The organism is Roseospira visakhapatnamensis (assembly GCF_014197915.1).
GTDB classification, from domain to species: domain Bacteria; phylum Pseudomonadota; class Alphaproteobacteria; order Rhodospirillales; family Rhodospirillaceae; genus Rhodospira; species Rhodospira visakhapatnamensis.
On sequence record NZ_JACIGK010000012.1, the window covers coordinates 1 to 57,671 of the forward strand.

45 protein-coding genes and 1 pseudogene (1 of these 46 running past the window's edge) are annotated in these 57,671 nt (G+C 69.4%); 17 read left to right on the forward strand and 29 right to left on the reverse strand.

Translation table 11 applies throughout. The annotated features are described in order from the left end of the window. The 9 genes and pseudogenes from GGD89_RS09195 to GGD89_RS09235 all read left to right on the forward strand — a co-directional run. A pseudogene (locus tag GGD89_RS09195) lies at positions 1-515 on the forward strand (ISNCY family transposase); the annotation flags it as partial. A gap of 219 nt (positions 516-734) precedes the next feature. Further along, positions 735-3,290 carry a hybrid sensor histidine kinase/response regulator gene (locus tag GGD89_RS09200; protein WP_184044404.1) on the forward strand — a complete coding sequence of 852 codons (2,556 nt, stop codon included), beginning with the start codon at positions 735-737 and terminating at the stop codon, positions 3,288-3,290. Between the two features lie 15 nt (positions 3,291-3,305). Beyond that, entirely contained in the window at positions 3,306-3,710 is a 405-nt protein-coding gene (locus GGD89_RS09205; RefSeq protein ID WP_184044406.1) for a response regulator, read from the forward strand. Positions 3,711-3,789: 79 nt separating this feature from the next. Further along, positions 3,790-4,737 (forward strand): class A beta-lactamase, encoded by a 948-nt coding sequence (gene bla / locus GGD89_RS09210; protein ID WP_184044408.1) that lies wholly within the window; start codon positions 3,790-3,792, stop codon positions 4,735-4,737. 183 nt (positions 4,738-4,920) lie between these two features. Then, the gene (locus GGD89_RS09215) at positions 4,921-5,370 is read left to right on the forward strand and encodes a VOC family protein (RefSeq protein ID WP_184044410.1); all 450 of its coding nucleotides are present in this window, start codon (positions 4,921-4,923) and stop codon (positions 5,368-5,370) included. A gap of 108 nt (positions 5,371-5,478) precedes the next feature. Next, positions 5,479-6,456 carry an aspartate carbamoyltransferase catalytic subunit gene (locus tag GGD89_RS09220; protein ID WP_184044412.1) on the forward strand — a complete coding sequence of 326 codons (978 nt, stop codon included), beginning with the start codon at positions 5,479-5,481 and terminating at the stop codon, positions 6,454-6,456. Next, positions 6,456-7,766: a dihydroorotase gene (gene pyrC, locus GGD89_RS09225; RefSeq protein ID WP_184044414.1), complete on the forward strand. Its 1,311-nt coding sequence runs from the start codon at positions 6,456-6,458 to the stop codon at positions 7,764-7,766. The genes GGD89_RS09220 and pyrC overlap by 1 nt, the downstream gene beginning before the upstream one ends. A 50-nt stretch (positions 7,767-7,816) precedes the next feature. Continuing rightward, a complete protein-coding gene (gene plsY / locus GGD89_RS09230) occupies positions 7,817-8,509 on the forward strand; it encodes a glycerol-3-phosphate 1-O-acyltransferase PlsY (RefSeq protein ID WP_184044416.1) in 693 nt (230 codons plus the stop codon). A 267-nt stretch (positions 8,510-8,776) separates the two neighbouring features. Then, positions 8,777-11,809: a transporter substrate-binding domain-containing protein gene (locus tag GGD89_RS09235; protein ID WP_184044418.1), complete on the forward strand. Its 3,033-nt coding sequence runs from the start codon at positions 8,777-8,779 to the stop codon at positions 11,807-11,809. A gap of 45 nt (positions 11,810-11,854) precedes the next feature. Here the strand turns inward: GGD89_RS09235 and GGD89_RS09240 are convergent, their stop codons facing one another. From GGD89_RS09240 to GGD89_RS09270, 7 genes are all read right to left on the reverse strand, one after another. Then, positions 11,855-12,106, reverse strand: a complete 252-nt coding sequence (locus tag GGD89_RS09240; RefSeq protein ID WP_184044420.1) for a hypothetical protein — start codon at positions 12,104-12,106, stop codon at positions 11,855-11,857. Between the two features lie 316 nt (positions 12,107-12,422). Beyond that, on the reverse strand, positions 12,423-13,850 hold the full coding sequence (locus GGD89_RS09245) for an FAD-binding oxidoreductase (RefSeq protein ID WP_184044422.1): 1,428 nt from the start codon (positions 13,848-13,850) through the stop codon (positions 12,423-12,425). A gap of 124 nt (positions 13,851-13,974) precedes the next feature. After that, the gene (locus GGD89_RS09250) at positions 13,975-14,331 is read right to left on the reverse strand and encodes a Rieske (2Fe-2S) protein (protein ID WP_184044424.1); all 357 of its coding nucleotides are present in this window, start codon (positions 14,329-14,331) and stop codon (positions 13,975-13,977) included. A gap of 10 nt (positions 14,332-14,341) precedes the next feature. After that, positions 14,342-14,755: an EVE domain-containing protein gene (locus tag GGD89_RS09255; protein ID WP_184044426.1), complete on the reverse strand. Its 414-nt coding sequence runs from the start codon at positions 14,753-14,755 to the stop codon at positions 14,342-14,344. A gap of 12 nt (positions 14,756-14,767) precedes the next feature. Next, positions 14,768-15,052: a YciI family protein gene (locus GGD89_RS09260; protein WP_184044428.1), complete on the reverse strand. Its 285-nt coding sequence runs from the start codon at positions 15,050-15,052 to the stop codon at positions 14,768-14,770. A gap of 32 nt (positions 15,053-15,084) precedes the next feature. Beyond that, the gene (locus GGD89_RS09265) at positions 15,085-15,372 is read right to left on the reverse strand and encodes a YciI family protein (protein ID WP_184044430.1); all 288 of its coding nucleotides are present in this window, start codon (positions 15,370-15,372) and stop codon (positions 15,085-15,087) included. A 98-nt stretch (positions 15,373-15,470) separates the two neighbouring features. Continuing rightward, entirely contained in the window at positions 15,471-16,493 is a 1,023-nt protein-coding gene (locus tag GGD89_RS09270; protein ID WP_184044432.1) for an NAD(P)H-dependent glycerol-3-phosphate dehydrogenase, read from the reverse strand. A gap of 140 nt (positions 16,494-16,633) precedes the next feature. Between GGD89_RS09270 and GGD89_RS09275 the strand changes: the two genes are divergently transcribed. Then, positions 16,634-17,257 carry a hypothetical protein gene (locus GGD89_RS09275; RefSeq protein WP_184044434.1) on the forward strand — a complete coding sequence of 208 codons (624 nt, stop codon included), beginning with the start codon at positions 16,634-16,636 and terminating at the stop codon, positions 17,255-17,257. A gap of 209 nt (positions 17,258-17,466) precedes the next feature. Next, the gene (locus tag GGD89_RS09280; protein ID WP_184044436.1) at positions 17,467-18,312 is read left to right on the forward strand and encodes an AAA family ATPase; all 846 of its coding nucleotides are present in this window, start codon (positions 17,467-17,469) and stop codon (positions 18,310-18,312) included. Between the two features lie 24 nt (positions 18,313-18,336). Here the strand turns inward: GGD89_RS09280 and GGD89_RS09285 are convergent, their stop codons facing one another. After that, entirely contained in the window at positions 18,337-19,713 is a 1,377-nt protein-coding gene (locus GGD89_RS09285; protein WP_184044438.1) for an MATE family efflux transporter, read from the reverse strand. Positions 19,714-19,913: 200 nt separating this feature from the next. On the opposite strand from GGD89_RS09285, the gene GGD89_RS09290 reads away from it, so the two are divergent. After that, complete coding sequence (locus tag GGD89_RS09290; RefSeq protein WP_184044441.1) at positions 19,914-20,549, forward strand: tetratricopeptide repeat protein; 636 nt, start codon at positions 19,914-19,916, stop codon at positions 20,547-20,549. A gap of 68 nt (positions 20,550-20,617) precedes the next feature. On the opposite strand, the gene GGD89_RS09295 is transcribed toward GGD89_RS09290, so the two are convergent. The 4 genes from GGD89_RS09295 to GGD89_RS09310 form a co-directional block, all read right to left on the reverse strand. Continuing rightward, entirely contained in the window at positions 20,618-21,451 is an 834-nt protein-coding gene (locus tag GGD89_RS09295; RefSeq protein WP_184044443.1) for an alpha/beta fold hydrolase, read from the reverse strand. 300 nt (positions 21,452-21,751) lie between these two features. Further along, positions 21,752-24,529 (reverse strand): type I DNA topoisomerase, encoded by a 2,778-nt coding sequence (gene topA, locus GGD89_RS09300; protein WP_184044445.1) that lies wholly within the window; start codon positions 24,527-24,529, stop codon positions 21,752-21,754. Between the two features lie 82 nt (positions 24,530-24,611). After that, entirely contained in the window at positions 24,612-25,754 is a 1,143-nt protein-coding gene (gene dprA, locus GGD89_RS09305) for a DNA-processing protein DprA (protein ID WP_184044447.1), read from the reverse strand. Between the two features lie 118 nt (positions 25,755-25,872). Next, positions 25,873-30,807 (reverse strand): NAD-glutamate dehydrogenase, encoded by a 4,935-nt coding sequence (locus GGD89_RS09310; RefSeq protein WP_184044449.1) that lies wholly within the window; start codon positions 30,805-30,807, stop codon positions 25,873-25,875. Between the two features lie 264 nt (positions 30,808-31,071). On the opposite strand from GGD89_RS09310, the gene GGD89_RS09315 reads away from it, so the two are divergent. Further along, positions 31,072-33,552 carry an ATP-binding protein gene (locus GGD89_RS09315; protein WP_184044451.1) on the forward strand — a complete coding sequence of 827 codons (2,481 nt, stop codon included), beginning with the start codon at positions 31,072-31,074 and terminating at the stop codon, positions 33,550-33,552. A 101-nt stretch (positions 33,553-33,653) separates the two neighbouring features. Here the strand turns inward: GGD89_RS09315 and GGD89_RS09320 are convergent, their stop codons facing one another. The 4 genes from GGD89_RS09320 to GGD89_RS09335 all read right to left on the reverse strand — a co-directional run bounded on the left by GGD89_RS09320 (position 33,654) and on the right by GGD89_RS09335 (position 38,728). Then, positions 33,654-35,177 (reverse strand): DegQ family serine endoprotease, encoded by a 1,524-nt coding sequence (locus tag GGD89_RS09320; RefSeq protein WP_343058574.1) that lies wholly within the window; start codon positions 35,175-35,177, stop codon positions 33,654-33,656. Between the two features lie 331 nt (positions 35,178-35,508). Next, entirely contained in the window at positions 35,509-35,709 is a 201-nt protein-coding gene (locus tag GGD89_RS09325) for a DUF2065 domain-containing protein (RefSeq protein ID WP_343058575.1), read from the reverse strand. A 48-nt stretch (positions 35,710-35,757) separates the two neighbouring features. Continuing rightward, positions 35,758-37,878, reverse strand: a complete 2,121-nt coding sequence (locus GGD89_RS09330) for a sensor histidine kinase (RefSeq protein WP_184044453.1) — start codon at positions 37,876-37,878, stop codon at positions 35,758-35,760. Between the two features lie 64 nt (positions 37,879-37,942). Continuing rightward, positions 37,943-38,728, reverse strand: coding sequence for an ABC transporter substrate-binding protein (locus tag GGD89_RS09335; protein WP_184044455.1), 786 nt, complete (start codon positions 38,726-38,728; stop codon positions 37,943-37,945). Between the two features lie 550 nt (positions 38,729-39,278). Here GGD89_RS09335 and GGD89_RS09340 point away from each other — a divergent pair. Further along, positions 39,279-39,851, forward strand: coding sequence for a hemerythrin domain-containing protein (locus GGD89_RS09340; RefSeq protein WP_184044457.1), 573 nt, complete (start codon positions 39,279-39,281; stop codon positions 39,849-39,851). Positions 39,852-39,991: 140 nt separating this feature from the next. On the opposite strand, the gene GGD89_RS09345 is transcribed toward GGD89_RS09340, so the two are convergent. From GGD89_RS09345 to GGD89_RS09360, 4 genes are all read right to left on the reverse strand, one after another. After that, positions 39,992-40,540, reverse strand: coding sequence for a NifU family protein (locus tag GGD89_RS09345; protein WP_184044459.1), 549 nt, complete (start codon positions 40,538-40,540; stop codon positions 39,992-39,994). A 218-nt stretch (positions 40,541-40,758) separates the two neighbouring features. Then, complete coding sequence (locus tag GGD89_RS09350; RefSeq protein WP_343058576.1) at positions 40,759-41,214, reverse strand: winged helix DNA-binding protein; 456 nt, start codon at positions 41,212-41,214, stop codon at positions 40,759-40,761. 151 nt (positions 41,215-41,365) lie between these two features. Further along, the gene (gene radC / locus GGD89_RS09355) at positions 41,366-42,139 is read right to left on the reverse strand and encodes a RadC family protein (RefSeq protein WP_184044461.1); all 774 of its coding nucleotides are present in this window, start codon (positions 42,137-42,139) and stop codon (positions 41,366-41,368) included. Positions 42,140-42,423: 284 nt separating this feature from the next. Further along, positions 42,424-43,104, reverse strand: coding sequence for a septation protein A (locus tag GGD89_RS09360; RefSeq protein WP_184044463.1), 681 nt, complete (start codon positions 43,102-43,104; stop codon positions 42,424-42,426). A 211-nt stretch (positions 43,105-43,315) separates the two neighbouring features. Here GGD89_RS09360 and GGD89_RS09365 point away from each other — a divergent pair, with 211 nt between their 5' ends. Then, positions 43,316-43,615: an acylphosphatase gene (locus tag GGD89_RS09365; protein ID WP_184044465.1), complete on the forward strand. Its 300-nt coding sequence runs from the start codon at positions 43,316-43,318 to the stop codon at positions 43,613-43,615. A 54-nt stretch (positions 43,616-43,669) separates the two neighbouring features. Further along, positions 43,670-44,317, forward strand: coding sequence for a LysE family transporter (locus GGD89_RS09370; protein ID WP_221238391.1), 648 nt, complete (start codon positions 43,670-43,672; stop codon positions 44,315-44,317). Between the two features lie 93 nt (positions 44,318-44,410). Here the strand turns inward: GGD89_RS09370 and GGD89_RS09375 are convergent, their stop codons facing one another. The 8 genes from GGD89_RS09375 to GGD89_RS09410 all read right to left on the reverse strand — a co-directional run bounded on the left by GGD89_RS09375 (position 44,411) and on the right by GGD89_RS09410 (position 54,328). Beyond that, on the reverse strand, positions 44,411-45,664 hold the full coding sequence (locus GGD89_RS09375) for a phenylacetate--CoA ligase family protein (RefSeq protein WP_184044467.1): 1,254 nt from the start codon (positions 45,662-45,664) through the stop codon (positions 44,411-44,413). Between the two features lie 76 nt (positions 45,665-45,740). After that, positions 45,741-46,529 (reverse strand): ABC transporter ATP-binding protein, encoded by a 789-nt coding sequence (locus GGD89_RS09380; protein ID WP_343058577.1) that lies wholly within the window; start codon positions 46,527-46,529, stop codon positions 45,741-45,743. 115 nt (positions 46,530-46,644) lie between these two features. Continuing rightward, positions 46,645-47,661: a hypothetical protein gene (locus tag GGD89_RS09385; RefSeq protein ID WP_184044471.1), complete on the reverse strand. Its 1,017-nt coding sequence runs from the start codon at positions 47,659-47,661 to the stop codon at positions 46,645-46,647. A gap of 123 nt (positions 47,662-47,784) precedes the next feature. Beyond that, positions 47,785-49,026, reverse strand: a complete 1,242-nt coding sequence (locus GGD89_RS09390) for an ABC transporter substrate-binding protein (protein WP_184044473.1) — start codon at positions 49,024-49,026, stop codon at positions 47,785-47,787. Between the two features lie 213 nt (positions 49,027-49,239). After that, positions 49,240-50,373 carry a branched-chain amino acid ABC transporter permease gene (locus tag GGD89_RS09395; protein ID WP_184044475.1) on the reverse strand — a complete coding sequence of 378 codons (1,134 nt, stop codon included), beginning with the start codon at positions 50,371-50,373 and terminating at the stop codon, positions 49,240-49,242. Between the two features lie 91 nt (positions 50,374-50,464). Continuing rightward, a complete protein-coding gene (locus GGD89_RS09400; RefSeq protein ID WP_221238392.1) occupies positions 50,465-51,352 on the reverse strand; it encodes a branched-chain amino acid ABC transporter permease in 888 nt (295 codons plus the stop codon). Positions 51,353-51,548: 196 nt separating this feature from the next. After that, a complete protein-coding gene (locus GGD89_RS09405) occupies positions 51,549-53,513 on the reverse strand; it encodes a long-chain fatty acid--CoA ligase (protein WP_184044631.1) in 1,965 nt (654 codons plus the stop codon). Next, positions 53,513-54,328, reverse strand: a complete 816-nt coding sequence (locus tag GGD89_RS09410) for an ABC transporter ATP-binding protein (protein WP_184044477.1) — start codon at positions 54,326-54,328, stop codon at positions 53,513-53,515. The genes GGD89_RS09405 and GGD89_RS09410 overlap by 1 nt, the downstream gene beginning before the upstream one ends. 371 nt (positions 54,329-54,699) lie before the next feature. On the opposite strand from GGD89_RS09410, the gene acnA reads away from it, so the two are divergent. Next, positions 54,700-57,375: an aconitate hydratase AcnA gene (gene acnA / locus GGD89_RS09415; RefSeq protein ID WP_184044479.1), complete on the forward strand. Its 2,676-nt coding sequence runs from the start codon at positions 54,700-54,702 to the stop codon at positions 57,373-57,375. 75 nt (positions 57,376-57,450) lie between these two features. On the opposite strand, the gene GGD89_RS09420 is transcribed toward acnA, so the two are convergent. Beyond that, positions 57,451-57,671, reverse strand: partial view of an alpha/beta hydrolase gene (locus GGD89_RS09420; RefSeq protein ID WP_184044481.1) — the end only. It continues 577 nt past the right edge of the window; 221 of the gene's 798 nt are visible here — the last part of the coding sequence; its start codon lies off the right edge, out of view; it ends in the stop codon at positions 57,451-57,453.

Here is a 57,671-nt window from a genome sequence, read left to right on the forward strand (position 1 = left end):
CCCACGGGCGGGGCACCGCCAAGCGAACCTATCGCTATCGCTGGATGAACGCCGTGCCGATCCGCGATGGAAAGGACGCCCTGATCGTCAACTGGTTGGAGCTGGAAATCGCCAATCCCAAGGGAAAGGTCACCCAGCGGTTCAGCTTCATCACCGACTTGCCGGTGGACCGCGACACCGTCGTCGACCTCGCCGCCTGCGGACGCACCCGCTGGAAGATCGAGAACGAGACGTTCAACGTCCTGAAAAACCAGGGCTATCACCTCGAACATAACTTCGGCCACGGCAAGGAAACCCTGGCCAGCGTGCTGGTCGTGCTCAACCTGCTGGCCTTCGCGCTACACACCGGCTGCGACCTGATCGGGACCGCCTGGCAGAAGGCCCGCGAGCGCTTCCGCGCCCGCACCCGGATGTTCACCCATCTGGCGACCATCACCGCCTATCTCGTCTTCCCGTCCTGGGCCGCCCTCATGCGCACCCTCACAACCGGAGTCCCGCCGCCCCAGCCACCCTGAGCCCGCCCCTCCTCACCTGTCCCTTCAATCACCAGACCCGGTTGCGACACACTCCAACCCCATCCTGAGAACTGCTGCCCGTGACCCCGTCCGCTTGACGGGCGCGGGACCCTGCCGCAGTCTCTCCGGGCCGGGCGGCCACGGTGTGGGCCGTCGTGTCCGGGGGCCGAAGTCGCGCGGCCGGACGGGGTGTCGCGGCGGCCGGGAGAGAGTGGGGCCATGCTGAAATTCTCGGAATATTCCATTCGCGGCAAGATGAATGCCGTGATCTTCTTCAGCAATGCCCTGCTGCTCGTGATCATCGCCGCCAGTTTCTCCGTCTGGTCCTATCTGGCTTACAAGCAGAGCCTTGAATCCCGCATGATGGCGGTGGCCGGGCAGTTGGCCAACGCCACGCCCCTGGGCGTGGCCACCGACAATCACGGCGCGGTGGGGGCCTTCCTGAACGGCTATGACCACGAAAAGGCGATTGCCGTCGCCACCATCCTGGACCGCGACCTGAACCTGATGACGCGCGCGGACGGTTCTCCTTTCGCGATCTACGTGCGTGGCGACCAGCCCCTGGCACGACCGGCGCCCGCCGATCCCTGGGCGGTGCTTCCGGGAGACCTGGGGCCGGTGGTGGCCCGCGCCCTGGCGACCCTGGGCGCCGAGACGGCTGGGGAGCGGGATGCCACGCGGGCGGTGACCTGGGCCGGCAACCGTGCCCTGGTGGTGCACCCGCTGATGTACGAGGGCGGCCTGATCGGGCATGTGCTCATCCTGTCCGATCTGCATCCCTTCTGGGACCTCGCCCTCGACCGCGCGCCGTTCTTCGCGCTGGCCTTGCTGGGCCTGCTGGCGGTGGCCTTCCTGGTGGCCGACCGGGTGCAGCGCCTGGTCACCAAGCCGATCGTCGATCTGGCCCGCACGGTGCGGGCGATCACCGACGGCCAGCGCTTCGACCAGCAGATCGAGGGCCGGCGCTACTCCGGCGAACTGGCCGAGTTCGTGCTGGATTTCAACGCCCTGCTGCGCGTCGTCAACGCCCGCGACAAGGCCCTGGAACGCTCCAACGCCACCCTGGCCAAGCGGGTGGAGGAGCGCACCGCCGAACTGCTGCGCAAGAACAAGGCGCTGGCGGTGGCCAGCGAGCAGGCCCAGGCGGCCAACATCGCCAAGACCCAGTTCGTGCAGGTTATCACGCATGAGCTGCGGACACCCTTGAATGCGATCAAGGGGTATAACGACATGCTCCTCGACACCTTCGAGGACGAGGACGACGACGACGAGGAGATCGATCGCGAGGAGGTGTTGCACTGCCTCAACCAGACCCGCCTCGCGGTGCGTCACAACATCGATCTGGTGAATCAGGTTCTGGACTTCTCCAGCATCGAGGCCGGCAAGCTGACCGTTCAGCCCCGTACCCACGACCTGCGCGAGATCCTGGCCGAGATCGAAAGCACGATCTTCGAGTACGCCAAGAAGAACGATAACCGCGTGCGGCTGGACATCGCCGACGGCGTGGGCGAGATCGAGACCGACAAGACCCGCCTGAAACAGTGCCTGATCAACGTCATGGGCAACGCCTGCAAGTTCACGGAGAAGGGCGAGATCACCCTGTCCGTGGACGTGCGGGAGCGGAGCGGCGTGCCGTGGGTGCGTTTCGTGGTGCGCGACACCGGCGTCGGCATTCCGCCGGACAAGCTGCAGACCATCTTCGAGCCGTTCTCGCAGGTGGACTCCTCCATGTCGCGCAAGTTCCCGGGAACCGGCCTGGGCCTGGCATTGGTCAAGAAGGTGGTCACCATGTTCGGCGGCCGGGTCTGGGCCGAGAGCGCGGAGGGCCAGGGCTCCGCCTTCTTCATCGAGGTCCCGCGGACGCTGGGCGCGGGGACCGTGGCGGAGGGCGCGGCCGCCGCCGCCCTGGCGCCGCCGGCCCAGGACCCGGCGTCTCCCTGCACGGCGCGACCCGGGGCACCTGACGCCGCGGCCGATCCGGCGCGCGACCGGACGCGACCGCTGGTGCTTCTGATCGACGACGACCCGGCGTTTCACGACCGGCTGCGGCCCGCGCTGGTGGACCAGGGCTATCGCACCGCCCATGCCTACAACGGCGAGGAGGGCCTCGCGCAGGCCCGCGAGCTGGCGCCGCTGGCCATCCTGCTGGACATCATCATGCCCGGGAAGGACGGTTGGCAGGTGCTGGAGGAGGTCAAGACCGATCCGGCGCTGTCGCGCATCCCGGTGGTGGTGGCGACCATGGCCGGCAACGCCGACCTGGCCATCACCCTCGGCGCCGCCGACGTGTTCCCCAAGCCGCTGGACGCCGACCTGCTGATGGCCTGCCTGGACCGCTGGCGCTTCGACGGCCGGTCTGCGCATGCCCTGGTCATCGACGACGATGCCTTCACCCGGGACCTGCTGCGGCGCGGCCTGGAGAAGCACGGCTGGACGGTGACCGAGGCCGCCGACGGCCGGCAGGGGCTGGCCGCCCTGGAGTCCACCGGCGCGCCGGCGGTCATCCTGCTGGACCTGATGATGCCGGAGGTCGATGGCTTCCAGGTGGTGCGGCGCCTGCGGGAACGGCCCGACTGGGCGGCCATCCCGGTCATCGTCATGACCGCCAAGGACCTGTCGCGGGAGGAACAGGCGTTCCTGAACGCCAACGTCGGGAGCGTGCTGGAAAAGGGAACCTTCGAGGCGCGCGCGCTGTTGGCCCAGATCGAGGGCCTAGTCGGGGTGACCGCCACCGATGACGACGCCGGGTCACCCCCCGGCCCCACACCCCCCTGAACCCGAGGAGACCGCATGGCCAAGCTGCTGGTCGTCGAGGATAACGACATGAACTGGGACATGCTGTCCCGCTGGCTGCGCAAACGCGGCTTCGATCTGGCCCGCGCCGTCAATGGCGAGGAGGCCGTGGTCATGGCGGCGGACGAGGCGCCGGACCTGATCCTCATGGACATGGGCCTGCCCATCAAGGACGGCTACCAGGCCACCCGCGAGATCAAGGCCAACGAGGCCACCCGCGCCCTCCCGGTCATCGCCCTGACCGCCAACGCCATGGCCGAGGACGAGGAGCGGGCCATGTCCGCCGGGTGCGACGGCTATCAAAGCAAGCCGATCGACTTCCCCCAACTGCTGCGCACCATGCAGCCGCTGTTGCCCGGCGCGCTGCCGGAGAAGGCCCAGAAGTTCCTGGACACGCACTGAGGGCCGGGCCGGCCCGGTGGGGCGGCACGGGTGGTTTGGATGGGCGTGCCCGGGGCGGGCACGCGAGGAAACGGAGTCCATGACAACGATATCGCGCCGTCGGGCGTTGACCGGGGCCGTGCTTGCGGCGCCGCTGGCCGGGCTTGGCCCGGCGGCGGCCCGCGCGGGGACCCAGACACTGGCGGATCCTCTGGCGGATCCTCTGGCGGATCCTTTGGTGGACCCTGGCCGTGATGGCCTGGACGAGCGGCTTGCCGACCTGGAGCGCGCGCATGGCGGTCGGCTGGGCGTCGCCGTGCTCAATCTCGGCAGTGGCCGTCGGGTCGATCACCGGAGCGGCGAGCGCTTCCTGATGTGCAGCACCTTCAAGGTTCTGGCGGCCGCCCTGGTCCTGGCCCGGGTGGATCGCGGGGACGAACGCCTCGACCGGCGGGTGGTGTTTTCGCGCGATGACCTGGTTCCGTGGTCGCCCGTGACCGAGACCCGGGTCGGGGACCCCGGCATGAGCATGGAGGATCTGTGCGCGGCCGCCATGACCTGGAGCGACAACACCGCCGGCAATCTGCTCCTCGCCAGCTTTGGCGGGCCGTCGGCCCTGACGGCCTACGCGCGCGCCCTGGGAGACCCGGTGACCCGGCTCGACCGGATCGAGCCGGCGTTGAACGAACACGACACCGCCGATGACGTCCGCGATACGACGACGCCGGCGGCCATGCTGGAGACCCTGCGCTCCCTTCTGTTCACCGATGCCCTGTCCCGCGCCGGGCGTGCCCGGCTGGCGGCGTGGCTGATGGCCAACAAGACGGGCGCGACGCGGATCCGGGCCGGCCTGCCGTCGACGTGGCTGTTCGGCGACAAGACCGGCAGCAACAGCCGGGCGAGCGGAAACCTCAACGATATCGGCATCGCCTGGCCGTCCGACCGGGCGCCGGTGATCGTGACCGGCTATTGCAGGATGCCGTCGCGAACGCCGGAGGAGCGGAACGGCGTGCTGGCGGCCGTCGGGCGCATCGCCGCCCAGGTGTGACGCGCCCCCTCGGTCCCCACGCCATCCCCGCCGTGGATCCGGCGCGAGGGTGGCGCACCCATCGAGTCGAGCGGCCATCGCGGTTTGGCTTGACGAGGCCCCGCGCGGGACGGTGTGTTAAGGCACGTGGTCCGTGCTCATGCGCCGGCCTTCCGCCACCTGCCTCATTTTGGAGACGCCCCCATGCCAGCGATCAGCCTGATTACCCTGGCGGTGGCCAGCGTGCCCCGCGCCCGTGCCTTCTACGAGGCCCTGGGGATGCGGACTTCCCCCCTGGGCAACGAATCGGTGGCGTTCCTGGACGCCGGCGGCGTGGTCCTGAGCCTGTACGGACGCGAGGCCCTGGCCGGCGATACCGGCCTGACCGACGCCCGTCCGGGGGGGATCACCCTGGCCCTCAACGTGGAGCGCGCGGAACAGGTCGGCGAGCGCCTGGCCGACGCCGTGGCGGCCGGCGCCCGCACGCTGAAGGAACCACGCGAGATGCCCTGGGGGGGCGTGACCGCCTATTTCGTCGATCCGGATGGCCACCCCTGGGAGATCACCTGGGTGGCGGAGTTCCCGCTGACCGAGGACGGGCGCATCGTGCTGGCCATGGGCGATGACGAGGACGGCGGCGGAACCACCGCCTGACCGGGCCATGACCGTGGCACCTTTGGGGGCCTTGGTGCGGGGGAGGGGCGTGCCGCGCGGGCGCCCCCCCTTGCCGCGATCGACCCCCTTGGCTATGGTGCGCCGGCCATGACCGACGCTTCCTTTCGCCATCGTGATCTTCTCGGCATCCAGGGATTGACCCCCCCGGAGATTCAACATCTGCTGGACTTGGCGGATGGCCATGTGGACCAGTGCCGCGGCCTGGACAAGGCCAGTGATGCCATGGCCGGACGCACGGTCATCAACCTGTTCTTCGAAAACTCCACCCGCACGCGCACCTCGTTCGAACTGGCCGCCAAGCGTCAGGGCGCCGAGGTCATCAACATGCAGGTGTCCACCAGCTCGGTGTCCAAGGGCGAGACCCTGATCGACACGGCGGTGACCCTGAACGCCATGCATCCGGACGTGCTGGTGGTGCGCCATCCCGAGTCCGGCGCCGTCAAGCTGCTGGCCGAAAAGGTGAACTGCGCCGTCGTCAACGGCGGCGACGGCAGCCACGAGCACCCCACCCAGGCGCTGCTGGACGCGCTGACCATCCGCCGTCGCCGGGGCCGCCTGGACGGCCTGCGGGTGGCCATCTGCGGCGACGTGCTGCACAGCCGCGTGGCCCGCTCCAACATCTTCCTGCTGACCACCATGGGGGCTCAGGTGCGCCTGATCGGCCCGCGCACCCTGGTGCCCGGCTCCTTCGTGGCCATGGGGGTCGAGGTGTTCACCAACATGAAGGACGGCCTCAAGGACTGCGACATCGTCATGATGCTGCGGTTGCAGACCGAGCGGATGCGCGGCAACTTCATCCCCTCCGTGCGCGAATACTTCCGGTTCTTCGGCCTGGACCGGGATACCCTCGCCCGGGCGCGGTCGGACGCGCTGATCATGCATCCCGGTCCCATGAACCGGGGCGTGGAGATCGACTCCGAGGTCGCCGACGACTTCGAGCGCAGCGTCATTCGCGAGCAGGTGGAGATGGGCGTCGCCGTGCGCATGGCGGTGCTCAACCTGCTGGCCCGCAACCTGGATGACCGGCGCCGCAACCAGCCCTTGACCGGACCGGGGGGCGCCTGATGGCCATCGATACACCCGGCCGCGTCGCCTACATCAACGCCCGCCTGCTGGACCCCGCCACCGGCCTGGACGCGGGGGGCGGGCTGCTGACCGAGGGCGAACACATCGTCCACCTGGCCCCCGGCCTGTTCCGGGACGGCCCGCCGGTCGGTGCCCAGGTGGTGGACTGCCGAGGCGCCTGTCTGGCGCCCGGTCTGGTGGATATGCGCACGCAGCTGCGGGAGCCCGGCCAGGAGCACAAGGAAAGCTTCAAGAGCGCGGGGCGCGCCGCCGCCGCCGGCGGCGTCACGTCGATGGTCGGGCTGCCCAACACCAACCCGGTGATCGATGGCGAGGCGGCGGTGGAGTTCGTCGCCCGCCGCGCCCGTCTGATCGGCCTGGCCAAGGTGTTCACCTACGCCGCCGCCACCAAGGGGCTGGAGGGCCGGGAACTGGCCGAGGTCGGGCTGTTGCGCCAGGCCGGCGCGCTGGCCTTCACCGACGGCGTCAAGGCCGTGGCCGACGCCCAGGTCATGCGCCGGCTGCTGGCCTACGCCGCCAGCCACGACCTCTTGGTGATCCAGCACCCGGAGGAGCCCAGCCTGGCCGGCAGCGGCGCCATGAACGCCGGCGAGATGGCCACCCGCCTCGGGCTCGCGGGCATTCCGCGCGAGGCGGAACTCATCATGCTGGAACGGGACATGCGCTTGGTGGCCATGACCGGGGCGCGCTATCACGCCGCCCACGTCAGCACCGCCGAGGGCGTGGACATCCTGCGCCGCGCCAAGGCCCAGGGCCTGCGGGTAACCGCCGACACGGCGCCGTTCTACTTCGCGCTCAACGAGTTGGAGGTGGGCGACTACCGGACCTTCGCCAAGCTGTCGCCTCCCTTGCGCGCCGAGGCCGACCGTCAGGCCGTCATCGCCGGCCTGGTCGACGGCACGCTGGACGCCATCGCCTCCGATCATTGCCCGCAGGACGCCGATACCAAGCGCCTGCCCTTCAACCTCGCGGAGTTCGGCGGGATCGGCCTGGAAACCCTGCTGCCGGTGACGTTGTCGCTGGTGCATGGCGGCCATTTGTCGCTTCTGGACGCGCTGGACCGGGTGACCCGGGCGCCGGCCGACCTGCTGGGCCTGGACGCCGGCCGCCTGCGCACCGGCGCGCCCGCCGATCTGGTGGTGTTCGATCCCGACCGGCCGTGGAAGGTGGTCGCCGACACCATGCGCTCCAAGGCCAAGAACACGCCGTTCGACGGCCATCTGGTGCAGGGGCGCGTGATCCGGACCGTGGTGGACGGGCGCGCGGTGTTCCCCGAGGGCGAGGGCTGACACGACCCGGTCCCGACCCTGACCCTGACCACGTACCGGGAGTCCGCGACATGGCCGATCCGCTGGCCCTCCTGCTGGCCGCCCTCGGCGGTTACCTGCTGGGCGCCGTTCCCTTCGGCCTGGTGCTGACGCGCCTCGCGGGCCTGGGGGACATCCGTGCCATTGGCTCCGGCAACATCGGCGCCACCAATGTGCTGCGCACCGGGCGCAAGGACCTGGCGCTCGCCACGCTGCTGCTGGATTCCGGCAAGGGGGCCATCGCCGCCCTGGGCGCCCAGGCGCTGGCGGGATGGTCTGGGGCGGGATGGGGCACGGTGGCCCCGGCGGTGCCGGTGGTCGCCGGGGTGGCCGCCGTCGTCGGCCACAACTATCCGGTCTGGCTGCTGTTCCGGGGCGGCAAGGGGGTGGCCACCACGCTGGGCGTGATCCTGGCCACGGCGTGGCCGGTGGGGCTGCTGGCCTGCCTGACCTGGTTGACGATGGCGGTTCTGTTCCGCTATTCGTCGTTGGCGGCGCTGACCGCCTTGTCGGTGGCGCCGGCGCTGGCCCTGGCCTTGGCCGAGCGGCCGCACGCGGCGGGATTCGCGGTGCTTGGCCTGTTGGCGTGGTGGCGTCACCGCGATAATGTCCGCCGACTGGTGAACGGCACCGAAAGCCGGATCGGGCAGGCGGCGAAACCCGCGAGCGCCGCCGCCGCGCCGCCGCCGGACTCCGATGGGGGGTCTGATGAGGAGGCACGATGAGAAGGCCAGGCGGTCGTCTGGACCGAGATCACGTGTGGCCGGCTGATTTGCATGACGTTTTATGGGTATTGCGCTAGCCTGCGCCGCGACAGGGCAGACGCGGGATCTCCAGTGCGCGTCGCCGGAACCGCCGGTGCATCAAAGGACCGGTCAGCTCATGGAACAGCCGTGCAGGACGTCATGACCGCGGCGCGAACGTGGATCACTTTTGAGAGGCGTCCCGTCGAGTCCGGATATCGACGGCGCGGCGATCGACAAGGGGCGTCCGTGTCGCCACGCCTGTTGGCCCGGGTGATGGCGGTGCTGGGTCTGCTCGTCGTCCTTGTCCTCTCCGTGGGCGGGCCCGCCGGCGCGACGTCCGATGGGGCCTCGGATGGTGCGGCCGACGCGTCCCCGTTGTTGAGCGCCGAGCAGCGGGCCTGGATCGCCGCCAACCCCGAAATCCAACTGGGCATCGTTTCCGACAACGCCCCCTATTCCTTTTTTCGGGATGGGACCTTTCAAGGATTCTCGGTGGATCTGGTCGCCCGGATCGAGGCGCTGACCGGCCTGCGGATCAGGCTGCGCATGGGCAACTGGGTGCAAATCTACAGCCAGTTCACGCAAGGGCATCTGGACGCCATCGAGGCCATTTCCTTCACCGAGGCCCGCGCCCGAACCATCCTGTTCACCGCGCCGTACTACCTTCGCCGCACCATGGTGTTCCACGACAAGGAGCGCCCCTTGCCGAAAGGGGATGATCCCAGCATCCTGGATGGCAAGCGCGTGGGCGTGATCCGCGACATCTACTATGCCGATATCCTGGCGGAGCGCGGCCTGAATGTCGTGCCCCATAACGAGTACCGCGATCTGGTGTCGGCGCTGGCCTTCGGCTGGATCGACGCCGTCCTGGCGCCCGAACTGACCGGCCGGTTCTTCGCCCGGGAAACCGGCTTTTTCAGCGTGGACGTGGCCGGCCCCCTGCCGCTGACCGATCTGGCGCTGGAGGACTTCCGGTTCGGGGTCTTGCGGTCCAACCCGATGCTGCACGGCATCCTGGAGACGGCCCTGGCGGCTATTCCCGACGCGGAGATGAGCGCCATGGTGGACCGCTGGCGCATGGTCCGCCCCGGGCTGATCCTGATGCCGGGTCCGCTGCGCCTGCTGCCCCAGGAACGGGCGTTCATCGACGAGCGGCCGGTGATCCGCGTCGGCTTCATGCCCAACTACGCGCCCTTCAGCTTCTTGCGGGACGGGCAGCCCCATGGCTTCGCGGTGGATCTGGCGCGCGAGCTCGGGGACCGAACCGGACTGGTGATCGATCCGGTGTTCGATGTCTGGCCGCGTCTCCTGGACGGGTTGCGCGCCGGTGACCTGGACGTGGTGGCCAACATGTCCTTCACCGAGGCGCGCGCGGACTTCACGCTGTTCAGCCGGCCGTATCACCAAGTCCCCAACGCGGTGTTCGTGCGCGCGGGACTCGGCCGCTTCGACGGACCGGACGACCTGGCGGGGCGCCGCATCGGCATCCCGAGGGACGTGTTCTATCAGGACGCCCTGATCGATCTCGTGGGGACGGAGGCCGTCACGATGTTCACCCGGGTGGAGGACATGATGCGGGCGGTGTCGGCCGGCGAGGTGGACATGGTCATCGCCTCGCTGCCGCAGGGAAGCGCCCTCATTCGTCGCCTCGGGCTGGGGAATGTGGAGATCGGCGGCGAGTTTCTCATGGACGGGATCGAGGCGGAGGACCTGCGCTTCGGGATCACCCCGACCCTGCCCTTCCTGCGCGGCATCCTGGACCGGGCCATGGCGTCGATTCCATCCGCCCGATGGATGGAATTGGAGACCCGCTGGCTGGGACCGCGCCTGGCCCAGCGCGCCGCCGATCGGGTGCGGCTCTCGGCGGAGGAGCGTGCCTGGCTGGAGGACAAGGGGGTGGTGCGCGTCTGCGGGGGAGCGGCCCCCTTTCCCTATGAGCGGATCGATGGGGATGGCACCCATGAAGGCGTGGCCGGGGACGTGATCCGCCTGCTGGCCCAACGCGGGGGCTTCGACTGGGAACTCGTGCCCGCCACCAGCCGGGAGCAGGCGTTGGCCGATGCCCTGGCCGGTCGGTGCGACATCCTGCCGTTCCTCATGGAAACCCCCAAGGACCTGCCGGGCTGGACCACCACCGATCCGTATCTGCACATGCCGGCGGTCGTCGCCACCGTGCTGGACCGGCCCTTCCTGCGGGGCATGGCGTCCTTGTCGGGCAAGACGGTCGGTGTTGCGCGGGCGTCCCCATTGCACGACGCCCTGACCCGGCGCTATCCGGAGATCAACCTGGTGCCGCTGGAGTCCGAGAGCGAGGGCCTGGATCGCGTGCGCGACGGCACCCTGGACGCCACCATCGGCTCCTTGCCGCGCCTGGGCACATTGATCGCCCGCCATCGGTTGTCGGACGTCAAGATCGCCGGGCATCTTCCGGAAGAGCATCGCGTCGTCATGGCCGTTCCCCGGGACGCGCCCCTGCTGGGGTCGGCCCTGGACCGGCTGATCGCCGCCATGGGCGAATCGGAGGCCCAGGATATTCTGGAACGCTGGGTCACCGTGCGCTACGAGCGGGCCGTCGATACCCGCCTGGTCTGGTCGATCGCCCTCGGGGCGGCGCTCCTGATCGCCTTGATCGTGCTCTGGAACCGGCAACTGCATCGCCTGAACGCCCGCCTGAACGCGGCCAACCGCCGCCTGCGCGAGTTGAGCGTCACCGACACCCTGACCGGACTTCCCAACCGGGCCTACATGGACAGCCGGATGTCGGAGACCTTCGCCGTCTGCCAGCGCAACGCCCTGCCGTTCGCCGTCGCCATGATCGACGTCGACCACTTCAAGACGGTCAACGACGACCTGGGCCATGCCTTCGGGGACGCCTGCCTGCGGCAGCTCGCCGAGATCCTGGACGTGCACTTCCGGCGCGACGGCGACGCCGTCGCCCGCTATGGCGGCGAGGAGTTCGTGACCTTCACGGCGGGGGCGACCGTGGCCAGCTTCCACGATCACCTGGAGGCGCTGCGGCGGCGCGTCGCCGCCCATGACGTCGTCTATGCCGACATCACCCGGCGCGTCACCGTCAGTATCGGGTGCTATTCGGTGGTGCCCCAGCGCGGCCAGTCGGTGCGTGACGTCCTGGGGGTCGCCGACCGCAACCTCTATCGCGCCAAGGATGGCGGCCGGGACCAGGTGGTGACCAGCCAGGGCGAGGCGACGGCATCCTCGCCCGAGCCTGAGACGATCGAGGCCCAGGGCATCGCCCCGCAGCCCCGCCCGTCGGGGTGAAGGGGCGCCATGGGGCGATCGGCGGGTGGAGCTTGAACGGGGACGTCAGTTGGCCAGTCCGGGCATGACGGTCGGAAGATAAACGATCACGGCAACGGTCATGCTGATCATCGAGAGGGCAACCCCGATGACCGTGGCGACCATACCCCACATGCCACCGATCGTGGGCATGCGGGCCAGGCGGAGACTGATGTCTTTGAGGTTGGTTTTGATTTCGTCCAGATCCTTGCGGACATGTTCGAATTCGACCTCCAGACGTGTCACTCGGCTTTCCATCATCGAGCTTTCCGAAATCATTCCCTTATCATCATGGGCGTGAGGGGGCCCCCGATCAAGGGTCTGGCGACCGCCGTCCTTCTCTCGTGTGCGTCCGGGATCCGCATCCGTTTGGGGGAGGAATCGACCCGAAATCCGGGATTGGGTCGTCGGGTGACCAGGACAAATGCTGGACAAGAGGTGGATCGATTCTGCGTCGTGCCATTGTAACCCAAACAGTCCGCCGAAACCGGGCAAGATCCTACGATAGGGCGTGGATTTTCCACAGGCAACCTTTATGACTTTCGGGATCGACCTGTCCCGATGCCCGTATGGTTTGTCCAAGGCGATTCATATCTCACCCCACCATCTTGCCCGGGTTCATGATGCCCAGCGGGTCCAGCGCCTGCTTGACCGCGCGCATCAGGGCCAGGCCCTCGGCGCCGTGCTCCACCGCCAGATACGCCTTCTTGCCCAGGCCGACGCCGTGCTCGCCGGTGCAGGTGCCGTCCATGGCCAGCGCGCGCTCGACGATGCGCTGGTTCAGGCGCTTGGCCTCGGCGATCTCCTCGGCGTTGTCGGGGTCGAAGACGAACTGCACATGGAAGTTGCCGTCGCCCACGTGGCCCACCAGGGTCGTGGTCGCCGGCGAGGCGGCGAGGTCGCGCTGTGTCTCCTCGATGCAGTCGGCGAGGCGCGAGATGGGCACGCAGACGTCCGACGACACCCCCTTGGCGCCCGGTCTCATGGCCAGGCCGGCGTAATGGGCGTCATGGCGCGCCTGCCACAGGCGGTTGCGGTCCTCCAGGCTGGCGGCCCAGCGGAAGCCCTCGGCGCCATGCTCGGCGGCCAGGGCCTCGACCATCTCCACCTGCTCGCGGGTGTGCGTCTCGGATCCGTGGAACTCCAGGAACAGCGTCGGCGCGACGGCGTGATCGGTCTTCGAGTAGGCGTTGACGGCGCGCACCTGGTCGGGGTCCAGAAGCTCGATGCGGGCGATCGGCACGCCGGACTGGATGGTCTCGATCACCGTGTCCACCGCGGCCCGCAGGTTGGGGAACGGGCAGACGGCGGCCAGGATGCGCTCGGGAATGCCGTGCAGGCGGAGCGTGACCTCGGTGATCACGCCGAGCGTGCCCTCGCTGCCCACGAACAGGCGGGTGAGGTCATAGCCGGCCGACGACTTGCGGGCGCGCCGGGCGGTGCGCACGATCTCGCCCGAGGCGGTGACCACGGTTAGGGCCAGCACCGCCTCGCGCATGGTGCCGTAGCGCACCGCGTTGGTGCCCGACGCCCGGGTGGCGGCCATGCCGCCCAGCGAGGCATCGGCGCCCGGGTCGATGGGGAAGAACAGCCCCGTGTCGCGCAGGTGCGCGTTGAGCTGCTTGCGGGTGACGCCGGCCTGGACGGTGACGTCCATGTCCTCCGGCCGCACCTCCAGGATGGCGTTCATGGGGGAGAGGTCGATGCAGACCCCGCCATGGACGGCCGTGACCTGGCCTTCCAGCGCGGTTCCGGTGCCGAAGGCGATGACCGGCACCCGGTGCGCGGCGCAGGCGCGGACGATGGCCGCCACCTCCTCGGTGGTCTCGGCGAAGGCCACCGCGTCGGGCGGCTGGGACGGGTGAGAGCTTTCGTCGTGGCCGTGCTGGTCCCGCACCGCCTGGCCCGTGGACAGGCGCGCGCCCAGCAGGGGACGCAGGGCCTCCAGCACGGCCCGGATGGCGGCATCGGCGGGACGATCCGGCCACGCCGGACACGCGGTGGCGGGGGCGGCGGCGGTCATGGTGGGTCTCTCCTCCCGAAAGGGGCGCGAGTCTGGCTCGCGATCTCGTCGTGGCGGTCAAGGGCGCCGACCGCTGGAGTCCGGTGCCGCCTGACGGACGAGGGGCTCCGGTCCGCCAGGGGTATCAAAGGGCATCCGGCGGCGTGGCCAGCCGGACCTGGCCGTCGCGGACCTCCAGGGCCACGCGGGTCAGCCCCCGACCCCGGCAGGGGCCGGCGGTGCAGCGCCCCGAGTCCACCCGGAAGCGCGCGCCGTGCGTGCCGCACATCAGACGGCGTCCTTTCCGGTCCAGGAACTGGCCGGGCACGAAGTCCAGCGGCACACCGTTGTGCGGGCAGCGGTTCACGTATCCATGAAGACGGCCGCGCCAGCGTGCGACGATCAGCCGCAGGGGGCGGCCGTCCGCGTCCTCGCCGGTCACGCCCCGGACGTCCGGATCGCCCAGGTCGGCGAGGGCGCACAGGGCCGGCGTGACCATCATCCTGTCCCGGTCACGGCGTCACGCCGCCCATGGCGCACAGGATCGCCCAGGCGTCGTCCGGGATGGGCATCACCGACAGGCGCGACTGGCGGATCAGCGGCAGGTCGGCGAGGCGCGGCTCGGCCTTGATCTCGGCCAGGGTCACCGGGCGCGGCACCGGCGCGACGGCCTCGACGTCCACCATGCCGAAGCGGCCCGAGGTGTCCGTGGGGTCTGGGTAGTACTCGCGCACCACTCGGACGACACCGACAATGCGCTTCTCATTCACTGAATGATAGAAGAAGGCCGTATCGTCCACCCGCATGGCCTTCAGGTTATTGCTGGCCTGGTGGTTGCGCACCCCGTCCCAGGGCTCCACGCCCTTGGCGACCTGATCGTCCCACGACCAGGCGCCGGGTTCGGATTTCAGCAGCCAGTGGGCCATCGCGGACCTCTCCTACCGCACCGGAAGGGTCTGCCGGAACGGGCAGATGGTGACCGAGGCGAACACGCCGGCCTTGTTGAACGGGTCGGCCTGGGCGAAGGCGACGGCGGCGTCGCGGTCCGGGAAGTCCATGATCAACAGGCTGCCGACGCCGGTGTCGCGGGCGTCGTTCTGCAACGGTCCGGCGACCACGACATGGTCGGCATGGGCGCGCAGATGGGCCATGTGGGCGTCTCGGTGTTGGGCCCTGAGGGGCGCGGAATTGGGGCCGTCGACACAATTGATCATCCACAGCATGGCGGGGTCTTTCGGGTGCGAGGGGATGACGGTCAGCCGGCCTCTGGAAGCACCTGCTTGAAGGGGCGGATCAGCACAGCCTCGAACAGGCCGGCCTGATAATACGGATCGGCGCGCACGAAGGCCTCGACGTCCGCCTTGTCCTCCATGTCCAGGATGATCAGGCTGCCGACCATGCCCTCGCCGTCGTCGGTCAGCATCGGCCCGCCGAGCCGGATGGACGCGCCATGCTCCCGCGCGTACTCCAGATGGGCGGGGCGGGTGGCCTTGCGCAGGTCCTGGCTGTTGGGCTTGTCCAGGCAGTAAACGACGAACAGCATGGGGCGGAGTCTCCAGGGTCTCCAGGACGGGGAACGACGGTACCTTAGCAGGCCCCTCGGGGGTCGGCCAACCCCGGGTCGGGACCGATCGACCGGGGTCAGCCGAGGGGATGGGCGTCGGGCTCGGCGCGGAACGGCCGGGACAGCAGGCCGGCGATGGCGCGGTCCACCTCGGCCCGGCCGGAGAGCACTGCGTGCACGGCGCCGGCGATGGGCAGATCCACCCCCAGGCGCGCGCCCATCTCGACCAGGGCGGCGGCGGTATGCACGCCCTCGGCCACCGAGCGGCGCTCGCCCAGCACCGCGTCCAGGTCGCGCCCCTGGCCCAGCGCGGCGCCCAGCGAGTAGTTGCGCGACTGTAGCGAGGTGGCGGTCAACAACAGGTCGCCCAGCCCGGACAGGCCCATCAGCGTCTCGGGGCGCGCGCCCAGGGCCACGGCCAGCCGCGTCAGTTCGGCGAGACCCCGGGTGACCAGGGCGGCGCGGGCATTGTCGCCCAGGCCGCGGCCCTCGACGATGCCGCAGGCGATGGCCAGCACGTTCTTGATGGCGCCCCCCACCTGCACGCCGACGACGTCGTCGCTCCAGTAGGGACGGAAGGTGGCGGTGCCGAGCGCCCGGGCCAGGGCCTCGCCCAGGGTCCGGTCGGCGCAGGCCAGGGTGACCGCCGTGGGCAGGCCACGCGCCACCTCGGCGGCGAAGGTCGGGCCGGACAGCACCGCCAGCGGCGCGCCGGGCAGGGTCTCGGCGACCACCTGGCCCATGCTGGCGCCGCCCTCGGTCTCGAAGCCCTTGGCGCAGACGACCGCCGGCACGCCGGCCCGCCAGGTGGGCGCGAGCCGGCCGCAGACGCCGCGCAGCACTTGCGCCGGCGTGACCAGCAGCACCGCGTCGGCGTCGGCGGTCACGGCCTCCAGCGCGGTGGTGGCGGTGATGCCCTCGGGCAGGTCCACGCCCGGCAGGAAGTCAGGGTTGCGCCGCTCGCGGGCGATGGCCGCCGCCACGTCGGCTTCCCGTGCCCACAGGGTCACGCGGCGCCCGGCGCGGCGCGCGGTGGCGGCCAGCGCGGTGCCCCAGGCGCCGCCGCCGATCACGCCGATATGGTCGATGTCATGGGTCATGACGCGGTTATGGAGCGCGCGCCGGTTCGGGGCAAGCGCGGGGCCGCCGTTGCGCCCGAAAACGGGGTGGTGATACGATACCGAAACGGACGCTGTCCGGGAGTCTGGGGTCGTCGGTGACCGGGGAAGGAGACCGCGCCATGAGCATCTACAGCCAGGCCGAAATGGAAAGCCTGGGCGTGACCAACACCGGCTGGGGGGTGTGCGGCTTCACAAGCAGTTTCTACGCCATGTATGCCCAGAATCCGCAGGCGCGCCCGCAGATCATCAACGCCACCCAGGCCTATCGCGTCCTTGCGGAGATCAAGACCTATCTGCGCATGCTGCAGGCGGACAACAGCCCGTTGCTGGCCAAGATCCGGGACTTCACACGATCCTTCGGGCCGCCTTACGACACCTTCAAGATTGACGACTACATCAACAACATCAGCAAGGCGGCGGCGCAGAACCTGAGTGTCCAACAGATCGAGGGCGATTCGAAGTTCAGCATGGCGATGCCGCCCGAGGCCGTCGCCGACTACGTCACGCGAATGTGGGAGCGGCGCACCAGCATCACCGAAGGGTCGGGCGCCTTGACGGGCGGGCAGGGGATCATCGGCGTCAGCAAGTCAAAAGCCGGGACGAAGCTGCCCTACAAAGGGCTCAAGCACTACATGTACTACAAGAATGGGACGATCTATAGCTGGGGGCGGACATTTTCGTCCGTGGCGGACGCCATGGGACCCGGCGGGTGGAAAGTGGTCTATGTGATCGCCGTCCTGTAGCGCCGCCGCGTGTGGGCGTCGTCCAGGGTTCGGACGCCGGAGGGGCGAGCCACGCGGGTCCCGCGTTCAGGCCGACGGTCATGGTCAAGGACCGTTGGGTTCGGGGATCCGAGCGCTGGGGGCCTTGTCAGCCCCGTTGAACACAGGCGCGCGCGTCTATACCTTCACGGGTAGGACCATACGGCACCGGACAGGGAGACCCGCGCCTCATGAGTTTCACCGGCACCGCGACCTACGTCGCCACCGAGGATCTGGCGGTGGCGGTCAACGCCGCCGTCACCCTGCAACGTCCCTTGCTGGTCAAGGGCGAGCCCGGCACCGGCAAGACCGTGCTGGCGCAAGAGGTCGCCGATGCCCTCGGCCTGCCGCTGATCGCCTGGCACATCAAGTCGACCACCAAGGCTCAACACGGGCTGTATGAATACGATGCCGTCTCGCGGCTGCGGGATTCCCAGTTGGGCGACGCGCGGGTCCAGGACATCCGCAACTACATCAAGCGCGGCCGCATGTGGGATGCCTTCACCACCGGGGGCGGCGCGGTCCTGCTGATCGACGAGGTCGACAAGGCGGACATCGAGTTCCCCAACGACCTGTTGCTGGAACTGGACCGCATGGAGTTTCACGTCCACGAAACCGGGGAGACCGTGCGCGCGGCGACCCGCCCGGTGGTCATCATCACGTCCAACAACGAGAAGGAATTGCCGGACGCCTTCCTGCGCCGCTGCTTCTTCCACTACATCAAGTTCCCCGACCAGGACACCATGCGGCAGATCATCGACGTGCACTTTCCGGACATCAAGGCCGAGTTGGTGCGCGACGCCCTGGGCGTCTTCTACGAGGTGCGCGAGGCGCCGGGCCTGAAGAAGAAGCCCTCCACCAGCGAACTGCTGGACTGGATCAAGTTGCTGATGGCCGACGACGTCTCGGCCGAGGCGTTGCGCGCCCACGACGTCAAGTCGGTGCTGCCGCCGCTGCACGGGGCGCTGCTGAAGAACGAGCAGGACGTGCACCTGCTGCAACGCCTGGCCTTCCTGGCCAAGCGCGAACGGCGGTAGTGGTGGCGGTGGCGATGGCGGCGCCTAGACCTTCGGGTCCAGTGGCCGCCGCGCGATGAGGGCGAAGCGGGTGGCCATCGCCACCAGGGACACCACGCTGGCCAGGGCGATCGCCTGATAGACCCCGGCCAGTCCCTGACCGCCGGGGAAGGTCAGCAACGCCGCCGCCGGGATCAGGATCAGCCAGTAGCTGACGACGTGAAAGCTGGTGGGGACCCAGGTGTCGCCCCGGCCCCGGCAGGCGTGGTTCATCACCGACTGGCCGCCGTCGAACATCAGGGCCAGGGCCGCCCAGCCCATCATGGGCGCGGCGCCGGCGATCACCGTCGGGTCGGTGGTGAACACCCGGACCAGGGTCTCGGGCATGACCACGTAGAAGATGGCGGCCGATCCGGTGACCAGGGAGGCCAGCGCCAGCCCGATCCAGCCGGCCAGCCACAGGCCGCGCGCGTCGCCCCGTCCCCAGGCGTTGCCCACCCGCACCTGCGTCGCGGCGGCGATGCCGAAGGCGACCATGAAGGGCAGCAAGAGGAACTGGAACAGCACGCCGTGCATGGCCAGGGCCAGCGCCCCCAGCATTCCCACCAGCAGGGTGACGACACTGAACGCGCCGGCCTCCAGGCCAGAGGACAACCCGGCCGAGTAGCCCGTCCGTCGCAGGGGCGCGGCGGCGGCCCAGCCGCCGCCGGCCCGGCCGGCGAGTCCCAGGGCGACGCGGTCCTTCAGGCCGAACCGCACGTAAAGCCCCACCCCGGCGGCCAGCAGCGCGGCGTTCAGCACCGTGGCGATGGCGCAGCCGATGGCGCCCAGGGCCGGGATGGGGCCCCACCCGAACACGAACACGATGTTGAACGCCAGGTTGGACAGGTTGGCCAGCAGCACCGTCACCATGCCGACCGAGGGGCGCTGGATGGACTCCAGGAACGTGGCGCTGACCAGGAACAGGGCAATCGCCGGCAAGGCCAGCGCCAGGACCCCGGTCACGACGCCACTGCGCGCGGCGATCTCCGGACTCTGGCCGGTCCACAGGAGCATCGGCTCGGCGAACTGCAGCAGGACGCACAGGCCCGTCCCGACCAGCAGGCCGTATATCAGGCCCTGGCGCCAGATCGGTCCCAGGCTCGACAGGTCGCCGGCCCCGAAGGCTCTCGCGGTCAGCACCGGCACGCCCAGCAACAGGCCGGCCATGGTGGCGAACAGGCTTTCGTAGAGCGCCGTGGCCAGCACATAGTCGGCCAGCGCCTCGGCGCCGGCGCGCCCCAGGACGACCACGTCCATGGCGGCCAGCCCCATCATGCCGACCCGGGACATGACCACCGGCGTGGCAAGCTTCAGGGTGCGCAGCACGTGGCGACGCAGGGAGGCATCCGGCCCGTCGGGCCGGGGCGTGAGGTGGCGCATGAAGGGGGCCTCGCGGGATCGGTCGACCGCCGCCCGGTCGCCGAGGGATGGTGGCGGGCGGTCCAGGGCCGATGCTTCGGAAAAAGGGTGCTTGACTTGCGGATGGCGACGCGGACGCTATGGGGGCGTACCCGGTCTGGCAAGGGCAAAATATGGGGCCGGATGGATCCGGCGGGTGATGCGCGCGGCGGGAGGACCCGATGATGGGCATGGACAAGGAGGCGGATGACGGTGGCGCGGCGGCGGCCCGGACCGCGTTCGCCCATGCCCTGCATGCCTGGCGCGACGGCGACCTGCAGACCGCCGCCGCGCTGTGTCGCGACCTGAGCCGCGCCGACCCCTTGAACGCCGATGCCTGGACCCTGCTCGCCCGGGTGGCGCTGGCCTGGCGGCGCCCAAGGGAGGCCCTGGAGTTGTGCGGCCGCGCCCTGGTGGCCGATCCGGCCCACCCCGAGGCGCTGGTCGCCCTGGGCGCGGTGCTGGGGGCCATGGCGGCGCTGGACCCGGCCCTGATCGCCGCGCGCCGGGCCACGCATGCGCGGCCCGATGGCCCCGAGGGCTGGCACCAGCGGGCCGAGGTGGCGCGGCTGGCCGGCCTGGGTGACGAATCGGTGGCGGCGGCGCGGCGCGTGGTGGCGCTGCGGCCGGATGCCGTGACCGCCTGGAGCGGCCTGGGGACCGCGCTGGCCGAGCAGGGCGAGGTCATCGCCGCCGGCCATGCCCTGGCCCGCGCCTGCCGGCTGGCGCCCCGGGACCGGACCGCGCGGGCGCGCCTGCGGGCGCTCGTCGAGATGCGCCGGGCCCAGGGGGAGGTGGCTCCGGCGGCGGATCGATGATGCTCCGGCGGCGGATCGATGATGATGTCTGGCCGCCCCTTCGTGTCACCGCCCCACCGACACCCCGGTCAGCCCACCGCCGTGTCCAGGCCCATCACGAAGTCCGCCACGGCGGCGTTGAAGGCCGACGCTTCCTCATAGAACGGCATGTGGCCGCTCTGCTCGAAGACCACGGTTCGGGCGCCGGGGATCCGCTCGCCCACATAGGCGCTGCCCTGCCACGGGAACACCTTGGACTGACGGCCGACGCAGACCAGGGCGGGCAGGTCGATGCGTGGCAACAGGTCGCGCCAGTCCAGGTGCGTGTGGTCGGCCATGATCTCGGCGCGCACGGCGGGCGGGCACTTGTCGATTTCGCGCGCCAGGGTCTCGATTTCCGCGTCGGTGGCCTGGTAGACGTCGCCCAGGCAGCCGCGCACCAGCCCACGGGCCACCGCCGGCGCGTCGTATTCCAGGCGCGTGGACAGAATGGCCAGGGCCTCGGCATCATAGCAGCCAGGCTGCCCCCACCGCCACGTCTCGGAGTAGTACTGGCGGGGAGACTGATCGACGCTGACGTGTCCAGCGAGATGGGCCGTGCCGAACAGGTCCACGTAGCTCCAGGCGACGGCGGCCCCCATGGACCAGCCGAGCAGGACCACCCCCTCAAGCTCCAAAACGTCGATCAGCGCCTTCATGTCGGCGGCATAGCGGGCGATCCGGTGGCCCCAGGCCACGTCGGATGAGTCACCGTGGGCGCGCAGGTCGGGGGTGATGACCCGGCAGACACGGGCCAAGTCCTCGACGTTGCGATCGAAGAAACGGTGCGAACAGCCCCACCCGGGCATCATGATCAGCGGGCGGCCCTGGCCACGCTCCTGATAGAAAAGGTCGGCGCCATCGGCGGTACGCATGGTGGGCATGGAGGACTCCCGGACCGAGAACACGTCGTGTCGCACCCGACACCCACGCCCCGGGCCCGGAGGCTCCGCCTATCACACGGTTGGGATGCCTTGGGGGCGGACGCACGGCGCGCCGGCGCGGCGGTAAGCCCGGGATCGGACGCGCCAGACCCGGGGACACGGGGAACACTCTACCGTGGTGTATGCAAAGCCGCCGTGAAAAGTGTCATTGACACGGGATCTGAGTCGACAGGGGAGAGGCGCCGGAGGCTCGGGCCCGACGGCACGGATCGATCCGGCCGGTCACCGGCGTCACAGGTCCTACTTCCTGGCGGTGGTCTTCTCCTTGGGAACACCGGCCTTGGCGGATGTCCTGGTCGTGGTCCCCGCCTTGGATGCGGCCGACTTGGCGCCCGCCTTCTTTGGGGCCGCCTTGGCCGTCGCCGGCTTCTTGGCGGCCGGCTTCCTGGCCGGTTTCGCCTCGCCGTCACCGGCCGCCGCGCCGCCGGCCTTGGCGGCGTCCTTCTCGGCCTTCAGGCGGATCAACTCGATGGCGCGGTCCAGCGTCAGGGTGTCCAGGGCCTCGCGCTCGGCCTTGGGCACCGTGGCGCGGGCCTTTCCGTGCTCCACATAGGGGCCGAAGCGGCCGTCCTTGAGCATCACCGGCTTGCCGTCGGCGGGATGGTTGCCCAGGGCGCGCGACGCCATGCGGGTGCGGCTTCCGCCCTGCTGCGCCAGCAGGTCCACGGCCCGGTTCAGGCCGATGCTCAGCACCAGCAGCGGGTCGTCGTCCTTGGGCAGGGACTTGTAGGCGTCGCCGTGTTTCAGGTACGGGCCGAAGCGGCCGAGCCCGGCCTGGATCATCTGGCCGCTCTCGGGGTGCGCGCCCACCTCGCGGGGCAGGGCCAGCAGCCCCAGCGCCACGGTCAGGTCGACCCGGTCGGCGTCCAGCCCCTGGGGCAGAGAGGCGCGCGGCGGCTTCGGTCCCATCTTCGGCTTGCCGGTCTTGGTCTCGCCGACCTGCTCCTGCTCGCCCAACTGCACATAGAGGCCGTAGGGTCCCTTGCGCAGCGTCACCGGCTTGCCGCTGTCCGGATCGGTGCCCAGCACGCGCGGCCCGGCGGCCAGATCGTCGGCGCCGCCGTCGTCGTCCCCGGTGACCACCAGCTGCCGGGTGTAGCGGCATGCCGGGTAGTTGGAGCAGCCGACGAAGGCGCCGAACTTGCCCAGGCGCAGGCCCAGCCGGCCCTCGCCGCACTTGGGGCAGACGCGCGGATCCGGCGCCCCCTCCTCCTCGCTGGCGGGAAACAGGTGCGGCGCCAACTCGGCGTCCAGGGCGTCGAGCACGTCGGACACCCGCAGGCCCTGGATGCCGTCCACGGTCGCCTTGAAGTCGTCCCAGAACTCACGCAGCACCGCCAGATAACCGCGCTGGCCGGCCGAGATCTCGTCCAGTTTGTTTTCCAGGTCGGCGGTGAAGGAGTACTCGACGTAGCGGGCGAAGAAGCTCTCCAGGAACGCCGTGACGATCCGCCCCCGGTCCTCGGGCACGAAGCGGCGGCTGTCCAGGCGCACGTAGTTGCGGGCCTGAAGGACCGAGAGAATGCTGGCGTAGGTGGAGGGGCGGCCGATGCCCAGCTCCTCCATCTTCTTGACCAGGCTGGCCTCGGTGTAGCGCGGCGGCGGCTGGGTGAAGTGCTGCTCCACCGTCACGTCGCGGCGCTCGACCGCGTCGCCCTCGGTCAGCGGCGGCAGCAGGCGGTTGGCGTCGTCGCCCTCGGCGCCGTCGCCGGCCTCCGGCGTGTCGTCGCGATCCTCCAGGTAGAGCTTCAGGAAGCCGTCGAAGGTGATGACCGAGCCGGTGGCCCGCAGCACCGCCGAGCCGTCGGCGGCGGTCAGGTCCACGGCCACCTGGTCCAGTTCGGCGCTGGCCATCTGGCTGGCCATGGTGCGCTTCCAGACCAGGTCGTAGAGCGCCAGTTGCTCCTTGGTCACATACGGCGCCACCATCGCCGGGGTGCGGCCGGGATCGGTGGGGCGGATGGCCTCGTGCGCCTCCTGGGCGTTCTTGGCCTTGGTCTTGTAGACGCGCGGCTTGTCCGGCACGTAGCGGCCGCCGAAATCGCGGTCGATGGCGGCGCGGGTGGCGGCGACGGCCTCCGGGGCCATCTGTACGCCGTCGGTCCGCATGTAGGTGATCAGGCCGACGGTCTCGCCGCCCAGGGCCACGCCCTCGTACAGCTTCTGGGCGACGCCCATGGTGCGGCTGGCCGAGAAGTACAGCTTGCGCGAGGCTTCCTGTTGCAGGGTCGAGGTGGTGAACGGCGGCGCCGGGTTGCGCTTGGTGGTCTTGCGCTCGACCTTGCCCACCGAGAACGACGCGGCGCGCACCGCGGCCTCGGCGGCGCGGGCGGCGGCCGCGTCGGGCAGGCCGAACTTGTCCAGCTTCTTGCCCTGAAGATGGGTGAGGCGGGCCGAGAACGCCTGGCCGGCGGTGTTGGCCATCAGCGCCTTCAGCGTCCAGTATTCGCGGGCCGTGAACCGCTCGATCTCCGCCTCGCGGACGCAGATCAGGCGCAGCGCCACCGACTGCACGCGCCCGGCGGAGCGGCTGCCCGGCAGCTTGCGCCACAGCACCGGCGACAGCGTGAAGCCCACCAGGTAGTCCAGCGCCCGGCGCGCCAGATAGGCCTCGATCAACTCCTGGTCCAGCGCGCGGGGCGCGGCCATGGCGGTGGTCACGGCGTTGCGGGTGATGGCGTTGAAGGTGACCCGGTGCACGGGCTTGTCGCCCAGCGCCTTGCGGGCGAACAGCACGTCGCGCACGTGCCAGGAGATGGCCTCGCCCTCGCGGTCCGGGTCGGTGGCCAGGTACAGGGCGTCGGCCTTGCGCACCGCGTCGGCGATGGCCTTCACATGCTTCTCGGAGCGGGCGTCCACCTCCCAGCGCATGGCGAAGTCCTGGTCCGGATCGACGGCGCCGTCCTTGGCCACCAGGTCGCGCACATGGCCGAACGAGGCCAGGACCGTGAAGTCCTCGCCCAGGTACTTGTTGATGGTCTTGGCCTTGGCCGGGGACTCGACGACGACAACCCGCATGGCGTGAGACAGTTCCTTTTTTCCCGTCCGGCCTGATGTATCCGGCCCGATGTTCCGGCCCGACCTGTCCGTCCGGGCGTGCTCAGGGGCTCGCCAGCAGGGCCACGCGTCCACCGGAGAAACGCTCCAGGCGGCCGGCCAGATCCAGTTCCAGCAGCACGGTCGCCACGACGGCCACGGACAATTGGCACTCGCGGATGATTTCGTCAACCGTCACCGGGGTGGGACCCAGCGCCCGCAGCACGGTATCGCGCGCCTGGGCGAGGTCGGACTCCGACGGGGGCTCCGCCGTGCCGGCGCGGAAGGGATGGCTTTCCGGTTCGGCCAGGGGTGCCCGCAGGCGATCGTCCAGCACCCGCAGCACATCGTCGGCGGTTTCCGTCAGGACCGCGCCGTCGCGCAGCAGCCGGTTGGGGCCGGCCGCCCGCGAGTCGAGCGGCGAACCGGGGACCGCGAACACCTCGCGGCCCTGCTCGCCGGCCAGCCGGGCGGTGATCAGCGAGCCGGAGCGCGTCGCCCCTTCCACCACCACCACGCCCAGCGCCAGGCCGGAGATGATGCGGTTGCGGCGCGGGAAGTGGCGGGCCTGGGGCGTCTCGCCCAGGGGCATCTCCGACAGCACCAGGCCCTGGGCCACCAGGTCCTCGTAAAGGCTTTCGTTCTCCTGCGGATAGATGACGTCCACCCCGCCGGCCAGAACGGCGGCCGTGCCGTGCTCCAGGGCTCCCTCGTGGGCGGCGGTGTCGATCCCCCGGGCCATGCCCGAGACCACCAGCAGGTCGGCCCGCGCCAGCTCCCGGGCGAGGCGGTGGGCCATCTTGCGGCCGTTCAGGGAGGCGTTGCGCGCGCCCACGATGGACACCGTCGGGCGTGCCAGCAACGAGAGGTGTCCGCGCGCGAACAGGAACGGCGGGCTGTCGTCCACGGGCGCGAGGACGCGGGGATAGGCGGCCTCGCCATGGGCGATCACCTGCACACCGGCGCGGGCCAGGGCCGCCAGTTCGCGCTCGGCGGCGGCGCGCGAGCATACCCGCAACGCCTTTTGCCGGCCACCGCGCCGGGCCAGTTCGGGTACCGCCTCCAGGGCCGCCGCCGCCGTGCCGTACTGGCGCAGCAGCCGATGAAAGGTGACCGGTCCCACGTTCTCGCTGCGGATCAGGCGCAGCCGGTCGAGACGCTCGGCGTCGGTGAGGGACGGGGACGGCGGGGAAGACAAGGGCACCATGGTGAGGGTCGAGTCCAGGATTCGGAAACGCGCACCTTGCCCGTGAAACAACTAAAGCGCAAGTTGTTTCACGGACGGATCGGCGACCGACCCCCGTCCGGTCGCCGTTGATGTCCCCCTACAAGCCCGCCATGGCGCGGAACTGGCGGCTGGCGACGGTCAGCATGGCCAGATCCACACCCGAGGAGGCGCCCCGCAGTTCATTCAGCAACTGGGAGGCCCGCTCCACGGTGATCGGGTTGGTGTCCACCCAGGCGGCCAGGGCGGCGTCGGGGTCGTCCAGGTGTTCCCCGTGCTCGATCACCCTCAAGGTGATTTGGCGCTGGTGGCTGTACAACTCCTCGGCCACCGCCGACAACGCCAGCTTGTGCCAGTGACCGCCGCGATCCAGCCCGTCCGCCATGTGCCGCAGCCAGTCCAGGCCGAGGCGCGTGCCGATGGCGAAGTAGAGCCGGGCCACGATCTCCATGGGCAGGTCCTGGGCGGCGCCGATGCGCACGATGTCGCCGGCCGCGCCCATGACCATCAGGCAGGCGATCCCGGCGGCCAGGGGCTCGGGCACGCCGACCTCCACCCACTCGGCCATGCGCGCGCGGGCCGGGGCCAGGGTTTCCTCGGTGGCCAGTTCGTCCAGATTGGCCGACAGCAGTTGCACGCCGGGCGCCATCTCGGTGACCGTGGCCGACACGTCCAGGGGCCAGGTTCCGAGTCGCAGCATCCACTGGGTCTGCCGGCCGACCAGGCGGTTGACCTCCTGCAACAGGTCCAGTTGCACGCCGGCGGGAACGGTGCCGTCCAGGGTCTCGATGGACGACCAAAGGTCGCGCAGGCCATAGACCTCGCGGACCACCATGTAGGCCCGGGCGATGTCGGCGGCGCGCATGCCGGTCTTTTCCATCATCTCGGTGACGAAGGCGGCGCCGACGCGGTTGATCATGGAGTTGGCCACGTAGGTGGCGATGATCTCGCGGCGCAGCCGGTGGCGGCCGATCTGCTCGCGGAAGCGGGTCTGCACGGCGGTGGGGAAGTACTGCGCCATGGTGTTGCTCAGAACCGGCTCCTCCGTCAGGTCCGACTCCAGCACCTCGTCGAAGATCCAGAGCTTGCCGTAGGCTACCACCACCGCCAGTTCCGGCCGGGTCAGGCCGCGCCCGGCGGCGTTGCGCTCGGCGATCTCCTCGTCGTCGGGCAGGAACTCGACGGCCCGGTTCAGGCGGCCCATGCGCTCCAGCGACCGCATCAGCCGCGACTGGTGGTCCAGGACCTCCACAGAGTACCGTTCCAGCATCGAGATCGCCTGCGTCTGCAGGTAGTTGTCCCGCAACACCAGGGCCGCGACCTCGTCGGTCATCTCCCCCAGGATCTGGTTGCGCTGTTTTTCGGTCAGGTCGCCGGCCTCGACGATGTCGTCGAGCAGGATCTTGATGTTGACCTCATGGTCGGAGCAGTCCACGCCCGCCGAGTTATCCACTGCGTCGGTGTTGATGCGCCCGCCCCGGGCGGCGAACTCGATGCGCCCGCGCTGGGTGACGCCCAGGTTGGCGCCCTCGCCGACGACCCGGGCCCGCACCTCGCGGGCATCCACGCGCAAGGCGTCGTTGGCGCGGTCGCCCACCTGAGGATGGGTTTCGTGGCTGGCCTTGATGAAGGTGCCGATGCCGCCGAACCACAGCAGGTCCACCTCCAGGCGGAGCAGGGCGCGGATCACCTCGTCCGGGGTGAGTTCGTCCTGGCGGACGCCCAGCAGGGTCTTGATCTGCGGCGTCAGGGTGACCCGCTTGGCGCGGCGGCTGAACACCCGCCCGCCCTCGGACAGGGCCGCGGTGTCGTAGTCCGTCCAGGACGAACGCGGCAGGTCGAACAGCCGCTTGCGTTCGGTCCAACTGGTCTCCGGGTCGGGATCGGGATCGATGAAAATGTTTAGGTGGTTGAACGCGCCCACCATGCGGATGAAGCGTGACAACAGCATGCCGTTGCCGAACACGTCGCCGCCCATGTCGCCGACGCCGACGACGGTGAACGGCTGGGTCTGGGTGTTGTGCCCCATCTCGCGGAAGTGGCGCTTGACGGCCTCCCAGGCGCCGCGCGCGGTGATGCCCATGACCTTGTGGTCGTAGCCGTTCGACCCGCCCGAGGCGAAGGCGTCGCGCAGCCAGAAGCCGTACTCCGCCGAGACCGCGTTGGCGATGTCGGAGAACGCGGCGGTGCCCTTGTCGGCCGCCACCACCAGATAGGGGTCGTCGCCATCGCGGCGGCGCACGCGCGGCGGCGGCAGCACCTCGGTGCCCCGCAGGTTGTCGGTGATGTCCAGCAGCCCGCGCATGAAGGTCTGGTAGCAGGCGATGCCCTCGGCCTGCTGGGCCTCGCGGCCGGCATCCGGCGGCGGCGGGTGCTTGACCACGAAGCCGCCCTTGGAGCCCACGGGCACGATGACCGCGTTCTTGACCATCTGCGCCTTCATCAGCCCCAGCACCTCGGTGCGGAAGTCCTCGCGCCGGTCGGACCAGCGGATGCCGCCGCGCGCCACCTTGCCGCCGCGCAGGTGGATGGCCTCGACCCGGGGTGAGTAGACGAACACCTCCACCCAGGGGCGCGGCAGCGGCAGGCCCTTGACCGCGCCGCTGTCCAGCTTGAGCGACAGCCAGGGTTTCGGGCCGCCCCGGTCGTCCCGCTGGAAGTGGTTGGTGCGCAGCGTCGAGCGGATCAGGTTGAGGAAGCGGCGCAGGATGCGGTCCTCGTCCGGATTGGTGACCGCGTTCAGGTCCTCCTGGATGGCCGACTTGATGCGACCCTCGGCGGGGTTGGCGTCCGGATCGTGCGCGGGATCGTGGTCGGGGTCGAAGCGGGCCTCGAACAGCGAGATGAGCGCCGCCGTGATGCCCGGATGGCGGGCCAGGGCCTGTTCGATGTAGCTCTGGCTGAAGGTGAACGCCGCCTGCCGCAGGTAGCGGGCGTAGGCCCGCAGCACCGTGACCTGGCGCCAGTCCAGCCCGGCCTCGACGATCAGCCGGTTGAGGCCGTCGTTCTCCAGCGTGCCGGCCCAGATGTGGGCGTAGGCCTGCTGGAACGGGCCGCGCACCGTGCCCACGTCCACCACCGCGCCCGACGCGGAGGTCATCGTGAAATCGTGGATCCAGATGCGTCCGGTGGTCGCCCGGGGGCCGCCCTCGGCGCCTCCGGGCGGATCCTCACCAGGGTCCCCGTCGTCCAGGCGCGCGCGCAACTCGTAGGGCACCTCGCCGTGCACGTGGAAGCCCATGTTTTCCAGTACCGGCAGCACGTCCGACAGCGAGGCCCCCTTGCCGATCCGGTAGATCTTGAAGCGAACCTCGTTCTCCGGGGCCTCAAGGGGACGATAGAGACTGAGCGCGAAGCCGTCGCCGTGCACCGCGTCCTCAATGCGGGCGATGTCGGCGACCGCCGCCTGCGCCGAGTGGCGCTCGCGATAGCTGGCCGGGAAGGCCTCGCCATAACGGTGCAGCAACCGCGTGCCCTGCTGTTCGCCCTTCGCGGCGATCAGCACGTCGGCCAGGTGGTCGGTCCAGGAGCGGGTCGCGTCGGCCAGGCGGGTCTCGATCTCCTCCGGATCGTGCGGCGGCAGCGCGCCGGGCGTGGTGCGCAGGATCAGGTGCAGACGGGCGAGGCGCGAATCGTCCACCTGGGTGGAGTAGGTCTCCACCGTGCCGCCGAAGGCGGTCCCCAGGATGTGCTGGACCGCCAGGCGGAGCGTGGTGTCGTAGCGGTCGCGGGGGATGAACACCAGGCAGGAGACGAAGCGCTGGAACTCGTCCTGGCGCACGAACAGGGCGGTGCGCTGGCGTTCCTGAAGGTCCAGGATGCCCAGCACGGTTTCCAGCAGCTTGTCTTCGCGGGTCTGGAACAACTCGTCGCGCGGCAGGGTCTCCAGGATATGCTGAAGCCGCTTGCTGTCGTGCCCGTGCGGGTCGAAGCCGCTGCGGGCCATGGTGCGGGCGACGATGTGGCGCACCAGGGGGATCGAGTTGGCGCTGTTGGTGTAGACGTCGGCGGTGAACAGCCCGACCAGGAGGGTGATCCCGGCCAGGCGGCCGGCCGCGTCGAAGCGCTTGACGCCGACGGCATCCATGGGCACCGCGCGATGCACGCGGGCACGCATGGCGGTCTTGGTGATCATCAACGGTTTCGGGTCGCGCACGTGGTCCTGCACCTCGTCGGGCAGGGTCTCCAGGTCGCGGAGTTGGCCGAAGACCCGCACCGAGGGATCGCGCAGGATGCCCAGGCCCGGTTCCGGCTCGGCCCGCAGCCCGGTGTCGGTCTCGGCGAAGCTGTAGTCGCGCGACCCCAGGAACGTGAAGTGGTTCTCGCACAGCCATTCCAGGAAGCGCGCCATTTCGGTGGCGGTGTCCGGGTCCAGGCCCGTCTCGACGGTGCCGGCGGCGTGGCGTTCGGCCAGGGTCTCGCTCAGTCCCTCGGCGGTGGCCCGCGCCAGTTCGGCCATGGCCGGCCAGTCGTCGACGGCGGCGCGCACCTCGGTCAGGACCTCCTGGATGCAGGTCTCGATGGCGCGCAGAAGGTTTGCGTCGGTCTGCTGGCCGATCTCCACATGCATCACCGATTCCCGCAGCGCCTCGGGACGGCCGGGCGCCGCCACGTCCAGCAGCTGACCGTGGTCGTCCCGGAGCGTGCCGATCACCGGATGGATCACCAGGTGCACGGTCAGGCCCAGGTCGCCCAGGGCGGCGGTCACGGAGTCCACCAGGAAGGGCATGTCGTCGTTGACGATCTCGACCACCGTGCGATCGCTCTGGTAGCCGTGTTCCTCGAACCTCGGGTTGTAGACCCGCACCCGCGCGTGACGCGGCTTGCGGTGACGCAGGAAGGTCCAGGCGGCCAGGGCGGCGCCGTACAGCGTCTCGGGATCAAGCGGCGCGGCGTCGGCCGGCGGCACATGAGCGTAATAGGTGTCGACGAACGCGGTGACGGCGGGGATGTCGGTGGCGTCGAGACGGTCATGGATCATGCGGCGAACATGATCAAGCAGCTCCGCCTTGCGGGCGGCGACCTTCCTGGGCATCGTGTTTCCTCCCAAGGGCTCTTCGAGGCCCGCGCGCGGTGGTGTCACCCTGTCCGATGCAGGGTCGTCAACGGTAAAGGCGACCGGTGTCTCGCGGAATGGTCGCCCGTCCCGGTGGCGGCACGAGCCTAATATCGCACTTTCCGGATCAAGTTTCGAGCGTAGGGTGTGCAGAAGTGTATCGCGGTCACGGCTTCGTTGTCGTCACAAACCCTTCACGGTAGGCTGGTTCCATCGCAGAGTGGCCAGGTGACCATGGCGATCATGAAACGACACTCCCTGCGGACGATTTTCGTCTTGTCGGCGATTCTGGTCATTCTCGTCACCAGTGGGACGGCCGGCTATATCTCGCATGTGAATGCCACGGGGGCCGTGCGGGAGGTTTCCCGGTCGCTGCACCGGGAGGTATCCACGCGCATCGTGGACCATCTTCACGGATTCCTCTCGCTTCCACACCTGATCCTGGAGCAGAACGCGCGCCTCATCGCCTCGGGCAGCCTGCCGTCCACCGACCAGGGGGCGCTCCAGGCCTTTTTCCTGAGCCAGGCCGCCGTGCCGACCGAGATGACCAGCCTCTACTTCGGCAATACCGAAGGCGGCCTGGCCGGGGCCGGGCACGAGGGCCGGCGCGTTTCGTTCTACACCACCGGAACCCAGGGGTTCGTGGCCGGACCCTTCACGAAAACGGCGGTGGACCCGGCGGGAAACTCCCGTGGGGAGCTGGTCGCGCTGCCCGGGTATGATGCTCGCGAGCGGCCCTGGTACCGCGCGGCCCTGGCCCGCGATGGCGGCGCCTGGGGCGACATCTACCTGCTGTTCACGGGTCACGACCTGGCGCTGGCGCCCAGCCGCGCGGTGCGTGACGCCGACGGGCGCCTGCTGGGGGTGGTGGGGGCCGATATCTTCGTCTCGCACGTCGGACGGTTCCTGACCGATCTGCATGTCGATGTACCGGGGCTCACCTACATCATGGACCGCGCCGGCCTGCTGGTGGCGTCGTCCTCGGGCGAGGCGCCGTTCCGTGTGGATGCCCGGGATCGCCCGACGGATCGCCTGGCGGCCGCGGACAGTGCCCGCCCGCTGGTCGCCGAAAGCGCCCGGCTGATCCTGTCCGGCGCGCTGCCGACGTCCGATGTGGCCCGGGTTCCCCTGGCCGGCCAGCGGTATGCGATCGACGTCACGCCGTTCGAGGATGCGCGCGGCCTGTCCTGGCTGATCACCACCGTGGTGCCGGTGGCCCCCTATGAGGCCCCGCTCGCCGCGGCCAACCTGCGCACGGTGATGCTGATCACACTGGCGGTGGCGCTGATGGCGGGCCTGGCCGCCATCCTGATCCGGCGCGTCCTGGCGCCGCTGGCCGAGGTGGCGGCCTCGGCCGAGGCGGTGGGCCGGGGTGACCTGACGCGCACCCTGCCGGAGGGGCGTCGGAACGAGATCGGCGCCGTGGCGCGGGCCTTCAACGGCATGGTTACGCGCCTGCACGACGCACAGGCGCAGCAGGCCCGGCGGATCGCCGACCTTCGCGAGGCCGAGGCGCGCTTCCGCAACCTGTTCAACAGCGTCGAGGTGGCCATCTGTACCCAGGACTTCACGGATATGATGGCGCACCTGGGCCGTCTGCGGGCCGACGGCGTCCGCGACCTTCGTGCGCATCTGCGCGCGCACCCCGGGCTGATCTGGGACCTGGCCGCGCAGGTCCGGGTGGTGGCGTGCAACGCCGCGACCCGGCGCCTGTTCGGCTTCATGCCGGGTGAGGCGGATACCCCGTCCCTCGACACGTGCTTCACCGCCGAGACCATTGATGTCTTCGCCGACGAGGTGTGCGCCATCTGGGCGGGCGAGTCCCAGTTCCGGGGAGAAATGTCCGTGCGCACGGTCGATGGGCAGGACCGGATCATCCTGTTTTCCCTGCCCATTCCAGACACGCCGGAGGACGGTCGCGGCGTGCCGGTCAGCCTTGTGGACCTGACCGACCGCAAGCGGGCCGAGGAGGCGTTGCGGCGCAAGAACGCGGCGTTGCTCCGCTCCAATGCCGAACTGGAATCCTTCGCCCATGTGGCGGCCCACGATCTGCGCGAGCCTTTGCGCACCATGGCGTCCTACGCGACCTTGCTGCGCCGGCGCGTCACCGATCGCCTGACGGCGGAGGAGCGCGACTTCCTCGGCTACCTGCACGAGGGCGCGTTGCGCATGGACGCGCTCATTAGTGACCTGCTGGACTTCGCCCGTGTCGGCCGCAACCCCAAGCCCCTGGTGCCGGTGCCGCTGGCCGAGGTGGTGGAGGACGCGGTCGCGGACCTGCGGGCGAACATCGACCTGAGCGGCGCGGTTCTCGACGTCGCCGCCGACCTGCCGATGGTCCGGGGTGATGCCGAGGAGTTGGTGCGGGTGTTCACCAACCTGATCGGCAACGCCGTCAAGTACCGCCGGCCGGACCAGCCCCTGCGGGTGGAGATCGGCGCGGACCCCGGCCCGCAGGCGACCGGCGAGGCGGCGGGATCGCCGGCGCGATGGGAGGTGTTCGTGCGGGACAACGGAATCGGCCTGGCGCCCGGACACGGGTATGAAGATCGGATCTTCGGCCTGTTCCAGCGCCTGCACGCCCGCGATGCCCACGGGGGCGGCACCGGGATCGGCCTGTCCATCTGCAAGAAGGTGGTGGAGCATCACGGGGGCAGCATCTGGGCGGAGTCCCCGGGGGAGAACCAGGGGTGCACCATCCGCTTCACGCTCTTGGCGGCGTGAGGCGGCGCGAGACGGACGGGGCGCCACGCGAGACGGCCGCCTTCCGTCCGTCTCGCGCGCCCGTCGTCACGGCGCCCGCTCGGCGCCGTCGTGGTCATGGATCAGTCCAGTTTCAGGGCCAGGAACGACATGGTGCCATCGCGCTGCACCAGTAGCAGCACCGAACTGCGGTTGCCCTCGCGCGCCTGATCCAGGGCCGCGCGGACGTCGCTCGGCGTGGCCACCGGGGTCTGGTTGACCTCGACGATCACATGACCCGGCCGAATGCCCTTCTCGGCCGCGTCGCTGGCGGCGTCGACGTCGGTGATGACCACGCCCGGGGTGTCCTCGTCCAGGTCGAAGGTGGCCGCCAGATCGGGGGTGATCGCGCGCACGGTCAGCCCGACCATGGTCACGCCCGCCTCTCCGGGGTCCTGCGGGCTCGGCCGTGACGTCTCGGAGGCCAGCAGACCGGACTCCTCGGCCGCTTCCAGTTCGCCCAGTTCGACGGCGACGTCGGTCACCGCGCCGTCGCGCCACAGTTCGATGGACACGCCCGAGCCGACCTCGGTTTCCGCCACGATGCGCGGCAACTGGCGCATTTCCTCGATGTCGCGCCCGTTGAAGGTGAGGACCACGTCGCCGGCCCGCACGCCGGCGGTCTCGGCGGGGCCGCCCGGGGTGACCGAGGCCACCAGCGCGCCACGCGCCTCGTCAAGGCCCAGGCTCTCGGCGATTTCCGGGGTCACGGTCTGGATGCGGACCCCCAGCCAGCCGCGCCGGGTGCGGCCATAGTCCTTGAGGTCGTTGACCACCTGCTTGGCGAGGTTGGCGGGTACCGCGAAGCCGATGCCGACGCTGCCGCCGGAGGGACTGAAGATGGCGGTGTTGACGCCGATCACCTCGCCGTCGAGGTTGAACAGCGGGCCGCCGGAATTGCCACGGTTGATGGCCGCGTCGGTCTGGATGAAGTTGTCATAGGGTCCCGCGTTGATGTTGCGGGCGCGGGCGGAGATGATGCCGGCGGTCACCGTGCCCCCCAGGCCGAAGGGATTGCCGATGGCCATCACCCAGTCGCCCACGCGCGATGCATCGGAATCGCCCCAGCCCACGGCCGGCAGGGCGCCGCTCGGCTCCACCTTCAGCAGGGCGATGTCCGTCTTCGGGTCGCGGCCGACGATCTCGGCGGTCAGGGTGCGGTCGTCGCTGAGGGTGACGGTCACCTCGTCGGCGTCGGCGATCACATGCGTGTTGGTGACGATGTAGCCCTCGGCGTCGATGATGAAGCCGGAGCCCAGCGACGTCGCCCGGCGCGGCCCGCTGTCGGGGCGGCCGTGGCGCTCGAAGAACTCGTCGAAGAACTCGCGGAACGGCGAGCCTTCGGGGAAGTCGGGAATGGTCGGGCCGCGATTGATGCTGACCGTCTGCGTGGTGGAGATGTTGACCACCGCCGGCAGCAACCGTTCGGCCATGTCGGCGAAGCCGTCCGGCGCCGGCCGCGCCTGGGTCTGCGAGGCGGCCAGCGCCATCAGGATCTGGGCGACGACGAGGACCGAGCCCAGAACCCAGAGACGCTGGCGGCGGAGCGGTGCCTCCTGGCGGGCGACGGCACGGGCGACCGTTGGAGACTCAAGACGACGAGACACGTGGCATCCTCCCGGGATCAGAAACGGGGTGGGCTGGCGGCGGCGGTGGCGCGGAGCGGTGCGCGAGTCGCCCGTGGCCTCAAGGCCCCGGAGCGGGGCGGCGCGACCTCGCTTCCGAGATCTAGGCGGCGAGTCCCCCGGGATCAAGCAAGCATCACGCCGGCCACACCACGACGGCGGCGGGTGGTTCCGGGGACGGAAGCCCCAAGGGGTCGTCCCGGCGCCACCCACCGACCCCTCACCTGACCCGACAATTACGGCAACATCGGGGATCACGCCGGCTCGCCGGGTTGCGCGGCACCCATGGAGTCGAGGGGGATCGTCGCGGCGGCTACAGCCGCGCCAGCGCCACCACCACGACACCCAGCGCCATGGCCACCACGCCGCCGATGCGCAGCACGTGGTCGGGCATCTCCAGGGCCTGGCGGATCATCTCCCGCATGGGTCCCAGCGCCACGGCATAGAGCAGGCCCTCGATGACCAGCACGAGACCGAGGGCGGTGAACACATCCTGGATCGGAAACAGAGGCACGGCGAGGCTCTTCCTGTGGGGCGATGGGCCGGGACCCGAGGCCGGCGGTCACCCCGTCTCCAGGCGCGGCAGGCAGCGGTCCGCCGGGAAAACCAGCGTGAAGGTGGATCCTCTTTCCGGGACGCTGTCCACCGTCACGGTCCCACCATGAAGATCCATCATCGACTTGACCAGGGCCAGGCCGAGGCCGCTGCCCTCGATATGGCGGGTTTCGGTGTTGATGGCGCGTTTGTAGGCCTCGAAAATGCGCCGCTGGGCGTTGGGTGGGATGCCGATGCCGGTATCGCGGACGGCGACGCTCATGCCGCCCCGGTCGTCGCGCCGGCAGAAGACGGTGATCGTGCCGCCGGTCGGCGTGAACTTGATGGCGTTGGACAGCAGGTTGAACAACATCTGCCGAAACACCCTGGCGTCGACCAGCACCATGGGATGGGCGATCGGCCGGTCGAGGATGAGGGTCAGGCCGTGGTTGTTGAGCCGTTCGCTCACCAGGCGGCAGCAGGCGCCGATCTCCTCGTTGATGTCCAGCGGCGCCGGGTCGAGCTCGAACTGTCCGGCGTCGATCTTCGCCAGGTCGAGCAGGTCGTTGATGATGTCGCGCAGGTGGGTGCCGCTGCTATGGATGTCCGTTGCGTAGTCGCGGTACTGGGGCGAGCCCACGGGGCCGAAGACCTGGTCGCGCAGGATTTCCGAAAAGCCGAGGATGGCGTTCAGCGGTGTCCGCAGTTCATGGCTCATGGAGGCCAGGAACTCGGTCTTGGCGCGATTGGCCAGTTCGGCGCGTTGCAGGGCGTCCGACAAGGCGCGTTCGGCGGCGATGCGATCGGTGATGTCGTTGAGGGTCAGGATGGTGGCGCCGTGACACAGCGGCGCCTCGCGATAGACGACCGACCGCGCCTCGCCGGACTGGCAGGCGAGGCGCCAGACATCGCGTCCCAGGTCGTGGGCGCGCCCGTCCGTCTCGATCTCCTCGGCCGCCGGGTCCGGGGCCGCGTCGGGGGACAGGAAGTCCGATGCCGGGCGACCGACCACCGCCGCCATGGTGTGCCCCGTGACCTCCAGGAAGGCCGGATTGGCCGCGATGATGCGCGTGTCGGGGTCGGTGATCAGCATCGCCTCGGAGGAGTGCGCGAACACGGCCTGGGTGAGGCCGACCAGCCGCAGGCGGTTTTCCAGACGGCCCCTGCGGATCGTCTCGCGCAGCAGCAGCGCGCCGCCACCCAGAAGGCCCAGCAGCGACACCGCCCCCCAGAACAGCATGGTGCTGTCGTCCCGCAGCCACGCAGCGATGCCGTCGCGCCGGGACACGGCGACGACCACGGCCAGCGGGTAGCGCGCCGACAGCCGGAACGCGGCGGTGCCGTGGGGGCCGGTCCCGTCCTGTCCGGGGAGCGGCAGCACCCCTGACTCCACCCCCGCGTCGACAAGGGGCAACAGCGCCAGGGCGCGGTCGCGCAGCACCGATGTGGCCGGGTCCTCCATCTTGAGGATGGGGGCGCCGTCCAGGCGCGTCAGCCACACCGCGCCGGCGGGTCCCAGCCGGCCATGGTCCAGCATGAGGCGCAGGTTGGCCGGATTGAGCGCGCCGATCACCCATCGGTTCGGCCCGGCGTTCACCGCCACCGGCAGGGTGGTTCGGGGCGAGAGGTCGTCGGGTCCGTCCCGCGTCGGCAGGTAGCGGCCCGGGATCTCCGTTCCCAGCAGCAATCCCCGGTGCAGGGTGGCGCCATCCGGAGAGATGGTCCCGTCCGCCCCGGGTTGGGACCACCCCGTCCCCAGCCCGAGCCCCAGGCGATCCAGGTCGATGTGGCGGTCCGACGGCGGACCCGTGCTGTCCACGATCACCCGGCCCTCGGCATCGACCACCACCAGTTGGCGCATGTAGGGCGTGAACCGCAGGGTCTGGTCGACCACGATGGGCAGGGTGTTCGATGGCTCGCGGTCGGGCGGGCCGGCGGCCTGACGCGTCGCCGAGGCCACGGCCAGCAGGGTGGTTTCCGCCGATTCGAGGGTCCGGGTGACGGTGTCCTCCACTAGGCCGGACGCCAGTCGGGCGGCGCTGGTGTGCTGGGTGAGGGCGGAGCGCAAGGTTGCATAGACCGCCAGCATGAACAGCAGCGCCACCGCCAGGCCCAGCACGCCGGCCAGCCAGTGCAGCCGCTGGATCATGCCCCGGCGGGGCATCGGGGCGGCGGGGGGCTTGTCTGCCGGTTGTCCTTGCGCCATCGCCGCCCTATTCGGCCAGGATCGGCAGCAGGCCGTGGCGCTCGGCGGCCCTGCGCAGGCGCCCATCGGCCTTGGCCGCGCGGACGAAGGCGTTCACCCGCGCCAGCCATGCCGGCTCGTTCCTGGGCACCGCGTAGGCATAGGGCGTGGGGGCGACCGGCTCCGGCGGCGCCAGCAGGCGCGCCCAGTCCGTCAGCGCGGCCATGCGCCAGCCATAGGGATAGTCGGTCATGAACACGTCGGCGCGGCCGCTCAGCACCGCCTGCTCGCGCTCCTTAAAGGCGTCCACCACCAGCAGCTCCGCGTTTCGCAGGCGGGCCCGCATCTCCGGCTCCATGAAGGTGCCCTTGTGCACCGCGACCACATGGCCGGGCTGGTCGATATCCCCCCAGCGCGTCACGGTGGGATGCGTCACCGGCGTCACGGCGTAAATCCCGCTGACCAGATGGGGGTCGCTGAAGTCCATGTGCCGGGCGCGATCCGCGCGGACGCCGACGCCGTGCATGGCGATGTCGCAGGCACCGGTGGTGATGTCCGTCACCAGATCGGCGAAGGAACTGTCCACGAAGGTCAGGTCCACGCCCAGGTCGTCGGCGAACGCCTGGGCCATGTCGATGTCGATGCCGTCGAGGGTCCTGGTGCGGGGATTGCGGTAGGTGATGGCGTAATAGTCCGGCCAGATGCAGACCCGGAGCGTGCCCCGCGCCTCGATCCGGGCCAGGCGGTCGTCATTGTCGTCGGCATGGGCCGGGGGGGAGGCCAGGGGGGCCGCCAGGCCGCATAGGGCGGCCATCAGCGCGGCCAGCGCGATGCGTCGGAGGGGCCCGCCGCTCGCCGTGCTCTCGCAGGGTTCGGGCGCCGCCCGCCGCCGGTGTCGCGATGCGACCGGCGCGCGGGGCAGGCTGTCAAGACACGACGCCACAGTGGATCCCCATGCTGCTCGGTTTCAAAACGACGTCGGCGGTCCATGACGTGGGATCGCCGGCGTCCACGGCCGCCCGGAGGATGAGTATTCCCCATCAGACCCCGATAGGGGAGACAGAATATATCTAAACTGCGGTCCTGCCCAGGCGAAGGACGGCCGCGCCATGTGTACGAAGACGGTCATGGGGCCGCGCGGCATGCCGGGGGTGTGCCCGCGTGCCGCCGTGTCCGGCGGGACCCCGCCCGCCCGGCCGAGGGGGCGTGCTTTGGCTTTGCCGCCCCCCGGGCGGCTGCGTATACTTCGGTCGCGACCCGAGAGCCCCGACCGGTCAGGGGCGCGTCGGCCGGATGCCCGGGACGCCAGCGCCCGGGGGGCGGGTCGGCACACAACCACGCCGGTGCCAGGGTGGACCAGGGCCATGATGGACTCGCTGATCGTTATCAAGAGGGAGCACCGCAACCTCTATCGGGTCGTCCACCTCCTGGACGCGCTGGTGCGGGGGCATGCGCGCGGCGAACCTCTCGACCTGGAGTTGATGACCCAGATCTTCGAGTACATCGAAACCTTCGTGGACCGCTTCCACCACCCCAAGGAGGACCGCTACCTGTTCGCCCGGCTGCGCCAGCGCAATCCCATGGCCATCGCCATCCTGGACGAACTGGAGGATGAACACCGCAGCCTGCCCAACGCCCTGGCGCGGATGCGGGTCACCCTGGACGAGGTCAAGGCGGAACAGGCGGGCGCCGAGGCGCGCCTCGCCGATCAGGTCGCGACCTACCTGAAGGTGCAGACCAAGCACCTGCAAAAAGAGGAGGGGGTTGTTCTGCCGATGGCCCAGAACAGCCTCACCGAGGAGGACTGGGCGGAGATCGACGCCGCCTTCGCCGACAATCAGGACCCGCTGTTCGGCCAGGAGGCCCGCAAGGAGGCCCGCACCCTGTTCCATGCGGTGGTCAACGCCGCACCGGCGCCCTACGGCCTGGGGCACTGAGGCACCCAGGTCGACGGCTTTTGGCCGAGTGGGTCGGGCCGAGTGGGTCGGGCCGGGGCGGTCCGATGCGCGTCCCGCTCCCGCCCTGACCGCGCCCCCGTGGCGCCGGCGGGTCGGGCGCGTATGGCCGTCAACAGGTCCTACATCACGGCTTCGACGCCCTGCACTTCGGGCACGTAATAGCGCAGCATGTTCTCGATGCCGTGCTTGAGGGTGGCGGTGGAACTGGGGCAGCCCGAGCAGGCGCCGCGCATGTGCAGGTAGACCACGCCGTCCTGGAAGTCGTGGAAGATGATGTCGCCGCCGTCCTGGGCCACGGCCGGGCGCACCCGCGTGTCCAGCAGCTCGCGGATCTGGCGGACCACGGCGTCCTCGCCATCGGTCGCGCCGGCGTCGTCGGCGCCGCCCACCAGGATCGGCTCGCCGGCGGTGTAGTGGTCCATGATGGCGCCCAGCACCCTCGGCTTGAGCACGCTCCACTCGGTGTCGTCGGCCTTGCTGACGGTGATGAAGTCGCCTCCCAGGAACACCGCCGACACCCCCGGAATGCGGAACAGGCGCGAGGCCATCGGCGACGGCCCGGCCTGATCGGGGGCGTCGAACTGAGCCGTGCCCTGGCCCAGGACGGGCTCACCGGGCAGGAACTTGAGGCTGGCCGGGTTGGGGGTCGGCTCGGTCTGGATGAACATCGGATGGCTCCTGGGTGGCCGCGCCGGCGCCACGTGTCCGCGCGCCGGTCGCGAAGACAGACGGAAAGGCGGCGCCGCGCGAGTCGTCCCGTGACGGCGGTCGCGCGCGCCTGACCGGAACATGGTCGAGCCTGGCCCGGTAATCAAGACTAAATTGGTCGGGTATGATTCATGACCCGGGAACCGGGCGAGGCGCTGGCTGGGGCGGGGGACTCCCGCTACTCGCGGCCATAGCGGATGTAGTCGGTCCAGGTGCGTTCCAGGTACTCCAGGGTGGCGCTGGCCTCTCGCAGATCCTGGTCGCTGACCTTATGGCGCTGAAGACCGGAGACCAGGGCCTGCTGGAGATCGCCGACCACGGCGCAGACCGTGTGGCCGTTCTCGGTCAGGCGCAGTCGGGTGGCGCGCCGATCGTGGGCGCTACGCTCCTGGATCAGGTACCCGAGTTCACCCAGCTTCTTGATATTATACGAGACGTTGGATCCGTGATAGTAGCCCCGGTCGCGCAGGTCCCGAATGACCACATCATCACGGCCGATGTTATACAAGAGCAGGGCCTGGACGGCGTTGATGTCCTCGCGCCCGACCCGGCGCAACTCCGCCCGCAAGACGTCCAGGAAGTGCCGATGCAGGCGCTCAATGAGTTGGACGATGGCCGAATAGGCGTCAAACACGGTTGCCCCGCTGCGTTGTCCTTGGCGGTAAGGATCCGACGATGATGAAACAGAACGACCCTTTTTTCGAATTTTCCTCTCATTCCGCTTGAGAATTCAAGCAAAATGTCAACGTTGCGTAGCGCGGAACCGTAGAATCGCTGGACAAGAATTACAACAACCCCTGGGCCTTGAACGAGACATGGCCGCCACGTCCAACAATCACATGATCGTGCACGGACACACCCACCGCGTGCGCGGCGTTGCGGATCTGCAAGGTCATCTGGATGTCGGCCTTACTGGGGGTCGGGTCGCCAGAGGGATGATTGTGTACCAGTATCAAGGCTGTCGCATGGAGTTCTAGGGCCCGGCGCACCACCTCGCGCGGATACACGGGGGTGTGGTTGACGGTGCCCTTTTGTTGCAGTTCGTCGGCGATCAGCCGGTTCTTGGTGTCCAGGAACAGGATGCGGACCTGCTCGGTCTCGCGGAAGGCCATGGCGGCCCGGCAGTAGTCCAGCAACCGGTCCCAGGACGACAGCACCGGCTGCTCGCGCAACTGCGAGCGCAGCAGGCGGGTGGCCGCCGCCTCGGCCGTTTTCAGGGCCGCCACGGCGGCGTCGCCGGTGCCTTTGACCTCGCGCAGGCGCACGGGATCGGCGGTGACCACCTCGGCGAAGCTGCCGAAGCGGGCCAGCAACCGCTTGGCCAGCGGTTTCACGTCGCCCCGGGGCTGGGCCAGGAACAGCAGCAGCTCCAGCAGTTCGTAGTCGGGCAGGGCGTCCGGGTCCGCCAGGAAGCGGTCCCGCAGCCGCTGGCGGTGGCCCAGGTAGTGGGGTTTGTCTCCCGTGGCCCGGATCCCGTCCGCCGGCGCGGGCGCCTCGGTCTCGTCACCCAGGGGCAGGGCCGGCGTGTCGGGGGAGCGCGGGTCTCTGGTCGAAGGCATGGCCCGTTACCTTCGCGGGTGGGGCAGCGCGAGGGGACCGGGAGAGGCCGGGAGGCGGACCCCCGCGTCCCCGTCCCGATGCCGTGTGGCGTCGCGCCGATCGCGCGCGTCACGCGTCACCATCTCACAGGCGCTCCGCAGCGTGAAGGGGAGGCGCGCCCCCCTAGAGCACTGATCCAGATAAAAGTTGCGGTCTGCATTGTTGTTGTCTGGATCAGTGCTCTAAAAACAATGTTCTGTGCAGCGATGCGTTCAAGGGGGAATCGCTTGAACGCATCGCTGCCCTAGCGGGCACGGGCCGGCGTGGACGCGGTCTCCGCCGGGTCCTCCATCCGATAGCGCAGCAGCAGGGGAATCTGCGCCATGCTGAAGGCGATGGTCAGCGGCAGGTTGCCGAAAACCTTGAAGGTCACCCAGGTATCGGACGAGAAGGTCCGCCAGACGACCTCGTTGACCAGCGCGAGAAACACGAAGAAGGCCACCCAGCGCCAGGTGAGGATACGCCAGCCGCGATCCTTCAGGTGAAGGGCGCCGTCGAACACCAGCTTCAGGAAATGCCGGCCCGACAGTTGGCCGACGACCAGAAGGCTCGCGAACAGCAGGTTGACGATGGTCGGCTTGATCTTGATGAACAGGTCGTCGTCCAGAAGCACCGTCAGGCCGCCGAACACGATGACGAAGACGCCCCCCACCAGGGGCATCACCGGAATGCGTCGCAGCAGCACCCGCGAGGCCAGAAGCGACACCGCCGTGGCGACGATGAAGACCGCCGTGCCGGGGATCAGCCCGAACCAGGAGTTGCAGAGGAAGAACACCAGCAGCGGTCCCATCTCCAGCGCCAGTTTGAGCCACTGGTTGGGGGACTGCGTGCCGGCGCCACCCGGGATGGCGCCGCCCGGAACACCGTCGCCGGTCGCGTCCGTCGGCGGGGGCGGCGCGGGCTGAGAAGCGGGCGATCGGGTCATGGTGGACGGAACCTCCTGGACGCGGGCTGGATGCGGGACCGGACCGGCGGGGGCGGGGGCGCGGACCCCCGTCCCGAAAGGCTTTGCATGCCGATGCCTAGGGATGTATGGCGTTGCGGATGTGAAGTCCAGCGCCGCGCGTCCCGTCCTGTCCTGGTCGACCGGGCGCGGGGGAGGGCGGCGCGCCGCCGAGGAACAGGAAAGGACCCCCATGGCGCAGGCTGAAACCCGAACCGTGCTGGTGCGCATCGGCGGCCGTGTCCAGGGGGTGTGGTATCGTGGCTGGACGGTGGAGACGGCCATCGCCTTGGGGTTGGACGGCTGGGTCCGCAACCGCGCCGACGGCAGCGTCGAGGCCCTGTTTCACGGGCCGGCGGTCGCGGTGGCGCGGATGCTGACCGCCTGTCACCAGGGACCGCCCGCCGCCCGCGTCACCCGGGTGGATGTGTCCGAGGACTCCGATGCCTCGGCCGTGGCCGGATCCGGTTTCCGCCAGGTGGGGACCCTGTAGGCGCGGCCCGGGGGCATCCGAGGCATCGCGCCGCCGGACCGTGGGAGGAGACCCGTGGACGCAAGCATCGACTGGGCGGCCTTCGCCATGGTGGCCGGGATCAATCTGATCGCCGTGCTGAGCCCCGGGCCGGACTTCGTCATCACGTTGCGCAATGCCCTGATCCATGGCGTGCGTGCCGGGCTGCTGACGGCGGTGGGCATCGCCCTCGGTCTGTCGGTGCATGTGCTCTACACCCTGGCCGGGCTGTCGCTGCTGATCGCCCAGTCGGTGGTGCTGTTCTCGGTGGTCAAGCTGCTGGGGGCGGCCTACCTGATCTGGATGGGCCTCCAGGCGATCCGCGCCCGGCCCCGCGACCCCTCGGCCGACGCCGCCGCCGGGGCGTCGGGGCCGGACCGGCGCTGGCGGGGCGGCATCGTCTCCGGGTTCCTGACCAACGTGCTCAATCCGAAGGCGGCGCTGTACATGCTGGCGCTGTTCACGCAGATCATCGATCCGGCCACCTCGACCCTGGAGAAGGGCCTGTACGGGCTGACCCTGATGGTCGAGAGCCTGCTGGTGTTCGGGCTTCTGGCGCTGCTGATCGGCCAGCCGGCGGTGCGCCGGGCCTATGGGGGCGCGGCGCACTGGATCGACCGGGCGCTGGGGGCGGTGTTCATCGGTCTCGGGGTGCGGCTGGCGCTGGCCCGGGCGGCGGAGTGAGACCCGCGGCCGGTCGTTCTTCACGGCCGCGGGACTTCATTCTCCCTGTCGGCGCGCCGGATCATGCCGGATCATGCCGGACGTCCGGCGGACTCACCCGTAACGGCGCGTGTCCTCGATCACCTTGCCGTCGTTGGGCAGGTCGCCCTCGGTGACGAAGGTGACGTGGCCGCGCAGCTTGGTGACCGCCTGAAGGGCCTCGCCGATGCGCGCGGCCAGGGCCTCGTCGCCACCGGGCGCCACGCAGCGCAGCGTCATGACGTCGGCGCTGGCGTCGTCATGGGCCACCACCAGCCGCCCCTTGTCGATGGTGGGGAAGCGCTTCAGCACCTCGGCCACCTGCTCGGGATGGACGAACATGCCCTTGACCTTGGTGGTCTGGTCGGCGCGGCCCATCCAGCCCTTGATGCGCGTGTTGGTGCGCCCGCAGGGGCTGCGGCCCGGCAGCACCGCCGACAGGTCGCCGGTGGCGAAGCGGATCAGCGGGTACTCGGGCGTGAAGGCGGTGACCACCACCTCGCCGACCTCGCCCTCGGGCACGGGATCGCCGGTACCGGGGCGCACGATCTCGACGATCACGGCCTCGTCCAGGATCATGCCCTCCACCGCGCCGTCCGGCCCCGGGCTCTCGTAGGCGATCAGGCCCAGGTCGGCGCTGGCGTAGCACTGGTGCACGTCGATCCCCGCGTCGCGGAAGGCGGCGCGCTGCGGTGGCAGGTAGGCCTCGCCGGACACCAGTCCCTTCTTCAGCCCCGGCAGGGCGACGCCCATGTCGCGCGCCTTGTCCAGGATGATGCGCAGGAACGACGGCGTGCCGACGTAACCGACCACCGACAGCCCGGCCAGCGCCTGCACCTGCTGTTCGGTGTTGCCGACCCCGGCCGGGAACACCGGGCAGCCCAGCGCCCGGCAGGCGTCATCGAAGATCCAGCCGCCCGGGGTGAAGTGATAGGAAAAGCAGTTCTGCACCATGTCGCCGCGCCGGAAGCCGGCGGCATACAGGGCGCGCCCCAGGCGCCAGAACCCGGTGCGGGCGCCCTCGGGATCGTTGATGGGGCCGGGCGATTGCAGGATGCGGCCGATGCCGCCCCAGTCGGTGACCAGGCCGCCGAAGGGTGGCGCTTCCTTCTGGAGGCGGATCAGGTCGGACTTGCGGGTCACCGGCAGGCGCGCCAGGGCGGCCGGGTCGATGACGCTGTCCGGGTCCACGCCCTCCAGCAGGCGGCCGAAGTGGGCGGTGCTGCTTTTGGCCAGCGAGATCAGGCCGGGCAGGGCGGCGAACTGCTCGTCCAGGCGTTGATCGGGAGAGCGGATTTCCAGGTCGTCGTAATGGTCGATGGGGTCCATGGGGGTACTCTTCCGCGGGCTGCCGGTCGGGGAGGGCGGCGTCGGCGCGGCCGCCGGGGCCGGAGGGATCCCCGGATCAGATCCAGCGCTTGCGCCGCTTGTAGGACTTCAGGTTCTTGAAGGACTTCCGGTGTTCGCCGCCACCGCCGAGATAGAACTCCTTCACGTCCTCGTTGTCCAGCAGGTCCTGTTGCGGGCCGTCCATGACGATCTTGCCCGATTCCATGATGTAGCCGAACGAGGCCGCGCCCAGGGCCATCTTGGCGTTCTGCTCCACCAGCAGGGTGGTCATGCCCAGTTCCGCGTTGAGCTTGCGGATGATGTTGAACACCTCCTTCACCAGCAGCGGCGCCAGGCCCATGGACGGCTCGTCCAGCAGGATCAGCTTGGGCCGGGCCATCATGGCGCGGCCGATGGCCAGCATCTGCTGTTCGCCCCCCGACAGGTAGCCGGCCAGGCCGGTGCGCTCGCGCAGGCGCGGGAAGTAGTCCAGCACCATCTCCAGGTCGCGCTTGACGGCGCCGGCGCTGTCCTTGCGGGTGTAGGCGCCCAGGCGCAGGTTCTCGATGACCGTCATGTCCTCGACGATGCGCCGGCCTTCCATCACCTGGAAGATGCCTTTGCGGACGATCTGCTCGGGGGCCATGTTGGCGATGTTCTCGCCCATGAAGCGCACCTCGCCCCGGGTGACCGCGCCGTTCTCGGTGCGCAGCAGGCCGGAGATGGCCTTCAGCGTGGTGGTCTTGCCGGCGCCGTTGGGGCCCAGCAGGGTGACGATCTCGCCTTGCGGCACCTCCAGGCTGACGCCGCGCAGCACCAGGATCACGTCGTCGTAGACGACCTCGATGTTGTTGACCGTCAGGATCGGCTCGGCGTTCGCCGGGCGCGGCGGGGCGTCGGATGCGGTCGGGTCCGGAGCGGTCCGGGACGCGGCAGAAGCCATGGGAGAGTCCTCGTGAGGTCTGGAGAAGCGCGGGGGCTCAGGGCGTTTCGGCGACCCAATGGGTGCCGCCGGTCTCGGCGTGCCGGAGCACCTGGGCCATGCTCAGGTGGTAGGGCACCCAGGTGTTCAGATGGTGATTGGCGTTGGGCACCAGCACCCGGGGCAGGTTGCCGCGCGAGTTGCAGGCCCCCAGGATATCCAGTTCGCCCAGGTACTGCGTCACGTTGGCGCATACCGACGGAAAGCGCACCACGGCGCCGGTGGTGATGATGCGGACCCGGCCGATCCTGTCGTGCACCGCCGGGTCCGGGTCCCGGGCGAGGCGGACCATGGCGTCGGCGATGCTCAGGCACCCCTTGCTGTGGCCGACCACCATCTTGATGTCGCGGTCCGCGTCCAGGAAGAAGCGCCGCAGGGTCTCGACGTCCGGCGTGGCCCAGGCCGTGTCGACAAGGGAGGTGTCGCCGGTGTCATCGCCGGTGTCATCGCCGGCGTCCCCGTCGGCGTGGGGACCGCCGGACGCCTCGTCGGCCGTGTCCGGGGCGTCGTCCCGACGTTTCGCGCGGTCGTCCAGGTCGTCGTCGACCAGGTCCAGCAGTCGGTTCCGGGCCCTGAGGTAGGTCCAGCCGCCCAGCCCCTCGGTGACCACGTCCATCATGCCGTAGCCGGCGACGATGGCGCCCACCGGCGCGCGCACCGCGTTGGCGACGTCGCGGGCCAGGGCGGCGGCGCCCAGGTCCGAACTGCCGACGCCGGCGATGCAGAAGTGTTCGAGCAGCGGACCCGGGCGGTCGCGGACGGCGGCATGATCGTCCAGCAGCACGATCCCGTCCTCGCTCTTCCAGCCGGACGGATAGACGATCAGCACCCGGCCTTCCCGGTTGGTGGCCCGGGTCAGGGTCTCGATCTCCGCGTCCGTCAGGTCGCCCACGTTGTAGAGGGCCATGTCCAGGACCGTGTTCCGGGACCTGAGCGACGCGCCCAAAAGCCATTCTCCCCGTGGTGCCAGCGCGTTCATCCAGGGGAACCGGAATTCGATGGGATAGAGGATCATGCGATGCGTCTCCACGCCGTGGCGACTGGGCGGACCGGATCCGGGGGACCGCCGCACCCGCCGCCACCACGCTCCCGAATGATCCGGGACCGCGGGGCGGCCGGTGGGGTGGTCGGATGTGCCTTACCAGCCCAGCCAGTCTTCGCGACGGGGCAGCGTGGTCTGGCCGACACGCTCGATGCCGACGGTGCCGTCCACGTTGGTGCCGCGATAGACGTTGACCGTCATGGTGCCGCGATGGTCCTCGGCGGTCCAGGTCGAGGGAATGCACACGCCCTCCAGGCCCTCGGGCACCCAGTCGGCCTGGGCGTACATGCCCTGCTTGATGTTCGGGCCGGTGATGCCGCCGTTGGCCTTGGCCCATTCCATGGCTTCCTTCATGTAGAAGGCGGTGCAGACGCCACGGATGTAGTGGTGGGTGCGGAAGTCCACGCTGGGATCGGCCATCTCGGAGATGGCGCGGACGGTCTCCATGCCCGGCGCGTCATCCCCCCAGAAGGCGTTGGCGGCCACGAACACCATGTTGCGGTCGGTGGTGCCGATGGCCTCCATGGTCTTCTGGTCGCCGCCCCAGATGTTGGCCATGAACTGCACGTCGGTGCCGACCGTGTCGCAGGACTTGAACAGCGAGACCACCGACGGACCCAGGTTGCCGATGTAGGCGTAGTCCGCGCCGTTCTCCTGGATGGTCAGGCACTGCGCCTTGAAGTCACCCGGCTTCAGGGAGACCACCACCGGGTTCAGCACCTCGAACCCCAGTTCGGCGGCGTAGGCCGCGCAGGCGTCCTTGGGCGCGTTGGGGTAGGGGTGGTTGTCGCCGGTGTGCACGAACTTGGGCATGCCCTCGCCGCCGTTGGCGGTCCAGTCGTCCATGGCCCACTGCGCCAGGGCGCGGCAGCCGTCGGAGTAGGAGGGGCCGTAGAAGAAGTTGTACGGGGCCGGCTTGCGGGTGTTCGGGTTCTTGCCGCTGGGGTCGGTCAGGTGGCCGGAGTAGGAGGCCGACCAGACCGGGATCTCGTCCTTGGCGACGAAGCTGATGAGGGCCTCGGTGTCGCCGGTGCCCCAGCCCTGCAGGGCCACCATGTCCTGTTGGAGCCACTTCTTGTAGAACTGGATGGCGCGCGGGACCTCGTAGGCGTAGTCGACGCTGTCCATGTCGATGGTGGTGCCGTCGACGCCCCCGTTGGCGTTGATGTAGGCGATGGCGTCGCGGATGGCCGGGCCGTATTCCTTGCCCACGAAGCCGGTGGCGCCGGTGATGTCCATCAGGTGGCCGACGAACACCGAGTCCTCGGCCTGGGCGGGCGCGGCGGCGGCCACGACGGCCAGGCCGGCGGCGCCGGCAAGGGTCAGGGTCTTGTGCATGGTGGGGTTCCTCCGTGGTCCGGTCGCGGGTCCCGGGGATCCGGGGCCCGATCCTGATTGTTCTTTTTTCGTGCCCCTCTCAGGGGGTCTTGGTGTTGGGCGCGCGGCGCCTAGAGCAAATCCCGAGCGATCCGAACCGGGTCGCGACGACGATTTGCTTAAATATCAGAGTCTTAGAGCATGGTCTGTGAGTCCAGAGTCACGCACCATGCTCTAATAGGAGAACGGATAGAGCTTCCAGTAAGCCTTGATCAGGCGCCACCGATGCGCCAGTCCGTCCGGTTCGAAGATCAGGAACAGGATGATGGCCGCGCCGATGGCCATTTCCTTGAAGAACGCCAGGCCATTGGTGATCATTGGCGTGTTGCCCCACTCCGTGGAGGCGAGCAGGCCGACGCTGCCGTCCATCACCACGGGCAGCAGCACCATGAAGATGGTGCCCAGCATGGCGCCCATCACCGATCCCAGGCCGCCGATGATGATGATCCCCAGGAACTGGATCGACAGCAGGATGGTGAAGCCCTCGGCGGAGACGAAGCCCAGGTAGTGGCCGTAGAGCGCCCCGCCGATGCCGGCATAGAAGGACGAGATGCCGAACGACAGAATGCGGTACTTGGTGAGGTTGATGCCCATCACCTCGGCCGAGAGGTAGTGGTCGCGCACGGCCACGAAGGCGCGGCCGTCGCGCGAGCGCATCAGGTTGGCCGCCATGATGTAAAGGAGGATGGTGAGCGTCAGGGCGAACAGGAAGAACTTCTGGTCGGTGTCGAAGGCGAAACCGAACAACTCCACCGAGTTGGCCAGCGAGCCGTAGGAGCCGCCGGTGAACCAGTCCATGCGGATGAACAGGTCCTCGATGATGAACTGGGCGGCCAGGGTGGCGATCGCCAGATACAGGCCCTTGATGCGCGCCGCCGGACTGCCGAACAGCAGGCCCACGGCGGCGGCCACCAGGCCGGCCAGCGGGATCGTCACGATCACCGGGATTCCGTAGGTGTTGTTCAGGTAGGCGGAGGCGAACGCGCCGATGCCGAAGAAGGCGGCGTGGCCCAGCGAGATCTGCCCGGTGAAGCCCACCAGGATGTTCAGCCCCAGGGCGGCGATGCCCCAGTAGCACACCTGGATGGCCAGACTGAGATACTGGGCGTTGACGAAGGGCGCGAAGAGCGTGCCCAGGACCGGCGCGTCCTCCACGGCGGGGGCCAGGATGGGCACCAGCACCATGACGTAGATCAGCGCCAGGAACAGGATCATGGCCCAGCGGCTGTTGCGGGTGTCGAAGATCGCCGTGTCCTGGCGATAGGTGGTTCGGAAGTCGCCACAGGGGCGCAGGCTCGCGGTGGCCATGGTCGTGTTTCCTCTCCGTCGGCGCGCTTCTTTTTTTGCGTCGCGCGGGCGTCGGCGCCGACCGGATCTCCGGCCGGCGCGCGGGCCGCGGCTAGACGCGCTCGATGTCCTTGGTGCCGAACAGGCCGTAGGGCTTCACCACCAGGATGATGATGAGCACCCAGAACGGCGCGATGGTCAGCATGTTGCCCCAGTGCAGGAACTGGCCGTCCACGTACTCGGCCATGTTCTCCAGCACGCCGACGATCAGGCCGCCGACCACGGCGCCGATGATGGAGTCCAGGCCGCCCAGGATGACCGCCGGGAACACCTTGATGCCGATGAAGGACAGCGCCGAGGACACGCCGTTGACCATGCCCACCACCACGCCGGCCAGCGCCGAGACCATGGCCGAGATGGCCCAGGCCATGGCGAACACCTGCTTGACCGAGATTCCCAGCGATTGCGCGACCTGCTGATTGAAGGCGGTGGCGCGCATGGCCAGGCCGTGGCGGCTGTATTTGAAGAAGTAGAAGAACCCGGCCATGATGACGAGGGAGATCACGAAGCTCATCAAATAGGCCGGCTGCACTTGCAAGCCGCCGATACTGATGGCGTTGACGCCGAAGACGTCGGGGAACCCGACTGTTGACTGGCCGAACAGCCAGTTGGACAGGGCGCGCGTGAAGATCGACAGGCCGATGGTCACCATGATGACCGAGATGATCGGCTCCCCGATCATCGGCCGCAGCACGACCATTTGAATGAACATGCCGAGTGCCGCCATGAACGCCAGCGTGATGAGGAAGCCGAACACGAAGGGGATCTGGAACTGCACCAGGATGGTCCAGCAGATCCAGGCACCAATCAGAAGAAACTCACCCTGTGCGAAGTTGACCACCTGGGTCGATTTGTAGATCAGCACGAAACACATCGCGACGACGCCATACAGCGTACCGACGATGATCCCGTTGATCAGCAACTGTATGAACAGATCCATTCCGATTCTCCCCGTCGCGCCCGGCCTTCTTTTTTCATGGACCGGGGTGCGTTACATCTGGCTTCTGTCTTGTCTGACGTCCGTCATGGCGCGCCCGCGTCCCCGGGGCCGGACCGGCGATCCGGGGCATGGGGGTCGTTGAGCGCCGTACTGGACGGCATCGCCGCCGCCGGACGACGGCGGCTTGAGGTCGGCATCACTCCGCCGCCTGCCGGGCCGGTGGTCCGTTGTCCGGCGACAGCAGCGTCTCGACCCGCAACTGGGTCTGGATGCGTGCCTTGGTGCCGTCCTGGAAGGTGATGGTGGTGTCCACGTCCACATGGTCCCGGTCGGCGTAGATGGCCTCGATCTCGCGGTCGTACTTCTCCGCGATGACGCTCCGGCGCACCTTGCGGGTGCGGGTCAGTTCGCCGTCGTCGGGGTCCAGTTCCTTGTACAGCAACAGGAACTTGCGGATCCGCTGAGCCTCCGGCAGGGTCTCGTTGACCTTGCGCACCTCGTCGCGCAACAGGGTGTAGACCTCGGGCTGGGCCGACAGGTTGGTGTAGTTGGTGAAGCCGATGCCCTTCTGCTCCGCCCACTTGGAGACGATCGACCAGCGGATGCAGATCATCGACGCCAGATAGGGCAGATCCCGGCCCAGGATCACCGCCTCGGCCACGAAGGGCGAGAACTTCAGCTTGTTCTCGATGTACTGCGGCGAGAAGCGCACGCCGCGAGACGTGTTCGCCAGGTCCTTGACGCGGTCGATGACCACCAGGTGACCGTTGGTCCGGTTGATGTATCCGGCGTCGCCCGTGTACATCCAGCCGTCGCGCTTGTCGGCGTCCGTGGCCTCCTGATTTTGGAAGTAGCCCAGGAACATCCCCAGGCTGCGGCCGACGATCTCGCCCACGCCCTCGGCGTCGGGCTCGTGGATGCGCACCGCCGCCTTGTCGAACGGCACACCCACGGTCTCGGCGTCGATGTCGTCGGGCCGGTGAATGGTGTAGGCGCCGGCCAGTTCGGTCTGGCCGTAGAGCTGCTTCAAGGGCACGCCCATGGCGTGGAAGAACTTGAAGGTCTCGGGGCCCATGGCGGCGCCGCCGGTGGTCGCCGAGGTCAGGAACGAGAACCCGTAGCGGTCGCGCAGCGCCCGGAACAACAGCGCGTCCGCCAGCCAGGACCGGCGACCGGACTCCAGCGCCTTCATGCCGATCCTGCTGCCCCAGGCGTACATCAGGCGCTTGAGGCGGGTGCTGTCCATCATGCGGGCGCGGATCTCGGCGGCGATGCTCTCCCACACCCGGGGCGCCAGCAACACGAAGGTGGGGCCGATCTCGCGCAGGTCGGCCATGGTGGTCGCTTCGTCCTCGACGAAGTTGATGATGTTGCGGGCGATCAACTGCTGACCGACCACATAGACCTGCTCCATAATCCAGGGCAGCGGCAGCACCGAGACGTAGTCGTCCCCCGGGCACTTGGGGTCGGCCTCCAGGTAGTCCAGGCAGTGGGCCAGGAACGGGCCCGACTGCAACATGGCCAGCTTGGGCTTGCTGGTGGTGCCGGAGGTGGTGCAGAGGATGGACACGTCCTCGCCCCGGCCCATCGCGACCTCGGCCTCGTAAAGGTCCGGCTGCTCCGCGTCCAGGGCGGCGCCCCGGGCGCACAGCTCCTCCTCGGACAGCAGGCGCGGGTCGTCGTATTTGCGCATGCCGCGCGGATCGCTGTAGACGATGACCCGCACCGACGGGATCTGGTCGCCCAGTTCCAGCAGCTTGTCCACCTGCTCCTCGTCCTCGCAGAGGATGGCGTGAACGTCGGCGGTGGTGATCAGGTAGGCGGCCTCCTCGCCCAGGGCATCCTGGTAGATGCCGAGCGAGGTGGCGCCGATGGCATGGGCGGCCACCTCGCCCCAGACCCATTCCGGCCGGTTGGCGCCCAGCAGGCCGATGCAGACGCCGCGCGCGATGCCCAGCGCCCGGAAGCCCAGGGCATAGAGGCGCACCTTGCGCTGGTAGTCGGCGAAGGTGAATTCGTTCCAGATGCCGAATTCCTTCTCCCGCATGATGACCGCGTCGGGGAAGGTGGCGGCGTTATGCGCCAGCAGCTTGGGGAACGTGTCGAAGCGACCGACGTCGGCGAAGTCGGGCGTGAAACTCTGGTTGCGCTTGCGGGCCATCATGCCACCTCCCGGCCGCCGGTGCCTGGGGCGTCGTCGTCATCCTCGCCCAGGTAGGCGGTCTTGACACGCGGGTTGCTCATGATCTCGTCGGGCAGGCCCTCGGCGATCTTCTGGCCGAAGTCGAGCACGGCCACCCGATGCGAGATGTCCATCACCACGCCCATGTCATGTTCGATCATGATCACCGACATGCCCCACTCCTCGTTCAGGTCGATGATGAAGCGGGCCATGTCCTCCTTTTCCTCCAGGTTCATGCCCGCCATGGGCTCGTCCAGGAGGATCAGGTCGGGTTTCAGGGCCACGGCGCGCGCCAGTTCCACGCGCTTGCGCAGGCCGTAGGACAGCGTCCCGGCCATGGCCTTGCGGATATGGGTGATTTCCAGGAAGTCGATGATGTCCTCGACCGTCCGGCGATGGGCCAGTTCCTCCTTCTGGGCACCGCCGATCCAGTAGAGCGCGCCGGTCAGGAAATTGTTCTTCAGAAGGTGGTGGCGGCCGACCATGATGTTGTCGAGCACGCTCATGTGGCCGAACAGGGCCAAGTTCTGGAACGTGCGGCCGATGCCGCGTTCCGCGCGCTGGTTGGGCTTCAGGTCGGTGACATCCCGGCCCTTGAAGACCACACGCCCCTTGGTCGGCGTATAGCGGCCGGAAATGCAGTTCATCATGGATGTCTTGCCGGCGCCGTTCGGGCCGATGATGGCGAACAACGCGCCTCGACCCACCGAGAACGAAACGTCCGACAGTGCGCGCACGCCCCCGAACTGCAGGGAAACATCCCGCACCTCGAGGATGGGCTGATCCTCGGTCATACCACAGTACTCCTCCCTGGACCGGGGCCTGTCCGTTGCCGGTAGGTCTGTGCCTGAATCGGCCCCTTTGCATTCGTTGTTACCCTGCTTTGGCGGCTGCGGTCAAGAACGACAAATGTTTGAATTTCTTGACCCTCCAGACTTTGGTGGCGGGCCGCTAAGGGTATTGAGGACGCAACGTCAACTCTCGAAAAAAGGGTCTCCAGGTGGCGCCGATCGCCCATTGATCGCGGCGCGGACGGGCCTTGGCTGGACACGCTTCCGGGAATGGGTTAACGACGGCGACGCATGCCTTGGGGGCTGGTGGTGAGGCCGCGCCCGGCCCCGTCCATGATCCCTGCACACAGAACACCAGCGATGGGAGATTGCCCGTGGGAGCCACCGGTCACGATACCCTGAAGGCCCGCCGTACCCTCACCGTGGATGGGCGCGCCTACGACTACTTCTCGTTGGTCGAGGCCGGTCTGGGCGACGTGTCGCGCCTGCCCGTGTCCCTCAAGGTGCTGATGGAAAACCTGCTGCGCCATGAGGACGGGCGCACCGTCACCGTGGACGACGTCAAGGCCGTGGTGGCCTGGATGGAAACCCGGCGCTCGACTCGGGAAATCGCCTATCGGCCGGCGCGCGTGCTGATGCAGGACTTCACCGGCGTGCCGGCGGTGGTCGATCTGGCGGCCATGCGCCAGGCCATGGTGGCGCTGGGTGGCGACGCCAGCCGAATCAACCCCCTGTCCCCGGTTGACCTGGTGATCGACCATTCGGTGATGATCGACCACTATGCCAGCGCCGACGCGCTCACCCGCAACATGGACAAGGAGTTCGAGCGCAACGGCGAGCGCTATGCCTTCCTGCGCTGGGGCCAGACCGCCTTCGACAACTTCCGCGCCGTACCGCCCGGGGTGGGCATCTGCCATCAGGTGAACCTGGAGTACCTGGCGCGCACCGTCTGGAGCAGCGAGGACCAGGACGGTCGCCAGGTGGCCTATCCCGACACCGTGGTCGGCACCGACAGCCACACCACCATGGTGAACGGCCTGGCGGTGCTGGGCTGGGGCGTCGGCGGCATCGAGGCCGAGGCCGCCATGCTCGGCCAGCCGGTGTCCATGTTGATCCCCGAGGTGGTGGGCATGCGCCTCACGGGTGCCCTGAAGGAAGGCACCACGGCCACCGACCTGGTGCTGACCGTCACCCAGATGCTGCGCGCCAAGGGCGTGGTCGGCAAGTTCGTGGAGTTCTTCGGCCCCGGCCTGTCGAGCATGCCGCTGGCCGACCGCGCCACCATCGCCAACATGGCGCCCGAGTACGGCGCCACCTGCGGCCTGTTCCCCATCGACGGCGAGACGCTGCGCTACCTGCGCGACACCGGCCGCGACGCCCACCAGGTGGCGCTGGTCGAAGCCTACGCCAAGGCGCAGGGCCTGTGGCGCGCCGACGGTGATCCCGACCCGCTGTTCACCGACACCCTGGCGCTGGACCTGGGCGATGTCGAGCCGTCGCTGGCCGGACCGCGCCGGCCCCAGGACCGCGTGGCCCTGTCCGGCGCCGCCGGGGCCTTCGCCGGGGCGCTGAAGGAGATGGCCCAGGTGGAGGCGCCGCGCGCCGCGCCGGTGGCCGGGGCCGACCACACCCTGTCCGACGGCGACGTGGTGATCGCCGCCATCACGTCGTGCACCAACACCTCCAACCCGTCGGTGCTGATGGCCGCCGGCCTGCTGGCCCGCAAGGCCGTCGCCAAGGGCCTGACCCGCAAGCCCTGGGTCAAGACCTCGCTGGCGCCAGGGTCCCAGGTGGTCACCGACTACCTGGCCAAGGCCGGTCTGCAAGAGCCCCTGGACGCGCTCGGCTTCACGGTGGCCGGCTACGGCTGCACCACCTGCATCGGCAACTCCGGGCCGCTGGATCCCCCCATCGCCGAGGCCATCGACGCCAACGGCCTGGTGGTCGGCGCCGTGCTGTCCGGCAATCGCAACTTCGAGGGCCGCATCAGCCCGCATGTGCGCGCCAACTACCTGGCCTCGCCGCCGCTGGTGGTGGCCTACGCCCTGGCCGGCAGCATGACCAAGGATCTGGCCGCCGACCCGCTGGGCGAGGACGCCGGCGGCGCCCCGGTCTACCTGAAGGACATCTGGCCCAGCGCCCGCGAGGTGGCCGACGCCGTGGCCGCCAACGTGCGCCCCGAGATGTTCACCGACCGCTACGGCAACGTGTTCGAGGGGCCGGCGCAGTGGCGCTCCATCGCCGTGGCCGAGGGCGAGACCTACGCGTGGGCGCCGGACTCCACCTACGTCCGCAACCCGCCCTACTTCGAGGACATGACCGCCACGCCCACGCCCCTGACCGACATCGTCGGCGCCCGGCCGCTGGCGATTCTGGGCGACAGCGTGACCACCGACCACATCTCTCCGGCCGGCTCCATCAAGGCCGACAGCCCCGCCGGCCACTACCTCCAGGAGCATGGCGTCTCGGTCAAGGACTTCAACAGCTACGGCTCACGGCGCGGCAACCACGAGGTCATGGTGCGGGGCACCTTCGCCAACATCCGCATCAAGAACGAGATGGTGCCGGGCAGCGAGGGCGGTGTCACCAAGCACCTGCCCAGTGGCGATGTCCTGCCCATCTACGACGCCGCCGAGCGCTACCGGGGCGAGGGCGTGCCCCTGGTGGTGATCGCCGGCCAGGAGTACGGCACCGGCTCGTCCCGCGACTGGGCGGCCAAGGGCACCACCTTGCTGGGGATCCGGGCGGTGATCGTGGAAAGCTTCGAGCGCATCCACCGCTCCAACCTGGTGGGCATGGGCGTGCTGCCGCTTCAGTTCAAGGACGGCACCACGCGCAAGACCCTGGGGCTGGACGGCTCGGAGACCGTGACCATCACCGGCGTCGCCGACCTGACGCCGCGCCAGGACGTGACGGTGACCATCACCCGCGCCGACGGCGCCACGGTGGAAGTGCCCACCACCTGCCGCATCGATACCCTGGACGAACTGGAGTACTTCCGCCACGGCGGCATCCTCCCCTACGTGCTGCGGGATCTGGCGGCGCGGTAACACGCCGGGTCGGGCGGTCGGCGATGTCCGGCCGCCCGCCTCCTCGTGCGTCGCAAGGGACGGGTGCGGGGCGGTCTACAGGCCCGTCTCCCGCAACCAGTCCAGAATCGGCTCGGCGGCGTCGCGCCAGGTTTCCTCCAGCATCATGGCGTGGGCCATGCCCGGCACGATGATCTCCTCGGCGTCCAGCCAGCGCGCCGTGCGCCGCACCATGGACGCGGGGATGAAGGTGTCCAACTCCGCCCCCATGACCAGGGCCGGTACCGGAGACGCCGGCGGGCGGCGCGGCACGTCCA

What these genes read in the sequence shown, in the direction of transcription:
- GGD89_RS09215 (WP_184044410.1), top strand. Translation starts at nt 4,921, where the DNA reads ATGCCAGCGATCAGCCTGATTACCCTGGCGGTGGCCAGCGTGCCCCGC.
- GGD89_RS09220 (WP_184044412.1), top strand. Translation starts at nt 5,479, where the DNA reads ATGACCGACGCTTCCTTTCGCCATCGTGATCTTCTCGGCATCCAGGGA.
- GGD89_RS09345 (WP_184044459.1), bottom strand. Translation starts at nt 40,540, where the DNA reads ATGTTCATCCAGACCGAGCCGACCCCCAACCCGGCCAGCCTCAAGTTC.
- GGD89_RS09375 (WP_184044467.1), bottom strand. Translation starts at nt 45,664, where the DNA reads ATGGACCCCATCGACCATTACGACGACCTGGAAATCCGCTCTCCCGAT.
- GGD89_RS09340 (WP_184044457.1), top strand. Translation starts at nt 39,279, where the DNA reads ATGATGGACTCGCTGATCGTTATCAAGAGGGAGCACCGCAACCTCTAT.
- GGD89_RS09385 (WP_184044471.1), bottom strand. Translation starts at nt 47,661, where the DNA reads ATGATCCTCTATCCCATCGAATTCCGGTTCCCCTGGATGAACGCGCTG.
- GGD89_RS09255 (WP_184044426.1), bottom strand. Translation starts at nt 14,755, where the DNA reads ATGGCCCACTGGCTGCTGAAATCCGAACCCGGCGCCTGGTCGTGGGAC.
- GGD89_RS09200 (WP_184044404.1), top strand. Translation starts at nt 735, where the DNA reads ATGCTGAAATTCTCGGAATATTCCATTCGCGGCAAGATGAATGCCGTG.
- GGD89_RS09310 (WP_184044449.1), bottom strand. Translation starts at nt 30,807, where the DNA reads ATGCCCAGGAAGGTCGCCGCCCGCAAGGCGGAGCTGCTTGATCATGTT.
- GGD89_RS09205 (WP_184044406.1), top strand. Translation starts at nt 3,306, where the DNA reads ATGGCCAAGCTGCTGGTCGTCGAGGATAACGACATGAACTGGGACATG.
- GGD89_RS09360 (WP_184044463.1), bottom strand. Translation starts at nt 43,104, where the DNA reads ATGACCCGATCGCCCGCTTCTCAGCCCGCGCCGCCCCCGCCGACGGAC.
- GGD89_RS09390 (WP_184044473.1), bottom strand. Translation starts at nt 49,026, where the DNA reads ATGCACAAGACCCTGACCCTTGCCGGCGCCGCCGGCCTGGCCGTCGTG.
- GGD89_RS09315 (WP_184044451.1), top strand. Translation starts at nt 31,072, where the DNA reads ATGAAACGACACTCCCTGCGGACGATTTTCGTCTTGTCGGCGATTCTG.
- topA (WP_184044445.1), bottom strand. Translation starts at nt 24,529, where the DNA reads ATGCGGGTTGTCGTCGTCGAGTCCCCGGCCAAGGCCAAGACCATCAAC.
- GGD89_RS09405 (WP_184044631.1), bottom strand. Translation starts at nt 53,513, where the DNA reads ATGGCCCGCAAGCGCAACCAGAGTTTCACGCCCGACTTCGCCGACGTC.
- plsY (WP_184044416.1), top strand. Translation starts at nt 7,817, where the DNA reads ATGGCCGATCCGCTGGCCCTCCTGCTGGCCGCCCTCGGCGGTTACCTG.
- GGD89_RS09265 (WP_184044430.1), bottom strand. Translation starts at nt 15,372, where the DNA reads ATGCTGTTCGTCGTTTACTGCCTGGACAAGCCCAACAGCCAGGACCTG.
- GGD89_RS09410 (WP_184044477.1), bottom strand. Translation starts at nt 54,328, where the DNA reads ATGACCGAGGATCAGCCCATCCTCGAGGTGCGGGATGTTTCCCTGCAG.
- GGD89_RS09295 (WP_184044443.1), bottom strand. Translation starts at nt 21,451, where the DNA reads ATGCCCACCATGCGTACCGCCGATGGCGCCGACCTTTTCTATCAGGAG.
- GGD89_RS09400 (WP_221238392.1), bottom strand. Translation starts at nt 51,352, where the DNA reads ATGGATCTGTTCATACAGTTGCTGATCAACGGGATCATCGTCGGTACG.
- GGD89_RS09285 (WP_184044438.1), bottom strand. Translation starts at nt 19,713, where the DNA reads ATGCGCCACCTCACGCCCCGGCCCGACGGGCCGGATGCCTCCCTGCGT.
- GGD89_RS09275 (WP_184044434.1), top strand. Translation starts at nt 16,634, where the DNA reads ATGAGCATCTACAGCCAGGCCGAAATGGAAAGCCTGGGCGTGACCAAC.
- GGD89_RS09335 (WP_184044455.1), bottom strand. Translation starts at nt 38,728, where the DNA reads ATGGCCGCCCTATGCGGCCTGGCGGCCCCCCTGGCCTCCCCCCCGGCC.
- GGD89_RS09250 (WP_184044424.1), bottom strand. Translation starts at nt 14,331, where the DNA reads ATGATGGTCACGCCGGCCCTGTGCGCCCTCGCCGACCTGGGCGATCCG.
- bla (WP_184044408.1), top strand. Translation starts at nt 3,790, where the DNA reads ATGACAACGATATCGCGCCGTCGGGCGTTGACCGGGGCCGTGCTTGCG.
- GGD89_RS09290 (WP_184044441.1), top strand. Translation starts at nt 19,914, where the DNA reads ATGATGGGCATGGACAAGGAGGCGGATGACGGTGGCGCGGCGGCGGCC.
- GGD89_RS09270 (WP_184044432.1), bottom strand. Translation starts at nt 16,493, where the DNA reads ATGACCCATGACATCGACCATATCGGCGTGATCGGCGGCGGCGCCTGG.
- GGD89_RS09245 (WP_184044422.1), bottom strand. Translation starts at nt 13,850, where the DNA reads ATGACCGCCGCCGCCCCCGCCACCGCGTGTCCGGCGTGGCCGGATCGT.
- GGD89_RS09365 (WP_184044465.1), top strand. Translation starts at nt 43,316, where the DNA reads ATGGCGCAGGCTGAAACCCGAACCGTGCTGGTGCGCATCGGCGGCCGT.
- GGD89_RS09260 (WP_184044428.1), bottom strand. Translation starts at nt 15,052, where the DNA reads ATGCTGTGGATGATCAATTGTGTCGACGGCCCCAATTCCGCGCCCCTC.
- dprA (WP_184044447.1), bottom strand. Translation starts at nt 25,754, where the DNA reads ATGGTGCCCTTGTCTTCCCCGCCGTCCCCGTCCCTCACCGACGCCGAG.
- GGD89_RS09330 (WP_184044453.1), bottom strand. Translation starts at nt 37,878, where the DNA reads ATGATCCAGCGGCTGCACTGGCTGGCCGGCGTGCTGGGCCTGGCGGTG.
- GGD89_RS09240 (WP_184044420.1), bottom strand. Translation starts at nt 12,106, where the DNA reads ATGATTTCGGAAAGCTCGATGATGGAAAGCCGAGTGACACGTCTGGAG.
- pyrC (WP_184044414.1), top strand. Translation starts at nt 6,456, where the DNA reads ATGGCCATCGATACACCCGGCCGCGTCGCCTACATCAACGCCCGCCTG.
- radC (WP_184044461.1), bottom strand. Translation starts at nt 42,139, where the DNA reads ATGCCTTCGACCAGAGACCCGCGCTCCCCCGACACGCCGGCCCTGCCC.
- GGD89_RS09395 (WP_184044475.1), bottom strand. Translation starts at nt 50,373, where the DNA reads ATGGCCACCGCGAGCCTGCGCCCCTGTGGCGACTTCCGAACCACCTAT.
- GGD89_RS09280 (WP_184044436.1), top strand. Translation starts at nt 17,467, where the DNA reads ATGAGTTTCACCGGCACCGCGACCTACGTCGCCACCGAGGATCTGGCG.